49 protein-coding genes (1 of these 49 running past the window's edge) are annotated in these 57,671 nt (G+C 59.3%); 32 read left to right on the plus strand and 17 right to left on the minus strand.

The window, feature by feature from the left end:
- Positions 1-56: 56 nt before the first annotated feature.
- On the minus strand, positions 57-692 hold the full coding sequence (locus ACI77I_RS05730; protein ID WP_094950076.1) for a TetR/AcrR family transcriptional regulator: 636 nt from the start codon (positions 690-692) through the stop codon (positions 57-59).
- A 93-nt stretch (positions 693-785) separates the two neighbouring features.
- On the opposite strand from ACI77I_RS05730, the gene ACI77I_RS05735 reads away from it, so the two are divergent.
- Positions 786-1,889: an efflux RND transporter periplasmic adaptor subunit gene (locus tag ACI77I_RS05735; RefSeq protein WP_094950075.1), complete on the plus strand. Its 1,104-nt coding sequence runs from the start codon at positions 786-788 to the stop codon at positions 1,887-1,889.
- A 6-nt stretch (positions 1,890-1,895) separates the two neighbouring features.
- Positions 1,896-4,961 (plus strand): efflux RND transporter permease subunit, encoded by a 3,066-nt coding sequence (locus tag ACI77I_RS05740; RefSeq protein WP_406997114.1) that lies wholly within the window; start codon positions 1,896-1,898, stop codon positions 4,959-4,961.
- Between the two features lie 104 nt (positions 4,962-5,065).
- Here ACI77I_RS05740 and ACI77I_RS05745 read toward each other — a convergent pair whose 3' ends face one another.
- On the minus strand, positions 5,066-5,638 hold the full coding sequence (locus ACI77I_RS05745) for an Lrp/AsnC family transcriptional regulator (RefSeq protein ID WP_242154728.1): 573 nt from the start codon (positions 5,636-5,638) through the stop codon (positions 5,066-5,068).
- 51 nt (positions 5,639-5,689) lie between these two features.
- Between ACI77I_RS05745 and ACI77I_RS05750 the strand changes: the two genes are divergently transcribed.
- From ACI77I_RS05750 to ACI77I_RS05765, 4 genes are read left to right on the plus strand one after another with little or no spacing between them, the layout of a single operon-like run.
- Positions 5,690-6,454 carry an ArpA protein gene (locus ACI77I_RS05750; RefSeq protein ID WP_406997115.1) on the plus strand — a complete coding sequence of 255 codons (765 nt, stop codon included), beginning with the start codon at positions 5,690-5,692 and terminating at the stop codon, positions 6,452-6,454.
- 44 nt (positions 6,455-6,498) lie between these two features.
- Complete coding sequence (locus ACI77I_RS05755; protein WP_406997116.1) at positions 6,499-7,815, plus strand: serine hydroxymethyltransferase; 1,317 nt, start codon at positions 6,499-6,501, stop codon at positions 7,813-7,815.
- Between the two features lie 33 nt (positions 7,816-7,848).
- Positions 7,849-8,463, plus strand: a complete 615-nt coding sequence (locus ACI77I_RS05760; protein ID WP_094950071.1) for a LysE family translocator — start codon at positions 7,849-7,851, stop codon at positions 8,461-8,463.
- Positions 8,464-8,504: 41 nt separating this feature from the next.
- On the plus strand, positions 8,505-9,098 hold the full coding sequence (locus ACI77I_RS05765) for a LysE family translocator (RefSeq protein ID WP_242154734.1): 594 nt from the start codon (positions 8,505-8,507) through the stop codon (positions 9,096-9,098).
- A 498-nt stretch (positions 9,099-9,596) separates the two neighbouring features.
- Here ACI77I_RS05765 and ACI77I_RS05770 read toward each other — a convergent pair whose 3' ends face one another.
- The 3 genes from ACI77I_RS05770 to plsB are packed head-to-tail and all read right to left on the minus strand — an operon-like array spanning position 9,597 to position 13,285.
- On the minus strand, positions 9,597-10,286 hold the full coding sequence (locus tag ACI77I_RS05770; protein WP_094950069.1) for a DUF4197 domain-containing protein: 690 nt from the start codon (positions 10,284-10,286) through the stop codon (positions 9,597-9,599).
- A 26-nt stretch (positions 10,287-10,312) separates the two neighbouring features.
- Entirely contained in the window at positions 10,313-10,714 is a 402-nt protein-coding gene (locus ACI77I_RS05775; RefSeq protein WP_094950068.1) for a YbaY family lipoprotein, read from the minus strand.
- 51 nt (positions 10,715-10,765) lie between these two features.
- Positions 10,766-13,285: a glycerol-3-phosphate 1-O-acyltransferase PlsB gene (gene plsB, locus ACI77I_RS05780; RefSeq protein ID WP_406997117.1), complete on the minus strand. Its 2,520-nt coding sequence runs from the start codon at positions 13,283-13,285 to the stop codon at positions 10,766-10,768.
- A 180-nt stretch (positions 13,286-13,465) separates the two neighbouring features.
- Between plsB and ACI77I_RS05785 the strand changes: the two genes are divergently transcribed.
- Complete coding sequence (locus ACI77I_RS05785; protein ID WP_032891681.1) at positions 13,466-13,675, plus strand: cold-shock protein; 210 nt, start codon at positions 13,466-13,468, stop codon at positions 13,673-13,675.
- A gap of 86 nt (positions 13,676-13,761) precedes the next feature.
- Here the strand turns inward: ACI77I_RS05785 and ACI77I_RS05790 are convergent, their stop codons facing one another.
- From ACI77I_RS05790 to ACI77I_RS05805, 4 genes are all read right to left on the minus strand, one after another.
- Positions 13,762-14,139: a hypothetical protein gene (locus ACI77I_RS05790; RefSeq protein WP_094950066.1), complete on the minus strand. Its 378-nt coding sequence runs from the start codon at positions 14,137-14,139 to the stop codon at positions 13,762-13,764.
- 54 nt (positions 14,140-14,193) lie between these two features.
- Positions 14,194-15,003 carry a putative RNA methyltransferase gene (locus ACI77I_RS05795; RefSeq protein WP_094950065.1) on the minus strand — a complete coding sequence of 270 codons (810 nt, stop codon included), beginning with the start codon at positions 15,001-15,003 and terminating at the stop codon, positions 14,194-14,196.
- Positions 15,003-16,154: a succinyl-diaminopimelate desuccinylase gene (dapE, locus tag ACI77I_RS05800; RefSeq protein ID WP_094950064.1), complete on the minus strand. Its 1,152-nt coding sequence runs from the start codon at positions 16,152-16,154 to the stop codon at positions 15,003-15,005. Before dapE ends, ACI77I_RS05795 begins: the two co-directional genes overlap by 1 nt.
- A 253-nt stretch (positions 16,155-16,407) precedes the next feature.
- Positions 16,408-18,999, minus strand: coding sequence for a glycosyltransferase (locus tag ACI77I_RS05805; protein WP_406997118.1), 2,592 nt, complete (start codon positions 18,997-18,999; stop codon positions 16,408-16,410).
- A 217-nt stretch (positions 19,000-19,216) separates the two neighbouring features.
- On the opposite strand from ACI77I_RS05805, the gene tcdA reads away from it, so the two are divergent.
- Positions 19,217-20,026 carry a tRNA cyclic N6-threonylcarbamoyladenosine(37) synthase TcdA gene (gene tcdA / locus ACI77I_RS05810; RefSeq protein ID WP_371917659.1) on the plus strand — a complete coding sequence of 270 codons (810 nt, stop codon included), beginning with the start codon at positions 19,217-19,219 and terminating at the stop codon, positions 20,024-20,026.
- Between the two features lie 47 nt (positions 20,027-20,073).
- Here tcdA and ACI77I_RS05815 read toward each other — a convergent pair whose 3' ends face one another.
- The 4 genes from ACI77I_RS05815 to ACI77I_RS05830 all read right to left on the minus strand — a co-directional run bounded on the left by ACI77I_RS05815 (position 20,074) and on the right by ACI77I_RS05830 (position 23,178).
- On the minus strand, positions 20,074-20,481 hold the full coding sequence (locus ACI77I_RS05815) for a SufE family protein (RefSeq protein ID WP_094950061.1): 408 nt from the start codon (positions 20,479-20,481) through the stop codon (positions 20,074-20,076).
- Positions 20,478-21,683: an aminotransferase class V-fold PLP-dependent enzyme gene (locus ACI77I_RS05820; protein ID WP_406997119.1), complete on the minus strand. Its 1,206-nt coding sequence runs from the start codon at positions 21,681-21,683 to the stop codon at positions 20,478-20,480. Before ACI77I_RS05820 ends, ACI77I_RS05815 begins: the two co-directional genes overlap by 4 nt.
- A 64-nt stretch (positions 21,684-21,747) precedes the next feature.
- Positions 21,748-22,782: a 2,3,4,5-tetrahydropyridine-2,6-dicarboxylate N-succinyltransferase gene (gene dapD / locus ACI77I_RS05825; RefSeq protein WP_242154752.1), complete on the minus strand. Its 1,035-nt coding sequence runs from the start codon at positions 22,780-22,782 to the stop codon at positions 21,748-21,750.
- A 33-nt stretch (positions 22,783-22,815) separates the two neighbouring features.
- Positions 22,816-23,178 carry an ArsC family reductase gene (locus ACI77I_RS05830; RefSeq protein ID WP_003189147.1) on the minus strand — a complete coding sequence of 121 codons (363 nt, stop codon included), beginning with the start codon at positions 23,176-23,178 and terminating at the stop codon, positions 22,816-22,818.
- 225 nt (positions 23,179-23,403) lie between these two features.
- Here ACI77I_RS05830 and ACI77I_RS05835 point away from each other — a divergent pair, with 225 nt between their 5' ends.
- Positions 23,404-25,047 carry a Na+/H+ antiporter gene (locus tag ACI77I_RS05835; protein WP_094950058.1) on the plus strand — a complete coding sequence of 548 codons (1,644 nt, stop codon included), beginning with the start codon at positions 23,404-23,406 and terminating at the stop codon, positions 25,045-25,047.
- A gap of 489 nt (positions 25,048-25,536) precedes the next feature.
- Here the strand turns inward: ACI77I_RS05835 and ACI77I_RS05840 are convergent, their stop codons facing one another.
- The 4 genes from ACI77I_RS05840 to map all read right to left on the minus strand — a co-directional run bounded on the left by ACI77I_RS05840 (position 25,537) and on the right by map (position 31,320).
- On the minus strand, positions 25,537-26,301 hold the full coding sequence (locus tag ACI77I_RS05840; protein ID WP_406997120.1) for a M12 family metallopeptidase: 765 nt from the start codon (positions 26,299-26,301) through the stop codon (positions 25,537-25,539).
- A gap of 120 nt (positions 26,302-26,421) precedes the next feature.
- Positions 26,422-27,621 (minus strand): succinyldiaminopimelate transaminase, encoded by a 1,200-nt coding sequence (dapC, locus tag ACI77I_RS05845; RefSeq protein ID WP_406997121.1) that lies wholly within the window; start codon positions 27,619-27,621, stop codon positions 26,422-26,424.
- 150 nt (positions 27,622-27,771) lie between these two features.
- Positions 27,772-30,474: a [protein-PII] uridylyltransferase gene (locus tag ACI77I_RS05850; RefSeq protein WP_406997122.1), complete on the minus strand. Its 2,703-nt coding sequence runs from the start codon at positions 30,472-30,474 to the stop codon at positions 27,772-27,774.
- A gap of 63 nt (positions 30,475-30,537) precedes the next feature.
- Positions 30,538-31,320 carry a type I methionyl aminopeptidase gene (map, locus tag ACI77I_RS05855; protein WP_406997123.1) on the minus strand — a complete coding sequence of 261 codons (783 nt, stop codon included), beginning with the start codon at positions 31,318-31,320 and terminating at the stop codon, positions 30,538-30,540.
- A gap of 386 nt (positions 31,321-31,706) precedes the next feature.
- Between map and rpsB the strand changes: the two genes are divergently transcribed.
- The 23 genes from rpsB to ispD all read left to right on the plus strand — a co-directional run.
- Complete coding sequence (gene rpsB / locus ACI77I_RS05860; protein WP_003219330.1) at positions 31,707-32,444, plus strand: 30S ribosomal protein S2; 738 nt, start codon at positions 31,707-31,709, stop codon at positions 32,442-32,444.
- Between the two features lie 191 nt (positions 32,445-32,635).
- On the plus strand, positions 32,636-33,499 hold the full coding sequence (gene tsf, locus ACI77I_RS05865) for a translation elongation factor Ts (protein WP_094950053.1): 864 nt from the start codon (positions 32,636-32,638) through the stop codon (positions 33,497-33,499).
- 211 nt (positions 33,500-33,710) lie between these two features.
- Positions 33,711-34,454: a UMP kinase gene (gene pyrH / locus ACI77I_RS05870; RefSeq protein ID WP_048719949.1), complete on the plus strand. Its 744-nt coding sequence runs from the start codon at positions 33,711-33,713 to the stop codon at positions 34,452-34,454.
- Positions 34,451-35,008, plus strand: coding sequence for a ribosome recycling factor (gene frr, locus ACI77I_RS05875; RefSeq protein WP_049709667.1), 558 nt, complete (start codon positions 34,451-34,453; stop codon positions 35,006-35,008). The genes pyrH and frr overlap by 4 nt, the downstream gene beginning before the upstream one ends.
- A gap of 17 nt (positions 35,009-35,025) precedes the next feature.
- On the plus strand, positions 35,026-35,781 hold the full coding sequence (gene uppS, locus ACI77I_RS05880; RefSeq protein ID WP_016974405.1) for a polyprenyl diphosphate synthase: 756 nt from the start codon (positions 35,026-35,028) through the stop codon (positions 35,779-35,781).
- Positions 35,782-36,591: a phosphatidate cytidylyltransferase gene (locus tag ACI77I_RS05885; RefSeq protein WP_094950051.1), complete on the plus strand. Its 810-nt coding sequence runs from the start codon at positions 35,782-35,784 to the stop codon at positions 36,589-36,591.
- Complete coding sequence (ispC, locus tag ACI77I_RS05890; protein ID WP_094950050.1) at positions 36,588-37,778, plus strand: 1-deoxy-D-xylulose-5-phosphate reductoisomerase; 1,191 nt, start codon at positions 36,588-36,590, stop codon at positions 37,776-37,778. Before ACI77I_RS05885 ends, ispC begins: the two co-directional genes overlap by 4 nt.
- A 53-nt stretch (positions 37,779-37,831) precedes the next feature.
- On the plus strand, positions 37,832-39,184 hold the full coding sequence (gene rseP / locus ACI77I_RS05895; protein WP_094950049.1) for a sigma E protease regulator RseP: 1,353 nt from the start codon (positions 37,832-37,834) through the stop codon (positions 39,182-39,184).
- A gap of 74 nt (positions 39,185-39,258) precedes the next feature.
- Positions 39,259-41,646, plus strand: coding sequence for an outer membrane protein assembly factor BamA (bamA, locus tag ACI77I_RS05900; RefSeq protein WP_406997124.1), 2,388 nt, complete (start codon positions 39,259-39,261; stop codon positions 41,644-41,646).
- Between the two features lie 45 nt (positions 41,647-41,691).
- The gene (locus ACI77I_RS05905) at positions 41,692-42,195 is read left to right on the plus strand and encodes an OmpH family outer membrane protein (RefSeq protein WP_003172279.1); all 504 of its coding nucleotides are present in this window, start codon (positions 41,692-41,694) and stop codon (positions 42,193-42,195) included.
- Positions 42,196-42,198: 3 nt separating this feature from the next.
- Entirely contained in the window at positions 42,199-43,254 is a 1,056-nt protein-coding gene (gene lpxD / locus ACI77I_RS05910; protein WP_406997125.1) for a UDP-3-O-(3-hydroxymyristoyl)glucosamine N-acyltransferase, read from the plus strand.
- A 111-nt stretch (positions 43,255-43,365) separates the two neighbouring features.
- Positions 43,366-43,806 (plus strand): 3-hydroxyacyl-ACP dehydratase FabZ, encoded by a 441-nt coding sequence (gene fabZ, locus ACI77I_RS05915; RefSeq protein WP_003172281.1) that lies wholly within the window; start codon positions 43,366-43,368, stop codon positions 43,804-43,806.
- A complete protein-coding gene (gene lpxA, locus ACI77I_RS05920) occupies positions 43,803-44,579 on the plus strand; it encodes an acyl-ACP--UDP-N-acetylglucosamine O-acyltransferase (protein ID WP_094950046.1) in 777 nt (258 codons plus the stop codon). Before fabZ ends, lpxA begins: the two co-directional genes overlap by 4 nt.
- A gap of 2 nt (positions 44,580-44,581) precedes the next feature.
- Positions 44,582-45,721 carry a lipid-A-disaccharide synthase gene (gene lpxB, locus ACI77I_RS05925; protein WP_406979137.1) on the plus strand — a complete coding sequence of 380 codons (1,140 nt, stop codon included), beginning with the start codon at positions 44,582-44,584 and terminating at the stop codon, positions 45,719-45,721.
- A complete protein-coding gene (gene rnhB / locus ACI77I_RS05930) occupies positions 45,718-46,350 on the plus strand; it encodes a ribonuclease HII (protein ID WP_094950044.1) in 633 nt (210 codons plus the stop codon). Before lpxB ends, rnhB begins: the two co-directional genes overlap by 4 nt.
- Positions 46,351-46,564: 214 nt before the next feature.
- On the plus strand, positions 46,565-50,086 hold the full coding sequence (dnaE, locus tag ACI77I_RS05935) for a DNA polymerase III subunit alpha (protein ID WP_094950043.1): 3,522 nt from the start codon (positions 46,565-46,567) through the stop codon (positions 50,084-50,086).
- A 129-nt stretch (positions 50,087-50,215) separates the two neighbouring features.
- Positions 50,216-51,163: an acetyl-CoA carboxylase carboxyltransferase subunit alpha gene (locus ACI77I_RS05940; protein WP_406997126.1), complete on the plus strand. Its 948-nt coding sequence runs from the start codon at positions 50,216-50,218 to the stop codon at positions 51,161-51,163.
- A gap of 164 nt (positions 51,164-51,327) precedes the next feature.
- Positions 51,328-52,647, plus strand: coding sequence for a tRNA lysidine(34) synthetase TilS (gene tilS, locus ACI77I_RS05945; RefSeq protein WP_406997127.1), 1,320 nt, complete (start codon positions 51,328-51,330; stop codon positions 52,645-52,647).
- A 273-nt stretch (positions 52,648-52,920) separates the two neighbouring features.
- Positions 52,921-54,552 (plus strand): CTP synthase, encoded by a 1,632-nt coding sequence (locus tag ACI77I_RS05950; RefSeq protein WP_094950041.1) that lies wholly within the window; start codon positions 52,921-52,923, stop codon positions 54,550-54,552.
- Positions 54,553-54,557: 5 nt separating this feature from the next.
- A complete protein-coding gene (gene kdsA / locus ACI77I_RS05955; protein ID WP_048719919.1) occupies positions 54,558-55,403 on the plus strand; it encodes a 3-deoxy-8-phosphooctulonate synthase in 846 nt (281 codons plus the stop codon).
- A gap of 156 nt (positions 55,404-55,559) precedes the next feature.
- Entirely contained in the window at positions 55,560-56,849 is a 1,290-nt protein-coding gene (eno, locus tag ACI77I_RS05960) for a phosphopyruvate hydratase (RefSeq protein ID WP_094950040.1), read from the plus strand.
- A gap of 171 nt (positions 56,850-57,020) precedes the next feature.
- On the plus strand, positions 57,021-57,299 hold the full coding sequence (gene ftsB / locus ACI77I_RS05965) for a cell division protein FtsB (protein ID WP_057723188.1): 279 nt from the start codon (positions 57,021-57,023) through the stop codon (positions 57,297-57,299).
- Positions 57,296-57,671, plus strand: the 5' portion of a protein-coding gene (ispD, locus tag ACI77I_RS05970) for a 2-C-methyl-D-erythritol 4-phosphate cytidylyltransferase (RefSeq protein ID WP_094950039.1). The gene runs 335 nt beyond the window's last position; only the first 376 of its 711 coding nucleotides appear in the window; it begins with the start codon at positions 57,296-57,298; its stop codon lies beyond the right edge, outside the window. The genes ftsB and ispD overlap by 4 nt, the downstream gene beginning before the upstream one ends.

Genomic DNA, 57,671 nt, shown 5'->3' on the forward strand with positions numbered 1-57,671 from the left:
ATCAGCCGTTATCGAAATAACGGATATTCACCCAGCAGCCCCTCAACAACCCGGCGTCAGGCCCTATAGGCCCGCATAAACAACCCCACCACCTCCTGCACATGCGCTTCGGCGGCTTCTTCACTCAGTTGCCCGCCACAGCCATACAGCAAACAGAAATTTGCCGTGCCCTTGAGCAGGCAAAAGAAGTGCTCGGCCGCCGTAAACGGTTTATCGATGCTCAGGGCGCCGCTCTGGTCGATGCGGCTGAGCAGGCGCTCCATGCCTTGCAGCATGCGCATGGGGCCGGCTTCAAAGAAGATCTGTGAGAGTTTCACGTCCTGATTGCCGGTGGTCATCATCAGGCGGTGCAGGTTTACCGACTCCTCGCTGTTGATCAGCCGATGAAAGCCGCGTGCGATGTTCAGCAGCACGGTGTCCACGGGCATGCCTGCGGGCAGCTCGAAATACATCACCGGCAACTGTTCCTCGCATTTCGCCACAACGGCGGCGGTGAACAAGGTCTCTTTGTCGGTGAAGTGGCTGTAGACGGTCAGTTTTGACACGCCGGCCTCAAGGGCCACGGCATCCATGCTGGTGCTGGCGTAGCCATTGCTCAAAAACAGGATTTTCGCTGCTTCGAGAATTGCCTGGCGTTTTGCCATGTCCTTGGGACGCCCGGGGCTATTGGTGTTTACAGGATTGTCGGACATTTTCACCTTTAATACTGGACTGGCGAGTTTGGTATTAATAACATGCCGGCAAGTATAATTATTCCTAGCTCCATTTGCGAAAGGTCCTTCAGCATGCGCAGCACTTTCCTGCCCCTTGCGTTGCCTGTCAGCCTGGTCTTCCTGTTGGCCGCTTGCGGCCATGAAGAAGCGGCCCAAACCACCATCCGCCCCGCTATGGTGGTGCAGCCGCAGCCCTCGGCGCAGGCGATGGACAGTTTCCCTGGCGAGGTGCGTGCCCGTTATGAGCCGGACCTGGCCTTTCGCATTGGCGGCAAAGTCAGCAAACGCCTGGTGGAGGAGGGTGAGCGGGTCAAGGCCAACCAACCGCTGGCCGAACTCGACCCACAGGACGTGCGCCTGCAACTGGAAGCCACCCGTGCCCAGGTCGCTGCCGCCGAGGCCAACCTGAGCCTGGTGCGCGCCGAGCGCGATCGCTACAAGACCCTGATGGACCGTCAGATGGTCAGCCGTTCCCAGTACGACAATTCCGAAAACCTCTACCGGGCAGGCGAAGCACGCCTGAAGCAGATCAAGGCCGAGTTCGACGTGTCCAGCAACCAGGCCGGTTACGCTGTGTTGCGTGCGCCCCAGGACGGCGTGGTTGCCAAGCGCGCGGTGGAAGTCGGCCAAGTGGTAGCGGCCGGCCAGACCGTGTTCACCCTGGCCACCGATGGCGAGCGTGAAGTCCTGATCAGCCTGCCGGAACAAGGCTTTGGCCGGTTCAAGATCGGCCAGCCGGTGTCGGTGGAATTGTGGAGCCAGCCCGACCAACGTTTTGCCGGGCGCATTCGTGAGCTGTCACCCGCTGCCGATCCGAAATCGCGCACCTTTGCCGCCCGCGTCGCGTTCACCGGCGGTAAAGTCCCGGCCGAACTGGGCCAGAGTGCCCGCGTATTCATACAGGCCGATGGCGTGATTGCGCTGTCGGTGCCGCTGTCGGCCCTGAGTGCGGAGAACGGCGCGTCCTACGTCTGGTTGGTGCAACCGGACAACACGCTCAAACGCACCCCGGTGCGCATCGGTGCTTTCGGTGAAAAAACTGTGCCGGTATTGGAAGGCCTGACCGCCACTGATTGGGTGATCGCAGCGGGCGTGCATGTGCTCCATGAGGGCCAGCAAGTGCGCCCGGTGGATCGCTCCAACCGTGTGGTGAATCTGGCGGCCAACAAGGAGTAGTCCCCGATGGGTTTCAATCTTTCCGAATGGGCGTTGCGTAATCGCCAGATCGTACTGTTCCTGATGATCCTGCTGGCGGTGGTCGGCACGCTGTCCTACACCAAGCTTGGGCAAAGCGAAGACCCGCCGTTCACCTTCAAGGCCATGGTGATCAAGACCAACTGGCCCGGGGCCACGGCTCAGGAAGTCTCGCGCCAGGTTACCGAGCGCATCGAGAAAAAACTCATGGAGACCGGCGAATATGAGCGCATCGTCTCCTTCTCGCGGCCCGGTGAATCCCAGGTCACCTTTATCGCCCGCGACTCGATGCACTCGGCGCAGATTCCCGACTTGTGGTACCAGGTGCGCAAGAAGATCAGCGACATTCGCCAGACCTTGCCGCCGGACATCCAAGGGCCGTTTTTCAACGATGAATTCGGCACTACCTTCGGCAATATCTACGCGTTGACCGGCGACGGCTTCGACTACGCCGTGCTCAAGGACTACGCCGACCGCATCCAGATTCAACTGCAACGCGTGCCGGATGTGGGCAAGGTCGAGTTGCTTGGCCTGCAGGATGAGAAGATCTGGATCGAGCTGTCCAACCTCAAGCTCGCCACCCTCGGCCTGCCGTTGGCCGCCGTGCAGCAGGCCCTGCAGGAGCAGAACGCGGTCTCGACCGCCGGCTTCTTCGAAACCCCGACCGAGCGCGTGCAACTGCGCGTGTCGGGCAACTTCAAGACAGTGGAGGAGATTCGCAATTTCCCGATTCGTGTGGGTGACCGCACCTTCCGTATCGGCGACGTGGCCGACATCCACCGTGGCTTCAACGACCCACCGGCACCGCGCATGCGCTACATGGGCGCGGACGCCATCGGCCTGGCCGTGGCCATGCGTGACGGCGGCGACATCCTGGTATTGGGCAAAGCCCTCGAAGGCGAATTCGCACGCCTGCAAAAGAACCTTCCGGCAGGTATGGAGCTGCGCAAGGTGTCGGACCAACCGGCAGCGGTGAAAACCAGCGTCGGCGAGTTCGTCCAAGTGCTGGCTGAAGCATTGGCCATCGTCTTGCTGGTGAGCTTCTTCTCCCTTGGCGTGCGCACCGGCATGGTCGTGGCTCTGGCGATTCCGCTGGTGCTGGCGATGACCTTTGCGAGCATGTATTATTTCGGCATCGGCTTGCACAAGATCTCCCTTGGCGCATTGGTATTGGCCCTGGGCTTGCTGGTCGACGACGCGATCATCGCCGTTGAAATGATGGCGATCAAAATGGAACAGGGTTACGACCGGCTCAAGGCCGCGAGCTTCGCCTGGACCAGCACCGCGTTCCCGATGCTCACCGGTACGTTGATCACCGCGGCGGGCTTCCTGCCGATTGCCACTGCGCAATCGAGCACCGGTGAATACACACACTCGATCTTCCAAGTGGTGACCATTGCGTTGCTGGCTTCATGGGTTGCCGCCGTGGTGTTTGTGCCCTACCTCGGAGAAAAGCTCTTACCGGATTTGGCGAAAATTCATGCCGCCAAACACGGCACCGATGGGCCAGATCCCTACGGCACACCGTTCTATCAGCGTGTAAGACGTCTGGTTAAATGGTGTGTGCGTCGGCGCAAAACCGTGATCGTGCTGACCCTGCTGCTGTTTATCGGCTCGGTCGCGCTGTTCCGTTTTGTGCCGCAACAGTTCTTCCCCGCCTCTGGTCGCCTGGAGTTGATGGTCGACCTCAAACTGGCTGAAGGCGCTTCCCTGAGCAACACCGCTGACCAGGTCAAACGCTTGGAAGCCTTGCTCAAGGAACACGCCGGCATCGACAACTATGTGGCCTATGTCGGCACTGGTTCACCGCGCTTTTACCTGCCATTGGACCAGCAGCTGCCAGCCGCCAGCTTCGCGCAATTTGTGGTGCTGGCGAAGACCATCGAGGAGCGCGAAAGCCTGCGCACCTGGTTGATCGAAACCCTCAACGAACAATTCCCCGAGCTGCGTTCGCGGGTCACACGCCTGGAGAACGGCCCACCCGTGGGCTACCCGGTGCAGTTCCGTGTGACCGGCGAACACATTGAAGAAGTCCGCGCCCTGGCGCGCAAAGTCGCGGCCAAAGTTCGCGAAAATACCCACGTGGTCAACGTGCACCTGGATTGGGAAGAACCGAGCAAGATCGTCTACCTCAATATCGACCAGGACCGTGCGCGGGCACTGGGTGTGAGCACCGCCAACCTGTCGAAATTCCTGCAGAGTTCACTCACCGGTTCCAGCGTTAGCCAGTACCGCGAGGACAACGAGTTGATCGAGATCCTCCTGCGCGGCACCGTGCACGAGCGCACCGAGCTGTCGTTGTTGCCGAGCCTGGCCGTGCCGACCGACAACGGCAAAAGCGTGGCGCTGTCGCAGATCGCCACCCTCGAATATGGCTTCGAAGAAGGCGTTATCTGGCACCGCAATCGCCTGCCGACGGTGACCGTGCGCGCCGATATCTATGGCAAGGAGCAACCGGCAACCCTGGTCCAGCAAATCCTGCCGACCCTCGAAGGTGTGCGCGCCGAACTGCCGGATGGCTATCTGCTGCAAGTCGGCGGTACCGTCGAAGACTCTGCCCGTGGCCAGAACTCGGTCAAGGCCGGGGTGCCGCTGTTTATCGTGGTGGTACTGACGTTGCTGATGCTGCAGCTGCGCAGTTTCTCACGCACCGCCATGGTGTTTCTGACGGCGCCGCTGGGCTTGATCGGCGTGACGTTGTTCCTGCTGGTATTCCGCCAACCCTTCGGCTTTGTCGCCATGCTCGGGACCATCGCGTTGTCGGGGATGATCATGCGTAACTCGGTGATCCTGGTCGACCAGATCGAACAAGACATCAAGGCTGGCCTGGCGCCGTGGCAAGCGATCATCGAAGCCACCGTGCGACGCTTTCGCCCGATTGTGCTGACGGCCCTGGCGGCGGTGCTGGCGATGATTCCACTGTCACGCAGCGTGTTCTTCGGGCCAATGGCCGTGGCGATCATGGGCGGGTTGATTGTGGCGACGGCGTTGACGCTTTTGTTCCTGCCGGCACTTTACGCGGCATGGTTCCGCGTCAAGAAGGACGCACACTAGTTTCCTGGGGGGAGGCGTGAAGGCTTTTCGGTTGAGGAGGAGGGGGCGTGGGAAAAGCCTGAAATCCGATAGCTGCCGTTAATGCCTGAATGTCTCCCAGGTGTTTATTTAAAAAAGGGCAGTTTTTTATCAACGGTTTTAATAATCGATGTGTTGGTATCGGCTAACGGTGTAATGCGTTGCAGTGTGTGGTCAAGGTGGTTGACGGATTCGGTATACAGATGACAGACAAAACTGTCCTCTCCGGTAATTTTGTAACAAAGAATACACTCGGCCATTTCTGACAGTAGTTGTTCCACTTCTTGAAACTTTCCAGTGAGCGGTTTTATCCGTACAAGTGCCTGTAGCGCAAACCCCAGGGCCTGCGCGTCCAACTCCACGCTGAACCCCGTTATAACGCCCGCGACCTCCAGGCGCTTGAGGCGCTCGCTGCATCCTGGGGCGGAAAGCCCCACCTGCCGACTAAGCGCACGGATAGACGCGCGGGCGTTCTGGTGCAGGGCAACAATCAGCGCGCGATCAACGGGGTCGAGTGTCTGATCGTTTTTTGTAAGCCTTTTCATTAGATGGACCTTACGAACATTGATGAAATAGCGTGAAAATCTTACATACCACAGATCCATCAAAAAAAAATGGATTTTTAGGAAATCCCTACCTATTGTTTTGCCTGCAGTCATACGCAGTACTGTGCTGCTATTTCAACTTGATCTATTTGTCGAGGGATTGAAATGAACGATGTACTTGATGAGGCTCGCCTGAAAAAACACCATGATAATAACTTTCCCGAAGAGCGAATGTTTTCACTGCGTCATGAGTTTGCGCGCAATGGGTTTATACAGTTGCGCGATATTGTCGATGACGGTGTGCGCGAAAAGATAACGGCTGCCGTCAATAGTTTGATCGAGCACCCACTTGAACGTCGTGACTTGCATTTGGCAACGACCGATAACACGCCGCGCTACATGAGTGTGGTACGCAGTGAATTTATCGCTGAGAACAGCCCGCTGATCAACACGCTGTCGAAGTCCGAAGTGCTGCTCGATACCTTATCCGTGATCGCAGGTACCCGTGTTGTCCCCTCCGTCTCCAGGGACGAGGAGTATTTGATCACCAAGCAGGAACGCAAAGGTGATACCCACGGCTGGCACTGGGGCGATTACAGCTTCGCGCTGATATGGATTATCGAAACACCGCCGATTGCCAAGGGAGGAATGCTGCAATGCGTGCCTCATACCTCGTGGGACAAAGCCAACCCGAGGATTCACGAGTTGCTGTGCAGTAACCCGATTGCGACGTACGGCTTTAAGACTGGGGATATTTATTTCCTGCGCACCGACACCACGCTGCATCGCACCATTCCACTCAATGAAGATGCCACCCGGATCATCCTCAACATGACGTGGGCGGCTGAAAAAGACCTTGTCCGAAATCTGCACGGCAATGATCGCTGGTGGGAAGACCAGCATGCAGAGGCCGCTAAAAACCTGACGTAAAACGCGGCTGTCTGGTTGTTACATAAACCCACGGGATCATGATCATGCATGACATTCACTGTCTCCGGCGCGCTAATGCCTTGCTCAAACAGGCGCAATCACACTCAGCCATGGCCGATCTGGTCCGGGCGGCAGTCGTTCGAAATGAACAGTGGCGCGCTCAGCAGTGCATCAATCTCGTGGCTGCTGAGTCACCTACCAGCCCGTCCGTGCGCGCGCTGCTGTCCAGTGAAGTCGGCACGCGTGCATCGGGCGGGAATATCGGACGTGACAACCGGTTTTTCTCCGGCATGAAGAATATCGACGAGCTGGAATCGCTGTGCGTGGAACTGCTGAAAATGACGTTGCGCGTCGAGCACGCCGATCATCGATTGATGGGCGGAATGGCGGCTGTCATGGCCGCCTACACGGCACTGGCGCGGCCCGAGGACAATGTTATGACCGTCCCGGTGATCAGGGGCGGTGATACCAGCAATCGCACCAATGGGCCGCCCGGTGTGCGTGGGCTCAAGGTGTGGGACATTCCCTTTGTGCACAAAACTGCGGACATCGACCTCACACGTTTCAGCGAAGTCGCCCAGGCCCTGAAGCCTGCGGTGATTGGGTTGGGTATGACGCTGACCTTGTTTCCGCTGCCCCTGGCCGATATCAAAGGGATCGTTTCACCCTGGGATGGAAAGGTCTATTTCGACGCGGCCCACCAACTGGGCCTGATCAGCGCCGGTTTGTTTCAGGACCCGTTGGCAGAGGGCGCCGACCTTATGACAGGCTCTTCTGGTAAGACATTCAGTGGCCCCCAGGGCGGAGTCATCGCATGGAACGATGCAGCATTGACCGCGCCTCTGCACGACGCCATTTTCCCCACCCTGACCGGCAGCCACCAGATCAACCGCGTGGCTGCATTGGCGGTGGCTGCCACCGAGATGTTGGCGTTCGGGCAGGTTTATATGAAGCAAGTGGTGAGCAACGCACAGGTGTTGGCGCTGGAGCTGGACCGTAGAGGCGTGACCGCCTTCTATCGAGAGCAGGGATACACCCGAACCCATCAGATCGTGATTGATTCCAAACCCTTTGCCAGCGGTCGCGAAGCTGTGCAGTGCCTGGAGGCGGCCAATATCATCGCCAACGAGATGCCGCTGCCCTGGGACACCGACCCTTACAGAGAAACGGGCATTCGACTGGGCACCGTTGAAGCCACACGTCTAGGCATGAAAGAGCCCGAGATGGCCTGGATCGCCGAGCAGATAGCCAAGGTACTGCTGCACAAAGAGGACCCGATGGCGGTTGCCAATGGTGTGATCGACTTCATGAAAAACCATAGGACCGTCTATTACTGTCACGAAAATGGACTGCCCCGCTAAGTCGTCGCGAGCGCTGTTGTGGAGGATTCATCGATGCCCGATTCCCCGCTTTCCATGTACCAGGCGACATTCACCTTTACCGTCGCAGCCATCGCCTTACTCGCAAGCCCTGGCCCCGCTACCCTGGCGTTGGCGGCGAGTGGGGCAGCCTATGGGATGAAGCGCTCGATGCGGTTTTTCCTCGGCATCACGCTGGGGTTAGTCATTGCCATGGCATGGGTTGCCACGGGCCTGTATGTGGTCTTGCACAGCTTCCCGGTACTGGCCACGGCACTGGCGGTTATTTCCATTGTTTATATTTTTTGGCTGGCCTATCGCATTGGTACTGCGCCGCCCATAAACGACGAACAGTCCGTCATCACGCCGGGATGGGGTGCCGGATTTGTGTTGGGGGCTGCGAACATAAAAGCGTATGCCGCGTTTGCGGCGTTGTTGGGCAGTTTTACCTTGGGCGCGACACCCGCCTGGGAACAGGCTGTAAAAGCGTTTATCTGTCTATTGGTGTGCGTGGTATTCGACTTTTTGTGGCTCTTAGCGGGCAGCAAGATGCGTAGGTTATTTATCCATCCCACGTGGAGTCGACGACTTAACGTAAGCTTCGCAATTCTGATGGTAGCGACGGTCGCCTGGTCATTCACATTGACGTAGTCGCACTGACGCAGAGTCATTTGCGGCCGAGGATAATCCCCATGTTTGGGACCGTTTCTGCATTGCTGTTACTGCTGGTCGTGCCGGGGCCGACGAACACCCTGTTGATGCGTGCGGGGTTGCTGTTTGGGTTTGCCGCGTCGTGGCGCATGGCATTTATCGAATGCCTGGCTTATCTGCTTCAGGTCTCTGCCTGGGGGGCGGCGTTGTTCTACCTTTCGGCCTGGTCTCCATGGGCCGTAAAAGCCACGCAATTAGTGGCTGTCTGCTACTTGCTCAAGCTTTCTTACACGTTGTGGCAACGTCACAACAGCGCCGTCGATTCGAGCCGTGACCGTTTCTCCGGCCTGTACTTCTTCTGGCTCACCGTGATGAACCCAAAAGGCTTGCTGATCGTTTCGTTTATCGCACCGCTCAGCGCCTTTACCTCGTTGCAAGGCTATGTCGGGTTCATGGCCACGCTCGCGCTGGTGGTGATACCTGTAGGGTCTGCCTGGATCGTGCTGGGCAGTCGCTTCGAAGGGGGGCAGCAGGCGTGGTTGACGCCGTTGAAGATCAACCGCGCGACGTCCGTGGCGATCGGCTGTTTTGCCACGCTCATGATGGGGCGGTTGGCGGACTCGGTTATTCATTGATTTACATGCCGATGCAAAGCGGCATCGAGTCATGTGGAACGCTCACCTTTTTTACTCCACTCAGAAATGCCTGATGGACAGGCACAGGTTTCGACTTTGCCTGTTGGCGGTCGAGGCTATTTCAATGAGTTAATGGAGTGTTACATGTCTTTTTTTAATGCGATTGCTGCTTTCAAAGGTGCGTTTCTTGGGGCTTTGTTGGGCAATACTGTGTCCCCTCGAGGGTCTGAGCCGGCAAGGCCGCGCACGCCAGTGTCTGGGCAACCCAACATTGGCCACACTCATCCATCCCAGCCAGCCGTCGGTCATACCCACCCTGCCAAACCGCATCACCACACGCCGCACCTGCACCCGTTTGCGGTCAGTGAGCATCAGTTGCCCTACCAGCCTTTGTCCCCGCTTTTTTCGCTGAACCGCTAAGAGGCTTAGCCTGAAACAACTGCGCCAAGGCCCGTGATAAGCGGCCTTGGCGCAGTGATTGATGCACAGTGTTGAGGTTTACAGCGCGCCAAACACCTTCTTCGCCAGGCTGGTGGCCGCCGCCGCCGGGTTCTTGCGAATGGTTTCTTCCTGCTGCGCGATCATCTTGAACAAGCCGTCCAGCGCCTGTTCGGTCACGTAGCTTTCGACGTTGGCACTTTTGGCATCAACTGCGCCAAACGCTGCCGCCTTGCCGGCCAAAGCGTTGTACTGCTGGGCGACGCCGACCTTGTCGGTGGCGGCCTTGACGATCGGCAGGAACTTGGCCCGGATCTCTTCACGGCTGCTTTTGTTCAGGTATTGCGTGGCCGAGTCCTGGCCTCCAGTGAGAATGCCCTTGGCGTCGGTCACGCTCATGTTCTTCACAGCATTGACCAGGATCGGTTGAGCCTGGGTCACGGCGGTTTCTGCCGCTTTGTTCATGCTGGTTTCCAGTTGCGTGACCTGATCACCCATGCCGAACATTTTCAGTTTGTCGGCGACTTTGCCCAGCTTGCCGGGCAGGCCGATCTTCACTTCGGGGTTGCTGCTGAATCCACCGGGTTTGCCCAGTTGTTTCACGGCGATCTGTGCGCCTTGGGTCAGTGCATCCTTGAGGCCGCCGCTGGCGTCACCTTGGGACAGGCTGCCAAGGTCCAGGGCCATGGCGTTGGCACCGAACAACAGGCCGGCGCACAGGGCAGTGAGGCGAAGGGAGTTACGGAGCATGAGCGCTTCCTTTAAAAATGGACTGATCAGTGTGCGACCGCATCAACCCGCAGGCGCAGCGGTTGTGGGTCTTGGCCGTTGAGCTGCACCGCGTGCCGTTCGGTGGTGATAAACAGTAGCTTGCCATCCAGCTCGATGCGAGCGCTCACCGAGTAAGTGTGGCCGGGCTTGATCTGGGCCGGGTCGTAGCTCAGGTGAAACGCCAGCGGCACTTGGCCTTTGACCGGGCCTTTCTGTTCGGCGAGGGTCACGGCCGGGGCGTCCATCAAGGACACGTCTTGCAGGCTGACGCTCAGGGTGGCGGCGGGCGGCAGCGCGATGCGTTGCAGGTAAAACACTTCGCCGTCGAGGCTGGCCTTTGGGGCTGGGGTCATAGATTGGCAGGCTCCGAGCAGGGCGGTCAGGCCCAGGAGGATGATCTTTTTCATGGTACAGCTCCTTTTCAACGGCGCCGGAAACCGCCCGACGCCTCATTCAATCTAGCGGCTTTCTTCAGGTTTGACAGCTTGAGCTTCGGCTGGCGCCTCGGCTGCGCCATCCACGCGATGCAAGGCCACTTGGCGGATCGACAGGCGAATATCGGCCGGCAGCACGCGTTTGGCCGCACCTTCGGCCAATTCACCGAGCAGGTCGTGGTAGCTCAACTTGCCCGCCTCATCGCGGCGCAACACATCTTGCTCCAGCAACGTCTGGATAAAATGTCGGAAAAGGCTCTTGTCGAAGAACTCTGGGGCGTTGAGACCGTGCAGGATCGACAGGCGCTGGGCCATGATCGTGCACAGGTCTTCCAGCTCTTCGGCGCTGATGCTGTTCTGGCCGCTGTTGAGCAGCAGCGAGATCGCCATGTAGAAGCGTTGCAGCGTTTGGGCGATGCTCTTGGACAGCAGCGTCAGCAGCACAAAATGCCGTGAGCTCGGGGCTGGGCGAAGGTACACGTCATTCTCGAAGCGCAGCAGGCCTTGTTCAACGAATGCCTCAAGCCATTGGTCGACCACCGCGTCCAACTCGTCCAGTGACCAGCGGATAAACAGCTCCGATTGCAGGTACGGGTAGAGCGCGCGGGTGTAGCGCAGGATCTGTTCGCGGCTCATGCGCGAGCTGCTCTGGAAGAAGCTCGCCAGCAACGCCGGCAGGGCGAAGATGTGCAGCACATTGTTGCGGTAATAGGTCATCAGGACGGCGTTCTGCTCGTCCAAGTACAAAATCTTACCCAGTGCGTCGCTCTGTTCCGACAGCAGGTCCATGTCCTTGACGTGCTTGATCAGGGCCAAGCCATCGCCTTCCGGCAAGGTGGTATGGGGCGAATAGGGCACGCGGCGCAGCAGCGCCAGGTACAGGTCCAACTGGCGCGCCATGGCCTGTTCATCCAAGGCCAGGCGCGTGGTGGAGAGCAGCGCCAAGGCCACCAGGTTCACCGGGTTCACCGCAGCGGCTTCGTTCAAGTGGCGGGCCACCTGTTCGCCGAGGCGGTTGGTGGTTTCGTTGAGCCATGCCGGTTTGTAGTTCGGGCCCAGCTCCTGGGCGCGCCAGTCGGGTTGCTCGGCGTCGAGGAACTCGGCCAGTTTGATCGGCTCGCCGAAGTTGACCGCGACCTGGCCAAAGCGCTGCTTGAGCGCGCCGACCACCTTGAAAATATCGAAGATCGACTCTTTCTTCTTGCTCGCGCCGCGCAGCTCGCCAAGGTAGGTGCGGCCTTCCAGCACACGTTCATAACCGATATACACCGGCACAAACACGATCGGCATGCGCGAGGAGCGCAAGAAACTGCGCAGGGTGATCGCCAGCATCCCGGTTTTCGGTTGCAGCATGCGCCCGGTGCGCGAGCGCCCGCCTTCGACGAAGTACTCCACCGGGAACCCCTTGGTGAACAGGGTGTGCAGGTATTCGTTGAACACCGAGGTGTACAGCGGGTTGCCCTTGAAGGTGCGGCGCATGAAAAACGCGCCGCCACGACGCAGCAGGCTGCCGATCACCGGCATGTTCAAGTTGATACCCGCGGCGATGTGCGGCGGGGTCAAACCGTTTTTGAACAGCAGGTAGGAGAGCAGCAGGTAGTCGATATGGCTGCGGTGGCAAGGCACGTAGATCACCTCATAACCTTGGGCAACCTTTTGCACACCTTCGCTGTTATTAACCTTGATGCCGTCGTAGATCTTGTTCCAGAACCAGCTCAGCACCACTTCGAGGAAGCGAATCGCGGTGTAGGTGTAGTCCGAGGCGATCTCGTTGCCGTATCGCAGTGCCAGGGCCTTGGCTTTTTCCGGGGAAATCTTTTCGCGTTCGGCTTCATCCAGGATGGCTTGGCGCACCAGTGGCATGTTCACCAGGCCTTTCACCAGATTGCGGCGGTGCGACAGGTCCGGGCCGATTACCGCAGTTTTCAGGTTACGAAAGTGCACCCGCAGGATGCGTTGGGCCATCCGCACGGTGCGTTCGTGACCTTTATTGTGCTCGATCAATTCACGCAGGTTGATAGGCGCGGAGAATTGCACACGAGTCTTGCGCCCCAGGATCAGGATGCTCAACAACCGGCGCAGGCGCCCGGTGACGGCCCAGCTGTCGGCAAACAGCAGTTTCCACGGGCTGGACTCGCTCTCGGGCGACTGCCCCCAGAACACGCTGACGGGAATGATTTGTGCATTCTCTTCGGCGTGTTCGCTCAGGGTGTTGACCAGCCGGTTCAGGGTCGGCGGCGCGCCGCGCTTGTCCTGACGGCCGAGCCAGTCGGGCTCCGGCGTGAGGTAGAAGAACGCCGTCGGTTCGATCAGCGGGCCTACCGATACCGGCAGCACCGGGCGCGGCAGGCCGGCCTTGGTGCACTCGGTATCGACCACGGCCAATTCGGTGAGGGAGGGCGATTGCAGGACGTAGAACACCGGCCGGCTGCGGTCCAGGTTAAGGGTTAGGGACGACTGGTTGATCGTCTCGGAGCGAACCCAGAGGTACAACAGTCGGCGCAAGGTGCCAAACACTAGACGGCGGAACGGGGAGCGGGTCATAGGCGTGCTGCTTCAAGTGGAAAAAACCGAGCAGGTGCTCGGGCGGGTAGTGTGCCGTATTCGCCGAAAATCGGCAAAAAAGCAGCGATGTAAACTTGAGTTGATCGTTTTTGAGCCTGTCTTATACTCGGCAGTTCAATGCGAGCGACTCAACAATAAAAGCATGTGGGAGTAAAACAGATGGCAACGCGCGAAACCGGCAATGTGAAGTGGTTCAACGATGCAAAAGGCTACGGCTTTATTCAGCGTGAGGACGGCAAGGATGTGTTTGTACACTACCGCGCCATTCGCGGTGACGGCCACCGCTCGTTGGCCGAAGGCCAGCAGGTGGAATACGCCGTGGTGACCGGCGAGAAGGGGTTGCAGGCGGAGGATGTAGTGGGGCTGTAAGGCAGACCACATCCTGCCTTGATAACCCAATCAACGGTGGGAGCTGGCTTGCCAGCTCCCACATTGATTGGGTTTGCAGGTTTAGATCAGGCGGTTTTCCAGGTGATCTCTTCTTCACCGTCCACGCTGATACGCATCCAGCGATCGGCGCTTTCTTCACCTTCTTCCTCAACCCACGTACCCGGCGCGCAGCGCACTTCTACGTTCAGCGCGGCAAACGCAGCGCGGGCGCAGGCGATGTCGTCGTCCCACGGGGTCTGGTCGCTTTCCAGGTACAGGCTGTTCCACTTGCCTACTGCCTTAGGCAGCCAGGTAACCGGCACGCTGCCGGCTATACACTTGTAGGTTTGGCCTTTCTGGACCCAGTCGGTGCACGGGCCCAGGGCGGCGCCCAGCCAGGCGGCGATGGCCTTGTGGTCGACGTCGGCGTCCTTCAGGTAAATCTCGATATCAGGTTGGCGCATGGATGTTCCTCGTTGCGGGATTCGAAAATCCATTCGCGGATACTTAAAAGTGGGTTATTGAAGCACGAAATAATCGTAGCGCATCGACACCGTGACCTGCAGCGGCTCGGCAGCCTCGATCACTTCGGTGCGGCGCTCGGCACTTGCGCGCCAGCCGTGGGGCGTCATCGCCAGCAGGTTGGCGCGGTCCTTGGGTTCGGCCAGGCTCAGGGTGAACTCAAGGGTTTCGCTATGCGCCAGGCTCATGCCGTCCGGCACCAGGGCCAAATGCTTGTCGTCGGTGTATTCGCGTACCTCGTCGTACAAACGCTCGCGCAACTCCATCAGGTGGCCGGCGGTCGGGCCGACCTTCATCAGGCCGCCGCCGGGGCTGAGCAGGCGCTTGGCCTCTTCCCAATCCAGGGGGCTGAAAACGCTGGCGAGAAATTGGCAACTGCCCGAGGCCAGTGGCACACGCGCCATGCTGGCGATCAACCAGGTCAGCGCCGGGTTGCGCTTGCAGGCACGTTTGACCGCTTCCTTGGAGATATCCAGCGCATAGCCGTCGGCATGGGGCAGGGCCTCGGCGATCTGCGCGGTGTAGTAACCCTCGCCACAACCGATGTCGACCCAGCGCTGCGGCGCGCGTTCGGCGGCCAGTTCCGCAAGGCGCTTGGCCACCGGCGCGTAGTGCCCGGCGTTGAGGAAGTCGCGGCGCGCCTCGACCATGGCCAGGTTATCGCCGGGGTCGCGGCTGTTCTTGTGCTGCACCGGCAACAGGTTCAGGTAACCCTGGCGCGCACGGTCGAAACGGTGCCCGACCGGGCAGGCCACGCCATTGTCCACCGCGTTGAGCGGTGCGCTGCAAATGGGGCAAGCGAGCATCAGGCGAGCAACTTGATCAGGGTCTGGTAGTAGATTTCGGTCAGCACATCAAGGTCACTGGCCAGGATACGTTCGTTGACCTGGTGAATCGTCGCGTTGACCGGGCCCAGTTCAACGACCTGAGTGCCGAGGGTGGCAATGAAGCGCCCATCGGACGTGCCGCCGCTGGTGGATGCCTTGGTCTCACGACCGGTAATCGCCTTGATGCTGGCGGAAACCGCATCCAGCAGAGCGCCCGGTTCGGTGAGGAACGGCAGGCCCGACAGCGCCCACTCCACGTGCCAGTCCAGGCCATGTTTGTCGAGAATCGCCGCAACGCGCTGTTGCAGGCCTTCGACGGTGGATTCGGTGGAGAAGCGGAAGTTGAACACCGCCGTCAGGTCACCGGGGATCACGTTGGTGGCGCCGGTGCCGGAATTGAGGTTGGAAATCTGGAAGCTGGTCGGCGGGAAGAAGGTGTTGCCGTCATCCCAATGCTCGGCGGCGAGTTCCGCCAAGGCCGGGGCGGCCAGGTGGATCGGATTCTTCGCCAGATGTGGGTAGGCCACATGGCCTTGCACGCCGCGAACGGTCAGGGTCGCGCCGAGGGAGCCGCGACGGCCGTTCTTGACCACATCGCCCACCAGCGTGGTGCTCGACGGCTCGCCGACGATGCACCAGTCCAGGCGCTCCTTGCGGGTGGCCAGGCGCTCGATCACGGCTTTGGTGCCGTGGTGCGCCGGGCCTTCTTCATCGCTGGTGATCAAAAAGGCCACCGAGCCTTTGTGGTCCGGGTAGTCGCTGACGAAACGCTCGGCCGCCACCAGCATGGCGGCCAGGCTGCCTTTCATGTCCGCCGCGCCACGGCCGCAGAGCATGCCGTTTTCATCGATCAACGCGTCGAACGGGTCGTTTTGCCAGGCCTGCACCGGGCCGGTCGGCACCACGTCGGTGTGGCCGGCAAAGCACAGCACCGGGCCGTCATGCTTGCCATGGGTGGCCCAGAAGTTGTCCACATCTTCGATGCGCATCGGCTCCAGCGCAAAGCCGGCGTCGCCCAGGCGCTGCATCATCAGCTTCTGGCAGTCGGCGTCGATCGGCGTCACCGAGGGGCGACGGATCAGGTCGATAGCGAGTTGAAGGGTCGGCGAAAGGTCGGCGTGGGCCGTCATGGGAAAACTCCGGGAAGCGTGTAATGGGCGCTGGACGAATGTGGAATACAGAACCTGAATCGGCGCAGGTTCAATGTGGGAGCTGGCTTGCCTGCGATAGCATCGCCGCGGCGTACCTGCCAGACCGCGGCGTCTGCATCGCAGGCAAGCCAGTTCCCGTAGAAAGCAGGGCTAGGCCAAGTCTCACAAAACGGCCGTTATCTTATAGCAAAACGGCGGCCAGAGGCCGCCGTTTAGTGCATTGCGCAAGTTTTTACTCAGCCGTTGCCGGCTCAACCGCTGGCGCAGGTTTTGGCAACGACGACAGGAACGCCATGATCAGCGCAGCTACGTACGGCAGCGATTGCACCAGCAGCATCACCACCCAGAAGCGTATGTCATTGCTCGGCAGGCCCTGCACCAGGTAGATCCCCAGCGCCGCGCCCCACAACAGCAGCATGATGAACATTTCTTCGCGAGCTTCGGAGATCGCTACCCAGAAGCCGTGGTTATCCGCGTTTTTCGGTGTACGAAAGAACGGAATACTGGTGGTGAAGAAGCCATACAGCACCGCCTTGGCGATGGTGTGGGACAACGCCAAACCGGCCAGCGCCGCGCAGAACGCATCTTTCAAGTTCACACCCACCGCACGGCGGTAGAGGAAAACGATCTTGCCAACCTTGAACACGAACAGCGCCAATGGCGGGATCGCGAAAATCAGCAACGGCGGGTCGACACGGGTCGGCACGATGATCATCGCCGCCGACCACAACAGCGCGCCGACGGTGAAGAAGATGTTCATGCCGTCTGCGACCCACGGCAACCAGCCCGCGAGGAAGTGGTAGCGCTGGCCACGGGTCAGCTCGGTGTCTTTGCCGCGCAACAGGCTGGCGGTGTGGCGCTTGATGATCTGTATCGCACCGTAGGCCCAGCGGAAACGCTGCTTCTTGAAGTCGATAAAGGTATCCGGCATCAAGCCTTTGCCGTAGCTGTCGTGGTAATACGCCGCCGACAGGCCTTTCTCGAACACACGCAGGCCCAGTTCGGCGTCTTCACAGATGCACCAGTCGGCCCAGCCGAGTTCTTCGAGCACCGAGCGCCGGGTCATGGTCATGGTGCCGTGCTGGATGATCGCGTCGCGGTCGTTACGGGTGACCATGCCGATATGGAAGAAGCCTTTGTATTCCGCGTAGCAGAGCTTCTTGAAGGTACTTTCGTTCTGGTCGCGGTAATCCTGCGGCGACTGCACCACGGCGATTTTCGGGTCGGCGAAGTGCGGCACCATGTGCTTGAGCCAGTTTGGCGACACGCAGTAGTCCGAGTCGATCACCGCGATCACTTCGGCATCCTTGGCGGTGTGCGGGATCAGGTAGTTCAGTGCGCCGCCCTTGAAACCGGCCAGGGGCGAGACGTGGAAGAACTTGAAGCGCGGGCCGAGGGTTTCGCAGTAGTCGCGCACCGGTTCCCACACCGCAGGGTCCTTGGTGTTGTTGTCGATGATCAGGACTTCGTAGTCCGGGTAATCAAGGGCAGCCAGGGCGTCGAGGGTCTGTTTGACCATCTCCGGCGGCTCGTTGTAGCACGGCACATGGATCGACACTTTCGGGCGGTAGTCCGAATCGCCTTCCACCGGCAGAAATTCACGCCGGCGTTTGTGGGTCCACACGGCTTCTGCCAGTTCGTGGGCCTCGGTCAGCAACACGATAAACACGCCGAGGGCGCCGAGTGCCAGCAAGATACCGACGGTCACGCTGAACCAGGTGCTGTATTGCTGGCTGTAGTCGTAGCCGATCCACACCAGTACCGATCCACACAGGAACGCGATAAAAGTCAGGAACGTACGGCCACGCTGGCGCAGCGACGAGCCGTCGATCATCAGCAGGGTCAGCGACAGCAGCGCAAGCACCACCGAGCCGATGGCCAGCACCCGCCACTGCGGGATCGCGACTACTGGGCCTTCAAAGTTGAATTTCTGCTGGCGCGCTGCGTTGTACACGCCCCAATAAGCGCCCGCCGAGCCTTCGTCGCTGACTTTCCACGGCTGGTCGAACGCCTCGATCACGAAGTAGTTATAGCCTTGGCGGTTCAGCTTGTTGACCAGCGTACGCAGGTAAATCGCCTGGTCTGCCGGGGACGTTTCATTACCCCCGCGCATACGGCCGTTACTCGGCCAGCCAACTTCCGACAGCAGCAGCGGCTTTTTCGGGAACAATTTCTTCAGGTCCCGGGCGCGGTCGAGTACGTACTGGCCGGCCTTGTCCATCGGAATAAATTCCCAGAACGGCAGGATGTGCGCGGCGATCAGGTCGACGTGCTTGGCCAGCTGTGGGTTCTTTTCCCAGATGTGCCATTGCTCGGACGTCGTCACCGGCACTTTCACGGCGCCGCGCACGCGGTCCAGCAGCACAATCAGCGCTTCAGGGGTGATTTCTTCACGGAACAAGGCTTCGTTACCGACCACCACCCGCACCACGCTGCGCGAGCTGTTGGCCAGTTCGATGGCGCGTTGGATCTCGCGCTCGTTACGTTCCAGGTCCGGGCTGATCCAGATACCGAGGGTCACGCGCAGGCCGAACTCTTCCGCCAGCTTAGGGATGTCCCCCAGGGTGCCGTCGACCGAGTAGGTACGGATGTTGTCCGTCATCTTGCTCATGATTTCGAGGTCGCGACGCATTTCTTCGTCGCTTGGGTACTGGTCTTTCTGCGGGAACTGGCCTTGCTGGAACGGCGAGTAGGAGAACCCGGAGATTTGTTCAGGCCAGTTGGGGGCAGTGACCGGGCGGTTGATCAGCGCCCAGAAGCCGGTGAACAGCGCGGCAATTGCCAGCACCACTACCAGGTTGAGTCCAAATTTACGCGATGACATGGCTATTTCGGGTTCCAAAAGGTGTGGAACGAAAAGAGGTGTCGGCCTACACCGAACGGCGCGCATCCTACACCGGCCGTTCCCTGAGCGTACAGCAGACAGAGAAAAGCCGGACGTTAGTCAGCGAAAGACCATCGAAGTTCTTTACTTGTAGCTTGTCGCTTCGATCTTGTCGCCGTGTAGTCCATAATGCGCGCCGGTTTTTGGGGTAATGGTCATGAGCACAGAAGATCCGCGGTTTGCAGGCGTCGCCCGCTTATATGGCATTGAAGGCCTGGAACGCTTGAAGGCGGCCCATGTGGCGATCGTCGGCGTCGGCGGCGTGGGCTCGTGGGCGGCGGAAGCCATGGCCCGTTGCGGGGTGGGCGAAATTTCGCTGTTTGACCTGGACGATGTGTGCGTCAGCAACAGCAACCGCCAGTTGCACGCCCTGGACAGCACGGTGGGCAAGCCCAAGGTCGAAGTTATGGCCGAACGCCTGCGCAGCATCAACCCGGATTGCACCGTGCATGCGGTGGCGGACTTCGTCACGCGAGACACCATGGCCGAGTACATCACCCCGAACATTGATTGCGTGATCGACTGCATCGACGCCGTCAACGCCAAGGCCGCGCTGATTGCCTGGTGCAAGCGCCGCAAGATCCAGATCATCACCACCGGCGGCGCGGGCGGGCAGATCGACCCGACGCTGATCCAGGTCTGCGACCTGAACCGCACCTTCAACGACCCATTGGCCTCGAAAGTGCGTTCTACGCTGCGCCGTGACTATGGCTTCTCGCGCACCGTGACCCGCCATTACAGCGTGCCGTGTGTGTTTTCCACCGAGCAGCTGCGCTACCCGAAGCCGGACGGCAGCATCTGTTTGCAGAAGAGTTTTGTCGGCGATGGGGTGAAGCTGGACTGCGCCGGTGGGTTTGGCGCGGTGATGATGGTGACAGCCACCTTCGGCATGGTGGCGGCGACGAAGGCGGTGGACAAGATCGTGGCGGGGGTACGCAGGCCTTCAGAGCGGGTCAAGCCCGCCTGAATTTCACTTAAATGTGGGAGCAGGCAAGCCAGCTCCCACATTTAGTTTTATATGAGGCTTAATTCGCGCATGCGCAGCAGGACTGCATTGAGGCCATTGCTGCGCGAAGGTGACAACTGGCGGGAAAGCCCCAACTGAGTGAACCAACCCGGCAAATCGACCGCCTGCAACTCGGCCGCCGACAGCCCATTAACCCGCGCCAGCAACAACGCCACCAGCCCTCGAATCATGCGCGCATCGCTGCTCGCTGCGAACTGCCAATGGCCGTCCTGCAAACGGCCCACCAACCACACCAGGCTTTCGCAGCCCTGCACCAGGTTGGCTTCAACCTTGTCCTCATCCGCCAAAGCCGGCAGCCGCTCGCCCCATTGCATCAGCATGCGCGCACGTTGCTCCCAGCTGCCTACCGCCTGAAAAGCCTCCAGCGCGGCCACTGCTTCCACCGGCAGGCTCATCGCAACATATCCAACGCCTGGTCCAGCGCTTCAAAGAAGCGTTCCAGGTCATCGGAGTCGTTGTACAGCGCCAGGGACACACGGATCGCCCCGGTCAAATGCATCGCCTTGAGCAATGGCATTGCACAGTGATGGCCGGCACGCACGGCGATGCCTTGCTCGGTCAGCAGGTGCGCAAGGTCGGCGTTGTGCACGCCTTCCACCACAAAGCTTGCCAGCGCCACCTGCGGCGAGCCCAATACGCGAACGCCTTTGCGCGCGGTCAGCCCGCGTAGCAGGTAGTCATGCAGCGCCGCTTCATGGGCGACCACGGCGGTTTGATCCAGCGAGCTGAGGTAATCCAGGCTGGCGCCCAGGCCGATCACGCTGGCAATCGGCGGTGTGCCCGCTTCAAAACCCAATGGCGCGGGGCGAAAGCTGGCGCTGTGGTAGTCCGCCAGTTGCACCATCTCGCCACCAAACTGCCAGTGACGCAGGTGATGCAGGGCTTCGTTGCGGCCATACAGCACGCCAACGCCATCCGGGCCGTAGAGTTTGTGGCTGGAAAATACGTAAAAGTCGCAACCCAGCGCCTGCACGTCGTGGCGGCCATGCACGATGCCCTGGGCGCCATCGACCACGGTCAGCGCGCCGTGAGCCTTGGCCATCGCCAGTAAGGCCTCCAGCGGCTGCCAGGCGCCGAGCACGTTGGACAACTGGCTCACCGCCAGCAGGCGTGTGCGTGGCCCGATCAGTTCGGCGGCGGCGTGCAGGTCAATCACGCCGTCATCGTTCAGCGGCACTACCACCAGCGTGAGCGCGCGACGCTTGGCCAGTTGCTGCCAAGGCAGCAGGTTGGCGTGGTGTTCCAGGGCGCTGATGACAATCTCATCGCCCGCATTGAATAAGTGCTCCAGGCCATAGGCCAGGAGGTTCAGCGCAGAGGTTGCGCCGTGGGTAAAGATGATTTGCCCGCTGTCCCCCGCGTTCAACCACTGCGCGACCTTGCTGCGACTGTCTTCAAAGGCCTGGGTCGCATGGGCGCCCGGCAAATGCTGGGCACGGTGCACATTGGCTGCGCCATTGGCGTAGTAATGGCTGATGGCATCCAACAGGGCTTGGGGTTTTTGCGTGGTGGCGGCGTTGTCCAGGTAGGTCTGGTCTTGCCGTTGCAGGGTGGCGATGGCCGGGAAATCGGCGCGCCAGGGAGAGGGCACAAGCATGGTGTTCAAGACTCGTATAAGCGAGCCCCAGGAGCGGGGCCCGCTAGTGGCATCGAGTGGCTGCTTAGTTGTGAGCGTGCAGCGCTTCGTTCAGTTCGATGGCCGATTTGTGGGTTTTGCACTCCACGGCACCGGTCTCGGAGTTACGGCGGAACAGCAGGTCCGGCTGGCCGGCCAGCTCGCGCGCCTTGACCACTTTGACCAGTTGGTTCTGCTCGTCGAGCAGCGCAACCTTGGTCCCAGCGGTGACGTACAGGCCCGATTCCACCTTGTTACGGTCGCCCAACGGGATGCCGATACCGGCGTTGGCGCCGATCAGGCACTCTTCGCCGACTTTGATCACGATGTTGCCGCCGCCCGACAGGGTGCCCATGGTGGAGCAACCGCCGCCCAGGTCCGAATTCTTGCCCACGAACACGCCAGCCGACACGCGGCCTTCGATCATGCCCGGACCTTCAGTGCCGGCGTTGAAGTTGATGAAACCTTCGTGCATCACGGTGGTGCCTTCGCCCACGTAGGCGCCCAGGCGGATACGCGCGGCGTCCGCGATGCGCACGCCGGCTGGGACCACGTAGTCGGTCATTTTCGGGAACTTGTCCACCGAGAACACTTCCAGCAGATCGCCACGCAGGCGCGCTTCCAGTTGGCGTTCAGCCAGTTCGCTGATGTCGATCGCGCCCTGGCTGGTCCAGGCCACGTTCGGCAGCTGTGGGAACACACCGGCCAGGCTCAGGCCATGCGGCTTAACCAGGCGATGGGACAGCAGGTGCAGCTTGAGGTAGGCCTCAGGCGTGGAGGTCAGTGCAGCGTCTTCGGCCAGCAGGGTGGCGACCAGCGGGGTGTGGCTTTCAGCCAGGCGGCTCAGCAGGGCGGCTTGGGTTGCGTCGACGCCTTTGAGCGCGTCAGCCAGTTGTAGGGCCTGGGAGACGGTGAAGGTGATGGCCTGGTTGCCTTCGGTGTAACCGAGGATCGGTGCAATGGCGGCAATGATTTCAGCCGACGGGTTGAGCAAGGGTTGTGCGTAAAACACTTCCAGCCAAGCACCTTGGCGGTTCTGAGTGCCGACGCCGAAGCCCAGGCTGAACAGGGAATTGGACATGCTGTTACCTCTACAAAAATGGAAAGGGCTGGCCTACTTGAGGGCCGCCGAATAACTATCTGGCTTGAAGCCAATCAGGGTTCTGTCACCGAGATCGAGCACGGGGCGCTTGATCATCGAGGGTTGTGCGAGCATCAATTCAATGGCTTTCGACTGATCGAGATCGGCTTTGCGTTCGTCTTCGAGTTTGCGAAAGGTGGTGCCCGCACGGTTCAAAACCACCTGCCAACCGTGCTCGTTGCACCATTGGGTCAAGTGTTCGCGGTCGATACCGGCCGTTTTGTAGTCGTGGAATTCATAGCTCACGCCGTGCTCATCGAGCCAGGTACGGGCTTTTTTCATGGTGTCGCAGGCTTTGATGCCGAAAAGGTGCAACGTTTTGCTTGAAGCGGTCAAGGAATTGCCCCCCTTTGGACAAATAGAAACTAAAGGTCACGGATTATGCCACGACCAGCGGGTTTGGGTGCCGCTCGTCATGCCTGCTTATGGCTCAGTGCGACTTTTGTGCAAAAGCCATCGCACAGCATAGGCGAGTAACATAGGCGGGTAATATGGCACTTCAACGGCCAGTTGTTGCCTGATATGTGTCGTTGCAAGTCGCTTGTCCGGGAAACCCGTGTTATGCAAACCGCCTACACCGTTCTTATCCTGCTGATGTTGGTCAGCGTTTCGCGCCTGGTCGGGCGCATCATTCCTCTGCCGTTACCCTTGGTGCAGATCGCCGCCGGCGCCTTGCTGGCGTGGCCGACGCTGGGGCTGCACGTGGCCCTGGACCCTGAGTTGTTCCTGTTTCTGTTTCTGCCGCCGCTGCTGTTCTCCGATGGCTGGCGCATGCCCAAGCGTGAGTTGTGGCGCCTGCGCGGGCCCATCCTGACGTTGGCGGTGGGCCTGGTGTTGTTCACCGTGGTCGGGGCCGGCTACTTCATTCATTGGCTACTGCCTACGATCCCGTTGCCGGTGGCCTTCGCCCTGGCGGCTGTTTTATCACCGACGGATGCCGTGGCGGTGTCGGCCATTTCCCAAAATCGGTTGCCCAAGCCGCTGATGCACATGCTTCAGGGCGAAGCGTTGATGAATGATGCCTCGGGCCTGGTGACCTTCAAGTTCGCCCTGGCGGCGGCGTTGACCGGGGTGTTTTCCCTGGCGGACGCCAGCCTGACCTTTGTGCTGGTGGCCGTGGGTGGCCTGGCGGTGGGCGTGGCGCTGAGCTGGCTGGTCGGGCGTTTGCGTGCCTGGATGATCGCACGGGGCTGGGACGACCCGGCCACCCACGTGGTGTTCATGTTGCTGCTGCCGTTTGCCGCGTATGTGCTGGCTGAACGCCTGGGCGCATCGGGCATTCTCTCGGCGGTCGCGGCGGGCATGATGCAAAGCTGGCTCGACCTGTTGCCGCGCCAGACCAGCACCCGGCTGCTCAATCGCAGTGTCTGGTCGCTGCTGGAGTTCGCGTTCAATGGCTTGATCTTTTTGCTGTTGGGCCTGCAACTGCCAGACATCATCAAGGCGGTGGTGAGCCATGAGACGACACTGTGGCCAACCCTGTTGTATCGCTGCCTGGATGTGATCGCGATCTTTCTGGTGCTGGTGGTGTTGCGGTTTATCTGGGTGCAGAGCATCTGGCGGCTGTCAGGCCTGCTGCGACGGCTGCGTGGGAAAAGCGAACTGACTCTGGTGCCGACGGCCCGTTCCTGCTGGCTGCTGACCGTCGGGGGCGTGCGCGGCGCGGTGACCCTGGCGGGCGTGATGTCGGTGCCGTTGCTGTTGGCGCCGGGGCAGGACTTTCCAGAGCGAGACCTGCTGATCTTTATCGCTGCGGGCGTGATCCTGCTGTCATTGATCGCCGCCTGCATCGCCTTGCCGTTGCTATTGCGCGGCATCGAAAAGAGTCCGGACGAAAAGCGTCATAACGAAGTGCGCGAGGCCTGGAAGAAAACCGCCGTGGCTGCCATCCATGCCCTTGAGGCGGAAGAACCCGCAGGAAGCGAAACCCCGGACGCCGCCCAAGCGGCCCTGGCCGCTGAGCTCAAGGCGCGGCTGATGTCGGAATATCGCCATCAATTGGAAGTGTTTAATGACTCGGCCGAAGCCCAGGCGTTGGCGCAGCAGATGGACCAGCTTGAACGCAAACTTCGGCTCAAAGCCCTGCGCGCGCAACGCTTGGAGTTGTACAGCTTGAGCCGTCATCACCAGATTGGTGATGACGTGTTGCGCGAGGTGCTGGCGGACTTGGACATGAGCGAAGCGAATTTGGGCTCAGTCCATTAATGATGGGGTTTTAATGCTCATGCCCAAGATGACACCCTGCCAAGGGTAACGAGCGTTATGGCTTTCTTGTACGGATACACAGAGTTGAATCGTTAGGCAGCTTTTTTGGGAAGGATAATGTTGGTGAAACCTAACGCCTTGGCAAAGGTGTGCTTGGTGGCTCGAGCGGTTTTCTTTTTGTCACTGTCCCAATGAATACCCATTGTTGGGCTTGAAATATCCGTGCTTTTGGCATCTGTGCCTACTTGCGAGCATTACGTCGCTGACAGGGGCGAGTTGCTTTGATCTCCACTGCATCGCCGAAGCTAAGGTGATACAGATGACAAACTTGAACGCAAATGGCGCCTCAGGCCCTGCGGGCGCGCCACTTGGAGTTGTACAGCTTGAGTCGTCATCACCAAATGGGTGATGACGTATTGAGAGAGGTGTTGGCGGATCTGGATATGAGTAAGGCGAATGTGGGGCGCGTCCATTGAATTCGAAATAACGTCAGGATCGGCTGATAAAAAATTGCGTAAGGCTGTATAGAAACTTACCCGCCGGTGATTCATCTATGGGGTACATGGACCTCATGAATTTTTTATCGCCGACTGAAAGTTTAGTTTGAAATACAATCTCGTCACCGCCATTGAGTAATGAGGCGGGGAAGGGGTAATGCATGATGGAGTCTTTATCATATTCCGACGTTTTAACTTCAGAGGCGTCGAACTGCCCCAGTATATTATTGCCTACATCGTCCTTTGTAAAATTCTGCGAAGTAAAATGCTCATAGGCGGCCTGCTCATCAATATTCAGGGAGCACTCCGGGTGTTGATGCTCATGCAGTAGGCCCAGGGCGTGGCCGAACTCATGTAATACGTGCGCTCGTGCGGTGTCATCAGGGTTTGTAAAGTCGATGGACATTGTGGGTTCGGAGCGGTGCAGATGAAGGGCATCCGTTCCGAGTGCGGACCAGCTTCCGAGGCCTATGTTGTCTCCAGCAATTCTGATGTCGCCGTCATTGCCTTTAATAAACTTAAAGTGAAGGTTAGTGTGCGGGCTCCATTCGTTAATGGCTTTCTTGACCAAGGACGTTTGCTCTTGCGTCATATTCGACAGAGAGATTTTTACCGTTGAGTGTTGTGGCCAAGCCTTGCTTTCATCCGCGACGCCGCGTTTTTTTCGAGCGTGGGGTGTTACAGCATCAGAAGGGCTACCCGTATATAAGTGTGGGTCGAGAGGCGGCGAGAGAGTGGAGAGGTTGCTGATAGTCATATTTTCACCAAGGAAGAATCAGTAATCCTTGGTGGGAACTTATGCAGAGGCGTTCCATGAAATATGTACCTGGGTTTGCCAGGTGGGGCCCACTCCTGCCAGTCAGGAGCGGGCACTGAGTTAGCGCTTGCGCTGGATAAAATCCCGAATCCGCTCAGCCGCTTCCACACACTCCGCGAACGGCGCAACCAGTGCCATGCGCACACGCCCGGCCCCCGGGTTCATGCCATCCGCTTCCCGCGACAGGTATGAGCCCGGCACCACGGTTACGTGTTCTTCCACGAACAAGTCCCGGCAGAATGCGGCATCGTCGCCGTTCACATTCGGCCATAAGTAAAATCCGCCGTCCGGGCTTTGCACGTCTAATACCGGCTTGAGAATCGCCAGCACAGCGTCGAATTTCTCGCGGTACAGGTCACGGTTGGCCAGCACGTGGGCTTCGTCCTGCCAGGCTGCGATGCTTGCTAGTTGGGTTTGCACCGGCATCGCGCAGCCGTGGTAGGTGCGGTACAGCAGGAAGGCCTTGAGGATATCGGCATCGCCGGCGACGAAACCGGAGCGCAGGCCTGGCAGGTTGGAACGCTTGGACAGGCTGTGGAACACCACGCAACGTTTGAAATCCTGGCGGCCGAGTTCGACGCAGGCGCTGAGCAGGCCCGGCGGCGGGGTTTGTTCGTCGAAGTACAGCTCGCTGTAGCACTCGTCAGCGGCGATGACGAAATCGTATTCGTCGGCCAGGGCGATGAGTTTTTTCAGGGTGTCGACCGGGATCAGCGCGCCGGTCGGGTTGCCTGGGGAACACAGGAACAGGATCTGGCAGCGTTTCCAGGTGTCTGGCGACACAGCGTCGAAGTCTGGGTTGAAGCCGTTGGCGTCCAGGCACGGCAGGTAATGCGGCGTGGCCCCAGCCAGGAACGCGGCGCCTTCGTAGATCTGGTAGAACGGGTTCGGGCTGACTACCAGTGCATCGTCACTGCGGTTGACCACGGTCTGGGTGAAGGCGAACAGTGCCTCGCGGGTGCCGTTGACCGGCAGGATATTGCGCGCCGGGTCCAGCCACCCCTTGGGCACGTTGAAACGGCGTTCACACCAGGCGCCGATGGCCTCGCGCAATGCCGGGATGCCCAGGGTGGTCGGGTACACGGCCATCTGGTCGAGGTTGTTGCTCAGCGCTTGGGCCACGAAGGCCGGTGACTTGTGCTTGGGCTCGCCGATGGACAGCGCGATCGGGCGTTTGTCCGGGTTCGGCGTGACGCTGCCGAGCAGGGCACGGAGTTTCTCGAACGGGTAGGGCTGCAGCTGGTTCAGGGCGTTGTTCATGTAAGCCTCGATCAAGATGAGTACGGCCTTTTTGTGGGCGCTGGCTTGCCTGCGACGCGGGCACCTCGGTGTATAAGCCATGCCGGGTCGACGCCATTGCAGGCAAGCAAGCTCCCACAGGGGCCGTGCGCACTGGGAAGTTAAATCAATTCATATAGTCAGTCTGGACAGCTCGACGCCGGGCTCCTGGCTCACGCTCAATTGCTGCACGATGGCATCCTGCAAGCGTCGGCACAGTTCCGGGTCGGACAGCGGCTGGTTGTCGGCGTCGGTAATGAAGAACACGTCTTCCACGCGCTCGCCGAGGGTCGCAATCTTCGCATTCTGCAACGACAGGTCGAACTCCAGGAAGATCCCACCGATGCGCGCGAGCAAGCCCGGACGATCCGGGGCGCTGAGTTCCAGCACGGTCACCGGGCGCTGGGCGTCATTGGAAATGGTCACCTGGGGCGCAAAGGCAAAATGCTTGAGCTGGCGCGGTACCCGACGCTGGATGATCGTCGGGTAGTCGTCCGGGTTGCGCAGGGCTTCAGTCAGGCCTTCGCGGATCTTTTTCACGCGCACCGGGTTATCGCCGATGGAGTCGCCTTCGGTATCGAGCACGATGTAGGTGTCGAGGGTGAACTGGCTGCTCGAGGTGATGACCCGCGCGTCATGAATGTTCAGGTTGAGCTGGTCCATGGCGGCCACGGTCACGGCGAAGAAGTCGTGCTGGTCGGGCGCGTAGATGAAGATCTGCGTGCCGCCCTCGAACTCGCGCTGGGTGGTTTCCTTGATCAGTACCAGCGGGCCACCATCGGCCGGCTGCTGCAGGATCGCGTCACTGTGCCAGGCCACATCGCCGGCAGTGTGGCGCAGGAAGTAATCGTCACCCAGTTGCGACCACAATTGCTCGACATCGTCCGGGTCATTGCCGCCACGCACCAGGATATCCAGGGCCGCGCTTTGGGTGCGGCGGATCTGCTCTTCGCGGTCCACCGGGTTTTCCAGGCCACGGCGCAGCGCGCGCTTGGTCTCGGTATAGAGCTGGCGCAGCAGGCTGGCGCGCCATGAGTTCCACAACGTCGGGTTGGTGGCGTTGATGTCGGCGACGGTGAGCACGTAGAGGTAGTCCAGGCGTGTCTCATCACCGACGATCCCGGCGAAGTCGTGGATCACCTGCGGGTCGGACAAGTCCTTGCGCTGGGCGGTGGTCGACATCACCAGGTGGTTCTGCACCAGCCACACAATCAGGCGGCTGTCCCACAACGGCAGTTGATGGCGCTGGCAGAAGGCCTCGGCATCGACCGCGCCGATTTCCGAGTGATCGCCATGCCGGCCCTTGCCGATGTCGTGGTACAGGCCAGCCAGGTAGATCAACTCCGGCTTGGGCAGCTTGGCCATGAGCTTGCTGGCCAGCGGGAATTTCTCTGACACCTGGGTGTACTGCAACTTACGCAGGTGTTTGATCAAGTTCAGGGTGTGGGCGTCCACGGTGTAGATGTGGAACAGGTCGTGCTGCATCTGGCCGACGATAAAGCCGAACTCGGGCAGGTAACGCCCGAGGATGCCGTAACGGTTCATGCGCCGCAGGTTGCGGTGGATGCCGATCTTGCACTTGAACAGCTCGATAAACAGGCTGGTGTTGCGGATGTCGTTGCGAAAGTCATCGTCGATCAGGTGACGGTATTCGCGCAGCAGGCGGATGGTATCGGCGCGTACGCCTTTGATTTCCGGCTGCTGGGCCATCAGCACAAAGATTTCCAGCATGGCGAACGGCGTGCGGTGGAACACGTTGTCGTTGCGCGCTTCGATGTAGCCGTCGTGCAGTTGGAAGCGCGAGTTGATCGGCTGTGGTGGCGCTTCGTCTTCGGGGGCCAGGATCACTTCTTCGAAATGCTGGATGATCAGGTCGCTGAGCTGGGCAATGCTCATGACCACCCGGTAGTACTGCTGCATGAAGCTTTCGATACTGGTCTTCGCATCCTCGCCTTCAAACCCCAATAGGGTGGCGATGGAGCGCTGATGGTCGAACAGCAGGCGGTCTTCGGAGCGCCCGGCGAGCATGTGCAGGGCGTAACGTACCTTCCACAGAAACTCCTGGGACGAGGCCAGCAGAGCGTTTTCGCTTTCTACCAGAAAGCCTTCGCCGGCCAGGGCGCGCAGGTTCAGGGTGCCGTATTGGCGACGCGCGACCCACAGGATCGTCTGGATATCCCGCAGCCCGCCCGGGGAACCTTTGACGTTGGGCTCCAGGTTGTATTCGGTGTCGTTGTACTTGTGGTGCCGAGCTTTTTGCTCGGCGCGCTTGGCCAGGAAGAAATCCTTGCTTGGCCACATGTGTGCGGTGCTGGTGACTTCCAGCATGCGCTGACGCAGGCGTTCGGGGCCGGCGATGGTGCGGCTTTCCATCAGGTTGGTGATCACGGTGAGATCGGCGCGGGCTTCTTGGGCGCATTCGTCCAGCGAGCGTACGCTTTGGCCGACTTCCAGGCCGATGTCCCACAACAGCGTCAGAAAACGCTCGATGGAATCGCGAAAGATCTCATGATCGGCGCTGTCCAGCAGGATCAGCAGGTCGATGTCGGAGTAAGGGTGCAGTTCGCCGCGGCCGTAGCCGCCGACCGCCACCAAGGCGATATCGGCATCTTCGATCCAGCTGAACTGTTCCCAGGCCTTTTGCAGGATGTTGTCGACGAACCAGGCACGGTCTTCGATCAGCCGACGAATGTCTCGGCCACTGCGAAAGCGCGCATCGAGCACCTCGCGGGCCTGGCGGATAGCCTTCTTGAAGGCGCCGATGGGGCTTGCCTTCAATGCCAGTTCAGCCTGGAACTGGCCACGGTCGAAGAGTTCGGGATCCACCTGGGGCATTGATCGGCTTTCCTTTCTATCTATAAGCGGTCACAGGGTTACGGGGGAAAACCGAGGCAAACATTAGGCCGAAATACGTGGGATCGTGTCGTCGGCGCGCAATGTGAAGATCTCGTAGCCGGTCTCGGTGACCAGCAAGGTGTGTTCCCACTGGGCCGACAGCTTGCGGTCCTTGGTGATAGCAGTCCAACCGTCGCCCAGCACCTTGGTGTCAGCCTTGCCCTGGTTGATCATCGGCTCGATAGTGAAGGTCATACCGGCTTTGAGTTCCATGCCGGTGCCGGCGCGGCCGTAATGCAGGATCTGCGGCTCTTCGTGGAACACCTTGCCGATGCCGTGGCCGCAGAATTCGCGGACTACCGAGAAGCCGTTCTTTTCAGCGTGCCTCTGGATCACTTCACCGATATCGCCCAGGCGGCAGCCGGGTTTGACGATCTCGATGGCCTTGTACATGCATTCCTGGGTGACCTGGGACAGGCGCTCAGCCCAGACCGGCACGCTGCCGACGTGGAACATGCGGCTGGTGTCGCCGTGGTAGCCATCTTTGATCACGGTGACGTCGATGTTCAGGGTGTCACCGTCTTTCAACGGCTTGTCGCCCGGAATGCCGTGGCAGACCACGTGGTTGATCGAGGTGCAGATCGACTTGGGGAAGCCTTTGTAGTTCAGCGGCGCAGGGATGGCCTTTTGCACGTCGACTATATAGTCGTGGCAGATGCGGTCCAGGGCTTCGGTGGTGACGCCTGGCTTGACGTGTTCGGCAATCATTTCCAGCACGTCGGCAGCCAGTTTGCCGGCAACGCGCATGCCGGCGATGTCTTCGGCGGTTTTCAAAGTAACGGTCATACAGACTCTCTCTAGCGCGAGGCGCTGAAATCAATACGGTTTACGGGTGTGCGACAAAAGGTTGCAGAATTCGCACAAGCCCCAAAAAAACGTGATTCTACCAGACGCTGGCGGCAAATCATGAGCGTCTGACGATCGCTTCTCTCTATAAGGTGGGGGCATGTTGGCTCTATTCAAAGGCTTACACAAAAGCCGAACACGGCAAATGTGATTGCGGGTTTCGTTTTTGTCCTTCGTGTGGTATAAAATGCGCCGCTTTCCGGGGATGCCCCGCAGAGCTTAAATCCACACACGTGTCGACACGATGACCTGGGTGCCGGAGGCGAATGCCGCTGGTTGGTCATTGGGATACGTGGAGGCCAAACCCGACTTATTAAGGAACTATCATGTCCCAAGTCAATATGCGCGATATGCTGAAGGCCGGTGTGCACTTCGGTCACCAGACCCGTTACTGGAACCCGAAAATGGGTAAATACATTTTCGGCGCGCGTAACAAGATCCACATCATCAACCTTGAAAAAACCCTGCCAATGTTCAACGAAGCTCTGACTTTCGTAGAGCGTCTGGCCCAGGGCAAAAACAAGATTCTGTTCGTCGGCACCAAGCGTTCCGCTGGCAAGATCGTTGCTGAAGAAGCAGCACGTTGCGGTTCGCCGTACGTCGATCACCGCTGGTTGGGCGGCATGCTGACCAACTTCAAAACCATCCGTGCTTCCATCAAGCGTCTGCGTGACCTTGAAGTGCAAGCCGAAGACGGTACTTTCGCCAAGCTGACCAAGAAAGAGGCGCTGATGCGCACTCGCGACCTGGAAAAGCTCGATCGTTCCCTGGGTGGTATCAAGGACATGGGCGGTCTGCCTGACGCACTGTTCGTTATCGACGTTGATCACGAGCGCATCGCGATCACTGAAGCCAACAAGCTGGGCATCCCGGTTATCGGCGTAGTCGATACCAACAGCAGCCCGGAAGGCGTTGACTACATCATCCCAGGCAACGATGACGCAATCCGCGCTATCCAGCTGTACATGGGTTCGATGGCTGACGCTGTAATCCGTGGTCGCAACCACGTTGCTGGTGGTACCGAGCAGTTCGTTGAAGAAGCTCCGGTAGCTGCCGCTGAGTAACTGACGCCCTGGCGTTGACTCAGTAAGCAAAAAGGGGGCTTGGCCCCCTTTTTGCCACCTCGAAAACCATTTGTCGGCAGCGCAGCTACAACTTCTGTAACGTGCAGCGGCCTACAAGGGTGATTCGGGAAGAATTGATCGCCCGTTTGATCGGGTGGAATGGTTGAAAACCTATCCAAGAGGATTTTGAAATGGCAGAGATTACTGCAGCGTTGGTTAAAGAACTGCGTGAGCGTACCGGCGAAGGCATGATGGATTGCAAAAAGGCCTTGACCAAGGCCGGCGGCGACATCGAAAAAGCTATTGATGACATGCGTGCTTCCGGCGCCATCAAGGCTGCCAAGAAAGCAGGCAACGTAGCTGCTGAAGGCGCTATCGCTCTGGTTGAAGACGGTAAAGCCGCAGTTCTGCTGGAAGTGAACTCGCAGACCGACTTCCTGGCTCTGCAGGACGACTTCAAAGCGTTCGTTGCTGCCAGCGTCAAGAAAGCATTCGACGACAAGCTGACCACCGTCGAGCCGTTGATCGAAGCTCAAGAAGCTGCTCGCCTGGTACTGGTCGGCAAGGTTGGCGAAAACGTCAACATCCGTCGTCTGGCGCGCATCGAAGGTGATGTGGTTGGTGGCTACCTGCACGGCAACAAAATCGGCGTTGTGGTTGCCCTCAAAGGCGGCGACGTTGAGCTGGCTAAAGACATCGCTATGCACGTAGCAGCCAGCAACCCTGAGTTCCTGCTGCCATCGGAAGTGTCTGCTGACGCAATCGAGCGCGAAAAAGCTGTGTTCCTGAGCCTGAACGCCGACAAGATCGCCGGCAAGCCAGAAAACATCGTTGAAAACATGATCAAAGGCCGTATCAGCAAGTTCCTGGCTGAAGCGAGCCTGGTTGAGCAGGCGTTCGTCAAGAACCCTGAAATCAAGGTTGGCGAGCTGGCTAAGAAAGCCGGTGCTGAAATCGTTTCCTTCACCTACTACAAAGTAGGCGACGGCATCGAGAAGCCGGTCGACAACTTCGCTGAAGAAGTTGCTGCCCAGCTGGCTGCCGCCAAGCAATAAGACAGTTTTTAACTGTCGCCGAAAGAGGCTGCCCGCTCACGCGCGCAGCCTCTTTTCAAATGGGAAGGCCAATTTTTATTTGGTTTCCTTTCGGAACTGGCTTACAAAGCCGTGTTCCGATGGCGCTGTGATAGCGTCCAGCTAGAGTGAACGCAAGCCGTAAACGGCTCGCCAAGAATTTTTAAAAAATACGCCGCAGGAGAGATTCGCAATGGCTCAGCAGGGCAGTGGTTATCAGGCTCGCTATAAACGCATTCTACTCAAGCTTAGCGGCGAGGCCCTGATGGGCTCGGAAGAGTTCGGGATCGATCCCAAGGTACTCGACCGCATGGCACTGGAAGTCGGCCAGTTGGTCGGTATCGGTGTTCAGGTGGGCCTGGTGATCGGCGGCGGCAACCTGTTCCGCGGTGCGGCGCTGAGCGCTGCCGGGATGGACCGGGTAACAGGCGACCACATGGGCATGCTGGCCACTGTGATGAACGCCCTGGCCATGCGTGACGCCCTCGAGCGCGCCAATATCACCGCTATCGTCATGTCGGCTATTTCCATGGTTGGCGTAACGGATCACTATGATCGGCGCAAAGCCATGCGTCATCTGGATGCCAAAGAGGTGGTGATTTTTGCTGCCGGTACCGGCAACCCGTTCTTCACCACCGACTCGGCTGCGTGCCTGCGTGGTATCGAGATCAACGCGGACGTGGTGCTCAAGGCCACCAAGGTTGACGGTGTTTACACTGCAGACCCATTCAAAGACCCGCATGCCGAGAAGTTCGATCATCTGACTTATGATGAAGTGCTGGATCGCAAGCTGGGCGTGATGGACCTGACGGCTATCTGCCTGTGCCGCGACCACAAGATGCCGCTGCGCGTATTTAACATGAACAAGCCCGGCGCCCTGCTGAACATCGTACACGGCGGCGCGGAAGGGACTCTGATCGAGGAAGGCCAACAATGATCAACGAAATCAAGAAAGACGCTCAAGAGCGTATGCAGAAATCCCTGGACTCTCTGAACCACGCATTTGGTCAGATTCGTACCGGCAAGGCCCACCCAAGCATCCTGGGTAGCGTGATGGTGCCGTACTACGGCGCAGACACTTCGATCACCCAAGTGGCCAACATCACCGTAAAAGACTCGCGCACCCTGCAAGTCGTCGCCTTCGAGCGCAACATGCTCGGCGCTGTCGACAAAGCGATCCAGAGCGCCGGTCTGAACCTCAACCCGACCAACCTGGGCGAGTTGTTGCTGATCTCCATGCCAGCCTTGACCGAAGAAACCCGTAAGGGCTTCACCAAGCAGGCGCGCAGCGCAGCCGAAGATGCTCGTGTTGCTGTGCGTAACATCCGCCGCGATGCGTTGGGTGACCTGAAGAAACTGGTCAAGGATAAAGAAATCAGCGAAGACGAAGAGCGTCGTGCCGTCGCTGATATCGACAAGCTGACCAAAGACGCTGAGGCCCAGATCACCAAGGCCACGGAAGAAAAAGAAAAGGACCTGATGGCCGTATAAGGGGTCAGGACGCCTTCATGGAAAAGACCAAGCAGACTGTGCCCTCCGTGGTGCCGCGCCATGTCGCGATCATCATGGATGGGAATAATCGCTGGGCGAAGAAACGCTTTATGCCGGGCGTTGCCGGGCATAAAGCGGGTGTCGATGCGGTGCGCGCCGTGATTGAGGTGTGCGCCGAGGCCAAGGTTGAAGTGTTGACCCTGTTTGCCTTCTCCAGCGAGAACTGGCAGCGGCCCGCCGAAGAAGTCAGTGCCTTGATGGACCTGTTCTTCAAGGCGCTGCGTCGTGAGGCCAAGCGCCTCAACGACAACAACATCAGCCTGCGCATCATTGGTGATCGCTCGCGGTTCCATCCGGAGCTGCAAGCGGCCATGCGCGAAGCCGAGGCCATTACCGCGGGTGCCAACCGTTTTGTGCTGCAGATTGCAGCCAACTACGGTGGCCAGTGGGATATCGCCCAGGCAGCGCAGCGGCTTGCCCGCGAAGTGCAGGCCGGGCACCTGCGGCCCGACGACATCACGCCCGAACTGTTGCAAACCTGCCTGGTAACCGGCGACCTGCCGTTGCCAGACTTGTGCATCCGTACCGGTGGCGAGCACCGCATCAGCAACTTCCTGTTGTGGCAACTGGCCTACACCGAGCTGTACTTCTCCGACCTGTTCTGGCCGGACTTCAAACACGATGCCATGCGCAATGCGCTGGCCGATTTCGCTTCCCGTCAGCGTCGCTTCGGTAAAACGAGCGAGCAGATCGAAGCTGGAGCCCGGGTTTAAATGCTTAAACAACGAATCATCACAGCACTGATCCTGCTGCCGATTGCCTTGTGCGGTTTTTTTCTGCTCGACGGTTCCGGCTTTGCGCTGTTTATCGGCCTGGTCGTGACCCTGGGTGCCTGGGAATGGGCGCGCCTGGCGGGTTTCAGCGAGCAGTTGCCGCGTGTGGTGTACGCCGCTGTGGTGGCGCTGCTGCTGTTTCTCATGCATACGCTCTCAAGCATTGTCGTGCCTTGGGTGCTGGGCGCGGCGGTACTGTGGTGGGCGCTGGCGACCTTCCTGGTGCTGACCTACCCGCGTACGAGTAGCCAATGGTCGAGTGTGGCCAGCAAGTTAGTGATTGGTTTGTTGATTCTGCTGCCGGCCTGGCAAGGGTTGGTGGAAATCAAGAATTCGCCAATGGGTAACTGGCTGATCATGGCGGTGATGGTGCTGGTCTGGGGGGCTGATATCGGTGCCTATTTCTCGGGCCGGGCTTTCGGCAAGCGCAAGCTGGCGCCGTCAGTCAGCCCGGGCAAGAGCTGGGAAGGTGTTTACGGCGGCTTGGCATTCACATTGGTGATCACGCTGGTTGTGGGGGTTGTGCGCGACTGGTCGGTGAAGGAAATACTCCTGGCCCTGTTGGGTACGGCTGTCGTGGTGTTTATCTCTGTGGTGGGTGACCTCACTGAAAGCATGTTCAAGCGCCAGGCCGGGATCAAGGACAGCAGCAACCTGCTGCCGGGCCATGGCGGCGTGCTGGATCGTATCGACAGCCTTACCGCGGCGATCCCGGTCTTTGCCGTGCTGTTGTGGATGACCGCTTCGTGAGCCGCCTGCAGCAGGTAACCGTGCTAGGTGCGACCGGCTCGGTCGGGCTGAGCACGCTGGATGTGATTGCTCGTCATCCGGATCGTTACCAAGTGTTCGCCCTGACCGGCTTCACGCGATTAAGTGAGTTGCTGGCCCTGTGCGTGCGCCATGCGCCACGCTTTGCGGTCGTGCCGCAAGCAGCTGGCGCACGTGGTTTGCAGGATGATCTGCGCGCCGCCGGCCTTGCCACGCAGGTGTTGGTGGGCGAGGAGGGCTTGTGCCAGGTCTCGGCGGACTCCGAAGTCGACACCGTTGTGGCGGCCATTGTCGGGGCGGCAGGTTTGCGCCCGACGCTGGCGGCAGTCGACGCGGGCAAGAAGATCCTGCTGGCGAATAAAGAAGCGCTGGTCATGTCCGGCACACTCTTTATGCAGGCGGTACGCAAAAGCGGTGCCGTTCTGCTGCCTCTGGATAGCGAGCACAACGCGATCTTCCAATGCATGCCCGGTGATTTTGCCCGTGGTCTGAGCCAAGTGGGTGTGCGGCGGATTCTTCTTACGGCTTCCGGTGGCCCGTTCCGGCAGACTCCGCTGGCTGATCTTGAACATGTGTCGCCAGATCAAGCCTGTGCACACCCGAACTGGTCCATGGGGCGCAAAATCTCCGTGGATTCGGCGAGCATGATGAACAAAGGCCTGGAGTTGATCGAGGCGTGCTGGCTGTTCGACGCGCGGCCTGATCAGGTCGAGGTGGTAATCCATCCACAAAGTGTGATTCATTCCCTGGTCGACTACGTGGATGGTTCGGTGTTGGCTCAGTTGGGCAACCCCGACATGCGTACGCCAATCGCCAACGCCCTGGCGTGGCCGGAACGGATTGACTCCGGCGTGGCACCGTTGGATTTGTTCGCCATTGCACGCCTGGACTTCGAAGCGCCGGACGAGCAGCGCTTTCCATGCCTGCGCCTGGCGCGTCAGGCGGCCGAGGCGGGTAACAGCGCGCCGGCGATGCTCAATGCGGCCAATGAGGTAGCGGTGGCGGCGTTTCTCGAGCAGCGTATTCGCTTTCCGCAGATCGCGAGTATCATCGAGGACGTTCTGAGTCTTGAGCCGGTGGTAGCAGTGGATGATTTGGGCGCAGTGTTCGAGGCGGATACCAAGGCCCGTGCGCTGGCTGAGCAGTGGTTGAACCGCAACGCGCGTTAGTCTGTGGGCAGGTTTGAGCCCTCAGGCACTGGATTGGAATGCGGAGAAATTAGATGAGTGCGCTCTACATGATCGTCGGCACCCTGGTTGCTCTGGGTGTGCTGGTTACCTTCCACGAATTCGGCCACTTTTGGGTGGCGCGTCGTTGCGGCGTCAAGGTACTGCGCTTTTCCGTCGGTTTCGGCATGCCGTTGCTACGTTGGCACGACCGGCGTGGTACTGAGTTCGTGATTGCGGCCATCCCGTTGGGTGGCTACGTCAAGATGCTCGATGAGCGCGAAGGCGAAGTGCCTGCTGATCAGTTGGACCAATCCTTCAACCGCAAGACCGTTCGTCAGCGTATCGCTATTGTTGCGGCCGGCCCGATCGCCAACTTCTTGTTGGCGATAGTGTTTTTCTGGGTCTTGGCCATGATGGGCAGCCAGCAGGTGCGCCCGGTCATCGGCGCAGTCGAGTCGGACAGCATGGCGGCCAAGGCTGGCCTGGTCGCCGGGCAGGAAATTGTTTCTATTGATGGCGAGCCGACCACCGGGTGGGGCGCTGTCAATTTGCAGTTGGTGCGCCGCATGGGTGAAAGCGGCACCATCAATGTAGTGGTGCGCGAACAGGATTCCACTGCCGAGACGCCGCGCGAATTGGCTCTGGACCATTGGCTTAAAGGGGCGGACGAACCTGATCCGATCAAGTCCCTGGGTATTCGTCCTTGGCGCCCGGCGTTGCCGCCGGTGCTCGCCGAGCTGGATCCGAAGGGCCCGGCGCAGGCTGCCGGCCTGAAAACCGGCGACCGTCTGTTGGCCCTTGATGGTCAGGCGCTGGGTGACTGGCAGCAAGTGGTCGATCTGGTGCGTGTACGCCCTGATACCAAAATTGTGCTGAAAGTTGAGCGCGATGGTGCTCAAATCGACGTCCCCGTGACCTTGTCGGTTCGTGGGGAAGCCAAGGCAGCCGGGGGGTATCTCGGTGCAGGGGTGAAAGGTGTCGAGTGGCCACCGTCGATGGTGCGCGAGGTCAGTTTCGGGCCTTTGGCGGCGATTGGTGAGGGTGCAAAGCGCACTTGGACCATGAGTGTGCTGACCCTCGAATCGCTCAAGAAAATGTTGTTCGGCGAGCTCTCGGTAAAAAACTTGAGTGGACCGATAACCATTGCTAAAGTGGCGGGCGCTTCTGCCCAGTCGGGTGTCGCGGATTTCCTGAATTTCCTGGCTTATCTGAGTATTAGCCTTGGAGTTCTGAATTTGCTGCCCATCCCAGTATTGGATGGGGGGCATCTGTTGTTTTATCTGGTCGAGTGGGTGCGTGGTCGCCCCTTGTCGGATCGGGTGCAGGGTTGGGGGATACAGATCGGTATCAGTTTGGTGGTCGGAGTGATGTTGTTAGCTCTGGTCAACGATCTGGGACGACTGTAACGCTTCGCTGAATTGCGAATCTGCCGCATTTTGCGGCAGTTTGTTTATTGCCAGTTGGAATAAGAAAGGACTTCATGAAACGTCTGCTGCTAACTGCGGTTCTCACCGTATTGATGATCGCCGAAGTTCACGCCGAGTCCTTCACTATCTCCGATATTCGCGTCAACGGCCTCCAGCGGGTTTCCGCCGGTAGCGTCTTTGGTGCCTTGCCGTTGAACGTCGGGGAACAGGCGGATGATCGTCGCCTGGTGGAATCCACTCGTGCGCTGTTCAAAACCGGGTTCTTTCAAGATATCCAACTGGGTCGCGAAGGCAACGTCCTGGTCATCACCGTCGTCGAGCGACCTTCCGTCGCCAGTATCGAGATCGAGGGTAACAAGGCGATCTCCACTGAAGACTTGATGAAGGGTCTCAAGCAATCCGGCCTTGCCGAGGGTGAGATCTTCCAGCGCGCCACCCTTGAAGGTGTGCGTAACGAACTGCAACGTCAGTACGTTGCCCAGGGTCGCTACTCAGCGTCCGTGGAAACTGAAGTGGTCCCCCAGCCTCGTAACCGTGTCGGCCTGAAGGTCAACATCAACGAAGGCACCGTGGCGGCAATTCAGCACATCAACGTGGTGGGCAACACCAAGTTCGCTGATGACGACCTGATCGACCTGTTCGAGCTCAAGACCACCAACTGGCTGTCGTTCTTCAAGAACGATGACAAGTACGCCCGTGAAAAGCTCTCTGGTGACTTGGAGCGTCTACGTTCCTACTACCTGGACCGTGGCTATATCAACATGGATATCGCTTCGACCCAGGTGTCCATCACCCCGGACAAGAAGCACGTCTACATTACTGTGAACGTCAACGAAGGCGAGAAATACACCGTTCGTGACGTGAAGCTCAGCGGCGACCTGAAAGTACCTGAAGACCAGGTCAAGGCGCTGTTGCTGGTGCAGAAGAACCAAGTGTTCTCGCGCAAGCTGATGACCACTACTTCCGAGCTGATCACCCGTCGTCTGGGTAACGAAGGCTATACCTTCGCCAACGTCAACGGCGTTCCGACTCCGCACGATGATGACCACACTGTGGACATCACCTTCGTCGTCGACCCAGGCAAGCGTGCCTACGTGAACCGCATCAACTTCCGTGGCAACACCAAGTCTGCGGACGAAGTGCTGCGTCGTGAAATGCGCCAGATGGAAGGTGGCTGGGCGTCGACTTACCTGATCGACCAGTCCAAGACCCGTCTTGAACGCCTGGGCTTCTTTAAAGAAGTCAACGTTGAAACCCCGGCCGTACCGGGTGTGGATGACCAGGTCGACGTGAACTACGCCGTTGAAGAACAAGCGTCGGGCTCGATCACCGCCAGCGTCGGCTTCGCACAGAGTGCCGGCCTGATCCTCGGTGGCTCGATCACCCAGAACAACTTCCTCGGTACCGGTAACAAAGTCTCCATCGGCCTGACCCGAAGCGAATACCAGAGCCGCTATAACTTCGGTTATGTGGACCCCTACTGGACTGCTGACGGTGTGAGCCTGGGCTACAACGCCTTTTACCGCACCACTGACTACAAAGACCTTAACGTTGACGTTGCGAGCTATGCGATCGACAGTCTTGGTGCCGGTGTCAACATCGGTTACCCGATCAGCGAAACTTCGCGTCTGACCTTCGGCTTTACTGCACAGCAGGACAAAATCAAGACTGGTGTTTACACCACGGACGAGATTTTCGACTTCACGCGTCGCGAGGGTGATCAGTTCCTGAACTTCAAGGCTTCGGTCGGTTGGTCGGAATCCACCCTGAACAAAGGTGTGCTGGCAACCCGTGGTCATTCCCAAAGCTTGACTGCGGAAGCCACTACGCCGGGCAGCGACCTGTCGTTCTTCAAACTCGATTACCGTGGCCAGTTGTTCCAGCCGTTGAGCGATAACTACACCATGCGCCTGCACACTGAGCTGGGTTATGGCGATGGTTATGGTTCGACCAATGGGCTGCCGTTCTACGAGAACTACTATGCCGGTGGCTTCAACTCGGTGCGTGGCTTCAAAGACAGCACCTTGGGCCCACGTGGTACCCCAAGCCGTGATCAGGCTGTAACCGGTAACCAGGGCACCACCGTTGACTCCAACAATGACCCTCTGGCGTTCGGTGGTAACGTGTTGATCCAGGGTGGTGCGGAGCTTTTGTTCCCACTGCCATTCGTCAAGGATCAGCGTTCGTTGCGGACTTCGCTGTTCTGGGACGTGGGTAACGTGTTCGATTCCAAGTGTCAGCAGGTCACCAACCCGAGCGGCGTGAAGTCCCAGACTCAGTGCAACGACGTCAGCCTGAGTAACTTGGCCAGCTCCGTGGGTGTTGGTGTGACCTGGGTGACCGCGCTTGGCCCGCTGAGCTTTGCTCTGGCCATGCCGATCAAGAAACCGGATAACGCTGAAACCCAGATTTTCCAATTCTCCCTCGGCCAGACGTTCTAAGCGTCTGACCCAAGATAACGACAACGGATTCTGTAGGAGTACATCGTGCGTAAGTTGACTCAATTGGTTCTGCTGGCCACCGTGCTGGTAACCACCCCGGCCTTCGCCGAAATGAAAATCGCCGTCCTGAACTATCAGATGGCTCTGCTGGAATCTGACGCGGCCAAGAAATACGCCGTGGATGCCGAGAAGAAGTTTGGTCCGCAACTGACCAAGCTCAAGACGCTGGAAAGCAGCGCCAAAGGCATTCAGGACCGTCTGGTAGCCGGTGGCGACAAAATGCAGCAAGGCGAGCGTGAGCGTCTGGAGCTTGAATTCAAGCAAAAGGCCCGTGACTATCAGTTCCAGTCCAAGGAGCTGAACGAAGCCAAAGCCGTTGCTGACCGTGAAATGCTCAAGCAGCTCAAGCCGAAACTCGACAGCGCTGTGGAAGAAGTCATCAAGAAAGGTGCCTTTGACTTGGTGTTCGAGCGCGGCGCCGTCATTGACGTCAAGCCTCAATACGACATCACCCGCCAGGTGATCGAGCGCATGAACCAGCTGAAGTAAGCCATGACCGCGACTATCAAACTCGGCGAGTTGGCCGAGTTCCTGGGGGCCACCTTGAGTGGCTCCCCGGAGAAAGAAATCACTGGGCTAGCCACCTTGCAGGAGGCTGGCCCAGCTCAGTTGAGCTTCCTCGCAAATCCCCAATACCGTAAATACCTGGTCGACAGCCAAGCCGCAGCCGTTTTGCTGAAGGCCGCCGATGCTGAAGGGTTTACCGGGGATGCGCTGGTGGTGGCCGATCCTTACCTGGCTTACGCCCGGGCGTCGCACCTGTTCGATCCAAAGCCCAAGGCCGCGGGTGGTATTCATCCATCGGCCGTCATCGCCGATGATGCCCAGGTTGACCCTGCGGCCAGCATTGGCGCATTTGCGGTGATCGAGAGTGGTGCCCGCATTGCTGCCGGCGTCACCGTGGGTGCGCATTGCTTTATCGGCGCGCGCTGCGAAATCGGTGTTGATGGTTGGCTGGCGCCTCGCGTCACCCTGTACCACGACGTGCGTATCGGTGAGCGGGTAGTCATTCAGTCCGGCGCTGTGATCGGTGGCGAAGGTTTTGGCTTTGCCAACTCCAAAGGTGTCTGGCACAAGATTGCTCAGGTCGGCGGCGTATTGATCGGCGATGACGTGGAAATCGGCGTCAACACTGCTGTGGATCGCGGGGCCTTGGCCGATACCGTGATCGGTAACGGTGTGAAGCTCGACAACCAGATCCAGATCGCCCATAACGTGCAGATTGGCGATCACACCGCCATGGCCGCCTGCGTAGGGATCTCCGGCAGCACCAAAATCGGCAAGCATTGCATGCTCGCCGGTGGCGTTGGGCTGGTGGGGCATATCGATATTTGCGACAACGTCTTCATTACCGGCATGACCATGGTGACCCACTCGATTACCGAGCCAGGCGCCTACTCATCCGGTACCGCCATGCAGCCTGCGGCTGAATGGCGCAAGAGTGCAGCGCGCTTGAGGCAGCTTGACGACATGGCTAGACGCCTTAAACAGCTGGAAAAGCGTGTTGGGGACGTGACCCCTGGCGGTAATGCTTCATCAGAAGGCTGATACCATTTCCATATCAAGTGTGCACAGCCGCTAGACTGCCTCCTTGATTTGCTAGCGGGGCGTGCGTTTAGTCCGCCCGCCCCCAATCTTTATTACAGGCTTCCCCCCGAAATGATGGACATCAACGAGATTCGCGAATACCTGCCTCACCGTTACCCGTTCCTGCTGGTGGACCGTGTAGTGGACCTCAACGTCGAGGAAAAGCGCATTCGTGCCTACAAGAATGTCAGCATCAACGAACCATTCTTCAACGGTCACTTCCCTGCGCATCCAATCATGCCGGGCGTGTTGATCATCGAAGCGATGGCCCAGGCTGCCGGTATCCTTGGTTTTAAAATGCTCGACCTCAAGCCTGCCGATGGCACGCTTTACTATTTCGTGGGCTCCGACAAATTGCGCTTTCGCAACCCGGTCACCCCGGGTGACCAGTTGATCCTGGAAGCCAAGTTCATCAGCTGCAAGCGCCAGATCTGGAAGTTCGAATGCCAGGCCTCGGTGGACGGCAAGCCGGTGTGCTCCGCTGAGATCATCTGTGCGGAACGCAAACTATGAGTTTGATTGACCCTCGCGCAATCATCGATCCGTCGGCCGTTCTGGCCGCCGACGTTGAGGTCGGCCCTTGGTCGATCGTCGGCGCAGGTGTTGAAATCGGCGAGGGGACTGTCATCGGGCCACACGTGATCCTTAAAGGTCCGACCCGGATTGGCAAACACAATCGCATCTACCAGTTTTCCTCGGTAGGTGAAGACACTCCGGACATGAAGTACAAAGGTGAAGAAACGCGCCTGGTAATCGGTGACCACAACATCATCCGAGAAGGCGTGACCATTCACCGTGGCACGGTGCAGGATCGTGCAGAAACTACCTTGGGTGATCACAACCTGATCATGGCCTATGCGCACATCGGCCATGACAGCGTGATCGGCAACCATTGCATCCTGGTCAACAACACTGCGCTGGCAGGCCATGTGCACGTTGACGACTGGGCGATCCTGTCCGGCTTCACCCTGGTGCACCAGTACTGCCATATCGGCGCCCACAGCTTTTCCGGCATGGGCACTGCGATCGGCAAGGACGTTCCTGCATTCGTCACCGTGTTCGGCAACCCGGCCGAGGCGCGCAGCATGAACTTCGAAGGCATGCGCCGTCGCGGTTTCAGCGAAGAGGCGATTCACGCGCTGCGCCGGGCCTATAAAGTGGTTTACCGCCAGGGGCTGACGGTTGACCAAGCGCTGACCGAACTGACCGAGCCTGCCGCGTTGTTCCCGGAAGTCGCGATATTCCGTGACTCGATCCAGGCTTCGACTCGCGGCATCACTCGCTAATCATGGCTAGTCTGCGTATCGCGCTGGTCGCCGGAGAAGCTTCAGGCGATATTCTGGGCGCCGGTTTGATGCGGGCCCTCAAGGCCCAGCACCCTGCGGTGGAGTTTATCGGCGTGGGTGGCCCGCTCATGCAGGCCGAAGGTCTCACGTCTTACTTTCCCATGGAGCGTCTGTCGGTCATGGGGCTGGTCGAAGTGTTGGGCCGTCTGCGTGAGCTTCTGGCTCGCCGCAAGCTGCTGATTCAGACCCTGATCGAAGAAAAGCCTGACGTTTTTATCGGAATCGATGCGCCGGATTTCACCCTCAATATCGAACTCAAGTTGCGTCAGGCCGGAATCAAGACCGTGCACTACGTCAGCCCATCGGTATGGGCGTGGCGTCAGAAGCGGGTGCTGAAGATCCGTGAAGGCTGCGACTTGATGCTGACTTTGCTGCCGTTCGAAGCCAAGTTTTACGAAGAGAAGGGCGTGCCGGTCCGATTTGTCGGCCACACCCTGGCCGACACCATTCCCTTGCAGGCCGACCGCGCCGCCGCCCGTGCTGAGCTAGGCCTGGCCGACGGTCCTCTCGTCGCGCTGATGCCGGGCAGTCGTGGTGGTGAAGTGGGCCGTCTGGGGGCGCTGTTTTTTGATGCCGCCGAGCGCCTGCAGACGTTGAAGCCTGGCATACGTTTCGTGTTGCCGTGTGCCAGCCCGCAACGCCGTGCACAAATCGAAACGCTGCTTGAAGCACGCAACCTGCCGGTGACCTTGCTGGACGGTCAATCGCACCTGGCCCTGGCGGCTTGCGATGCGGTACTGATCGCATCGGGCACCGCCACACTGGAGGCCTTGCTCTACAAGCGCCCAATGGTTGTGGCTTATCGCCTGGCGCCGCTGACCTTCTGGATTCTCAAGCGTATGGTCAAAAGTCCTTACATCTCCTTGCCCAACCTGCTGGCTCAGCGTCTGCTGGTGCCGGAGTTGTTGCAGGACGATGCAACGCCCGAGGCGCTTGCGCAAACTCTACTACCCTTGATCGATGGCGGCGAAGAGCAGACCCGTGGTTTCGACGACATTCACCGTACCCTGCGCCGTGATGCGTCGAACCAGGCGGCAGATGCTGTGCTGACCTTGATCGGCCATAAACAGGAAGCCTTATGACGAAGCAAATGGGCCTGGATTTCAGCCTGGTTGCCCAAGCCCACGAACTGGTGGCGGGTGTTGACGAAGTAGGGCGTGGCCCGTTGTGTGGCGCAGTCGTTACGGCGGCGGTGATTCTTGATCCGAACCGCCCGATCCTCGGCCTCAACGATTCGAAAAAACTCACCGAAGCCCGTCGTGAAAAACTGTACGACGAGATCTGCGAAAAAGCCCTGAGCTGGCATATCGCTCGGGCCGAAGTCGAAGAAATCGACGAGCTGAATATTCTCCACGCCACCATGCTGGCCATGCAGCGCGCGGTGGAAGGCCTGCACATCACGCCAAAAATGGCAATGATCGACGGCAACCGTTGCCCGAAATTGGCAATGCCCTCAGAGGCGGTAGTCAAGGGCGATAGCAAGGTTCCAGCCATTGCCGCGGCCTCGATCTTGGCCAAGGTCAGCCGTGATCGTGAAATGGCCGCGTTCGAATTGATCTACCCCGGCTATGGCATCGGCGGCCATAAAGGCTACCCGACGCCCGTTCATCTGGAAGCCTTGGCTCGCCTCGGCCCTACACCGATCCACCGCCGTTCGTTCGCCCCGGTGCGTCAGGCTTACGAGTTGCGTGAGAGCCTCGGCGAGGTTTAGTCGCGAGGCTGATGTTTTGCTCAAGGCCCGGTACAATCCGGCCTTTAAAGCGTAGCGAGCGCCGGTAAGGCAAGGCGAGCAGCAGCGAGAAAGCGGAGTTGGCTTTAGCCAATGAGCATTTCGAGGCGCTGTTCAACGCAGCATTACCAAGCGCAGTAGCTTTAAATGCCGGATTTCCGGGTTTTGTTGTTTCTAAGTTTAAGACAGGATCACTATGCCGGCTTCATTCGTTCACCTGCGCCTGCACACTGAATACTCCCTGGTCGACGGCCTGGTACGGATCAAACCGCTGGTCAAAACCCTGGTGGGCATGAACATGCCTGCGGTAGCGGTGACCGATCAGAACAACATGTGTTCCCTGGTCAAGTTCTACAAGAACGCCATGGGCGCCGGCATCAAGCCGATTTGTGGCGCCGACCTGTGGCTGTCCAACAAAGACCCGGATAACCCCCTGAGCCGCATCAGCCTGTTGGCGATGAACGGCGTGGGTTATCGCAACCTCACCGAACTGATTTCCCGCGGTTTTATCGACGGCCAGCGTAACGGCTCAATCATCATCGAGCGCGAGTGGGTGGCCGAAGCGAGCGAGGGCTTGATCATGCTCTCGGCGGCCAAAGAGGGCGAGATCGGTATCGCGCTGCTCGGCGGCAACCCGCAGGAAGCCGAAGTGCTGGCCCGCGAGTGGATGGCGGTTTTCCCCGACCGCTTCTACCTGGAAGTCCAACGTACCAACCGCCCCAATGATGAAGAGCATCTGCACGCCGCCGTGGGCCTGGCTGACAAGCTGGGTGCGCCGCTGGTCGCGACCAACGATGTGCGCTTTATCAAGAAGGAAGATTTCGAGGCTCACGAAACCCGCGTGTGCATCGGCGAAGGCCGGGCCCTGGATGACCCGCGCCGCTCGAAGAACTACAGCGAAGAGCAGTACCTCAAAAGCGCCGACGAGATGGCCGAGCTGTTCAGCGACCTGCCCGAGGCCCTGGAAAACTCCGTCGAAATCGCCAAGCGCTGCAACATCGAAGTTAAGCTGGGCAAGCACTTCCTGCCCAACTTCCCGATTCCCGATGGCATGACCATCGACGAGTATTTCCGCAAAGTGTCCTTCGATGGTCTGGAAGATCGCCTCAGCGTTCTGCTGCCCAAGGACACCACTGAAGATTACGAGGCCAAACGCCAGGTCTACGTTGACCGGCTGAATTTCGAGCTGGATATCATTATCCAGATGGGGTTCCCCGGTTACTTCCTGATCGTGATGGACTTTATCCAGTGGGCCAAGAGCAACGGCGTGCCGGTAGGTCCGGGCCGGGGGTCAGGTGCCGGTTCGCTGGTGGCCTACGTGCAGAAGATCACCGACCTCGACCCGCTGGAATATGACCTGCTGTTCGAACGGTTCCTGAACCCGGAACGGGTTTCCATGCCCGACTTCGACGTCGACTTCTGCATGGACGGTCGCGACCGCGTGATTGAGTACGTGGCCGAGAAATACGGCCGCAACGCGGTCAGCCAGATCATCACGTTCGGTTCCATGGCGGCCAAGGCGGTAATTCGTGACGTGGCGCGGGTGCAGGGCAAGTCCTACGGCCTGGCGGACCGCTTGTCGAAGATGATCCCGTTCGAAGTCGGCATGACCCTGGAAAAGGCCTATGAGCAGGAAGAAATCCTGCGTGACTTCATCAAGGTTGATGAAGAAGCTGCCGAAATCTGGGACATGGCGCGTAAGCTCGAAGGTGTGGTGCGTAACGTCGGTAAACACGCCGGCGGTGTAGTTATTGCACCGACCAAGCTCACCGACTTCTCGCCGATTTATTGCGATGAAGAAGGCGGCGGCCTGGTTACCCAGTTCGACAAAGACGACGTTGAGGCCGCTGGCCTGGTGAAGTTCGACTTCCTCGGCCTGCGGACCCTGACGATCATCGACTGGGCGCTGAAGACGATTAACCGCGAGCGCGCTAAGGTCAACGAAGAGCCGCTGGATATCGCCTTTATCCCGCTGGACGACAAACCGACCTACCAGTTACTGCAAAAAGCCGAAACCACGGCGGTGTTCCAGCTCGAGTCGCGCGGCATGAAGGAGCTGATCAAAAAGCTCAAGCCCGACTGCCTGGAAGACTTGATCGCACTGGTGGCACTGTTTCGTCCCGGCCCGCTGCAATCGGGCATGGTGGATGACTTCATCAACCGTAAGCACGGTCGCGCCGAACTGGCGTACCCGCACTCCGACTACCAATACGAAGGCCTCAAGCCGGTACTGGCGCCGACTTACGGCATCATCCTGTATCAAGAACAGGTGATGCAGATCGCCCAGGTCATGGCCGGTTACACCCTCGGCGGTGCAGACATGCTGCGTCGCGCCATGGGTAAGAAAAAGCCCGAGGAAATGGCCAAGCAGCGCGGCGGTTTCATTGAAGGTTGCGCCACCAACAATATCGACGCGGACCTGGCCGGTAACATCTTCGACCTGGTAGAAAAATTCGCCGGTTATGGCTTCAACAAATCTCACTCCGCCGCCTACGGCCTGGTGTCGTACCAGACCGCTTGGCTGAAAGCCCACTACCCGGCGCCGTTCATGGCCGCGGTACTCTCGGCGGATATGCACAACACCGACAAGGTCGTGACCTTGATCGAGGAAGTGCGCACCATGAAGCTGCGCCTCGACGCGCCGGACGTGAACGCCTCGGAGTTCAAGTTCACGGTGAACGACGAAGGCCGCATCATTTATGGCCTGGGCGCGATCAAAGGGGTGGGCGAAGGCCCAGTGGAAGCCATCACCGAAGCGCGCCAGAATGGGCCGTTCACGGACCTGTTCGACTTCTGTGCGCGGGTTGACCTTAAACGCATCAACAAACGTACCCTCGATGGTTTGATCCGCAGCGGCGCACTCGACCGTCTCGGCCCGTATTTCCATGATGAGCCGAAGGCTTACCAAGCGAATATCGACCGCAACCGTGCAGTGCTGCTGACCGCCATGGAAGAAGCGATCAAGGCCGCCGAGCAGACTGCCCGCACCCACGACAGCGGTCACGCCGACCTGTTTGGCGGGTTATTCGTTGAAGAAGACGCGGATGTGTACGCCAACCACCGCAAGGCCAAGGAGCTGACCCTCAAGGAACGGCTCAAGGGCGAGAAAGACACCCTGGGCCTGTACCTTACCGGTCACCCGATTGACGAATATGAAGGCGAAATCCGCCGTTTCGCCCGTCAGCGCATTATCGACCTGAAACCGGCGCGAGACACTCAGACCGTCGCTGGCATGATCATCGCCCTGCGGGTGATGAAAAATAAGAAGGGCGACAAGATGGGCTTTATCACCCTCGACGACCGCTCGGGCCGGATCGAGGCCTCGCTGTTTGCCGACGCCTTCCATTCCGCACAGTCGTTGCTGCAGACTGATGCGATGGTGGTGGTGGAAGGGGAGGTCAGCAACGACGACTTCTCCGGCGGCCTGCGCCTGCGAATCAAGCGGGTGATGAGCATGGAAGATGCGCGCACCAACCTCGCCGAAAGCCTGCGTTTGAAGGTCAAGACCGAAGCCCTTAAGGGCGATCAGCTACGCTGGTTGGGTGACCTGCTCAAACGCCACCGTGGCGCGTGCCCGGTGACCATGGAGTACACCGGCAATGACGCCAAGGCGATGTTGCAGTTCGGGGAGACGTGGCGAATTGATCCCGCTGATGGCTTGATTCAAGCTTTGCGTGACCAGTTCGGGCGAGACAACGTCTTCCTCCAATACCGTTGACGGTCAGATATGTCTGATCTCGACTGAACATTTAATCTCGACCTAAACACGCCTCTCCCTTAAGGTAGGGCGCGAATAGACAACCGGCTGGCCAGGCACTCCTTGGCCGTCGACCCAAGACGGACGCTTATGAACCCGAATTTTCTTGATTTCGAACAGCCGATCGCTGACCTGCAAGCCAAGATTGAAGAATTGCGCCTGGTCGGCAATGACAATTCGCTGAATATCGGCGATGAGATCGCTCGCCTGCAAGACAAGAGCAGCACGCTCACCGAAGAAATCTTCGGCAAGCTGACCAGCTGGCAGATCGCGCGCCTGGCTCGCCACCCGCGCCGTCCGTACACCCTGGACTACATTCAGCACATCTTCACCGAGTTCGACGAGCTGCACGGCGACCGCCACTTCTCCGACGACGCGGCCATCGTGGGCGGTATCGCTCGCCTGGACGACCAGCCGGTGATGGTGATCGGTCACCAGAAAGGCCGTGAAGTGCGCGAGAAAGTTCGTCGCAACTTCGGCATGCCGCGCCCTGAAGGCTACCGTAAGGCGTGCCGCCTGATGGAAATGGCCGAGCGCTTCAAGATGCCGATCCTGACCTTCATCGACACCCCGGGTGCTTACCCAGGCATCGACGCCGAAGAGCGCAACCAGAGCGAAGCGATTGCCTGGAACCTGCGTGTCATGGCGCGCCTGAAAACCCCGATCATCGCCACCGTGATTGGTGAGGGTGGTTCCGGCGGTGCACTGGCCATTGGCGTCTGCGATCAACTGAACATGCTGCAATATTCGACCTACGCGGTGATCTCGCCGGAAGGTTGCGCCTCGATCCTGTGGAAAACCGCCGAAAAAGCGCCGGACGCTGCTGAAGCCATGGGCATCACGGCTGATCGCCTCAAGGGCTTGGGTATCGTTGATAAAGTCATCGCCGAGCCATTGGGCGGCGCCCACCGCGACCCGGCCGCCGCGGCCGCGACCATCCGCGCTGAGCTGGGCTCGCAACTGGCGATGCTCAAGAAGTTCGATAACGAGGCGCTGCTGGCCCGTCGTTACGAGCGCCTGATGAGCTACGGTCTCTAAAGTCGACGCTACGATCGTTCCCACGCTCTGCGTGGGAACGCCGGCTGGGGCGCTCCGCGTCCCGAGGGCGGTGCAAGGCTTGAGCCCTGCGCATAGGTGACGCGGAGCGTCACGCGATGCATTCCCACGCAGAACGTGGGAACGATCATGCTCGGGGTGCTTCGATGACATCGGTCCTATCTGCCAAACTTCTGCAAGCCCTGGCTCCCTGGCGCAACGCCTCGGCCTGGCATATCGCATTCTCGGGTGGTCTGGACTCCACCGTTCTGCTGCACCTCCTGGCCACCCTGGCAAACACCGACACCCTTCCAACGCTCAGCGCAATCCATGTCCACCATGGCCTGCAAGCTGCCGCCGACGCCTGGCCCAGTCATTGCCAAGCAGTATGTGACCGCCTGGGCGTGCCCTTGCGGGTGATGCGCGTGCACGTCCAGCCCGGCGCCAGCCTTGAGCGTGCAGCGCGTGACGCGCGTTATCAGGCGTTTAGTGAGGCCACCGGGGCAGGGGAGGTGTTGCTCACCGGGCAGCATCGCGACGATCAGGCTGAAACCTTGTTGTTTCGCCTGCTGCGTGGGGCCGGCGTGCGCGGGTTGGCGGCAATGCCCGCACATCGCCCTTTGGCGGGTGGCCACTTGGTGCGGCCGCTGCTGAAAGCCTCGCGTGCTGAATTGGAAGCCTACGCCCGTGAGCATCAGTTGGCCTGGATCGAAGATCCCTCCAATGCTGATCCACGCTTCTCGCGTAATTACCTGCGTCACCGTGTTTTCCCCGCGCTGACGCAGCGTTGGCCCCAAGCAGTTTCCAGCCTGGCTCGCACTGCTGAGCATCTGAGCGAAGCCCAAGGCCTGCTCGACGAGTTGGCGCGCATGGACCTGCAAACCGCCGATCAACCTTCGCCGTTTCCCTGGCTGGCTTTGCCGTCGCTGGTGCTTGCGCCATTGCGCGAACTTTCCGACGCCCGTCAACGCAACGTCCTGCGCCACTGGCTGACACCGCTGACCCGTTTACCCGACAGCGACCACTGGGCCGGCTGGTATTCCCTGCGTGACGCCAAGGGCGACGCACAGCCGCTGTGGCGCCTGGCCGATGGTCAGTTGCATCGTTGCGGCGAACGCCTTTGGTGGTTGCCCACCACTTGGTCGGAATTTTCCGACGCATCGGTGAGCTGGCCCTGCCCGCAAAACCCACTAGAGTTACCCGGCAATGGTCAGCTGAAATTTATCGGCAAGGCCCCCGAAGGCCCGTTTGTGGTCCGTTACCGCCAGGGCGGCGAAATCATTGAAGTGCCAGGTCGGGGCCGGCGTGACTTGAAGCGTCTGCTTAACGAATGTGGGTTGCCGGGCTTCGTGCGTGGCAGATTGCCGCTGCTCTATCAGGGTGAGCAATTGCTGGCTGTCCCAAGCCTTGCGGGGCTATGGGCCATGCCGCCGCGTGACTGGCAATTGGATTGGATGCCACAGACTTGCGATCAAGGTTTGAGCTGATAGAGCCTTTCCGGTAGACTACGCTCCCTTCTTGATACAACTTCTGTGGATTCGACTGAATCGCAGCAGTTGCCGATTACCAAGCAGTCTTTGCTGGGCGATTCCAAAAAATGTGTAGCGATCAACGTACCGGTGTTTCATTGCTGGTCTGTCACAACGCGGCGGTTTTTTTGAAAGGTGCACTGTGATTAATGCAGGTGATCGGGGGCTTCGGCCTTCCTTCGCTTTCCCCGGCGGCTCGGACCGCTTTAACGCAGACTTCTAGGGTTTTTCATGACGCGCTACATATTCGTCACGGGCGGTGTTGTTTCTTCATTGGGGAAAGGCATTGCCTCCGCTTCATTGGCGGCCATCCTGGAGGCGCGGGGACTTAAGGTCACCATGCTCAAGCTGGACCCGTACATCAACGTTGACCCGGGCACCATGAGTCCGTTCCAGCACGGTGAAGTGTTCGTCACACACGACGGCGCCGAAACCGACCTGGACCTGGGCCACTACGAGCGGTTCATCCGCACGACCATGACCCAGAACAACAACTTCACCACCGGCCGCGTCTACGAGCACGTGCTGCGCAAAGAGCGCCGTGGTGACTACCTGGGTGCAACCATTCAGGTGATCCCGCACATCACCGACGAAATCAAGCGCCGCATCATCAAGGGTGCAGGCGATGCCGACGTGGCGATGGTCGAGATCGGTGGCACCGTGGGTGACATCGAATCCCAACCGTTCCTCGAAGCTATCCGCCAGTTGCGTTTCGAAGTCGGCGCCAAGCGCGCGATGCTGATGCACCTGACACTGGTGCCGTACATCGCCACCGCTGGCGAAACCAAAACCAAGCCTACCCAGCACTCGGTCAAGGAACTGCGTTCCATCGGCCTGCAGCCGGACGTGCTGGTGTGCCGCTCCGATCACCCGATCGACATTTCCTCGCGTCGCAAGATCGCGCAATTCACCAACGTTGAAGAGCGTGCGGTGATTGCCCTGGAAGACGCCGACACCATCTACAAGATCCCGGGCATCCTGCACTCGCAAGGCCTGGATGATTTTGTGGTCGAGCGTTTCGGCCTGCAGTGCAACGGTGCGGACCTGTCCGAGTGGGAAGCCGTGGTCGACGCCAAGCTCAACCCTGAGCATGAAGTCACCATCGCCATGGTCGGCAAGTACATGGAGCTGCTGGATGCGTACAAGTCGCTGATCGAAGCGATGAGCCACGCCGGTATCAGCAACCGCACCAAGGTCAACCTGCGCTACATCGACTCCGAAGACATTGAGAACCAGGGCACCGCGCTGCTCGAAGGTGTTGACGCGATCCTCGTGCCCGGCGGTTTCGGCCTGCGTGGCGTGGAAGGCAAGATCACCGCCGTGCAGTTCGCCCGTGAAAACAAAGTGCCGTACCTGGGTATCTGCCTGGGCATGCAAGTGGCCGTTATCGAGTTCGCCCGTAACGTGCTGGGCTGGAAAGACGCCAACTCCACCGAGTTCGATCACACCAGCGGCCACCCGGTCGTGGGCTTGATCACCGAGTGGGAAGACGCTACCGGCGCCGTTGAAACCCGCACCGAAAGCTCCGACCTGGGCGGCACCATGCGCCTTGGCGCGCAGGATTGCCTGCTGGAGTCTGGCTCGCTGGTTCACGATTGCTATGGCAAGGACGTGATCGTCGAGCGTCACCGTCACCGTTACGAAGTGAACAACAACCTGCTGCCGCAAATCAAAGAAGCCGGCCTGAAAGTCTCCGGTCGCTCCGGTGATGGCAAGCTGGTTGAAGTGGTTGAGGCACCGGATCATCCGTGGTTCGTGGCCTGCCAGTTCCACCCTGAGTTCACCTCGACCCCGCGCGACGGTCACCCATTGTTCAGCGGTTTCGTTAAAGCTGCACTGACGCAACATCAGAAGAAGGCGTAAACCTGATGGCCCAGAAGATCATTCGCGTAGGCGACATCGAGATTGCCAACGACAAGCCCATGGTGCTGTTCGGCGGCATGAACGTGCTGGAAAGCCGCGACATGGCGATGCAGGTCTGTGAAGAGTACGTAAAGGTTACCCAGAAACTCGGTATCCCTTACGTGTTCAAGGCCAGCTTTGACAAGGCCAACCGTTCGTCCGTGACCTCTTATCGCGGCCCGGGCCTTGAAGAAGGCATGCGGATCTTCCAGGACATCAAGCAAGCCTTCGGCGTGCCGATCATCACCGACGTCCACGAGCCTGAGCAGGCTGCCGTGGTCGCCGAGGTGTGCGACATCATCCAGCTGCCGGCCTTCCTGTCGCGCCAGACCGACCTCGTGGTCGCCATGGCCAAGACCGGCGCTGTGATCAATATCAAGAAAGCCCAGTTTCTCGCGCCCCAGGAAATGAAGCACATCCTGAGCAAATGCGTGGAAGCGGGTAACGACCAGTTGATCCTCTGCGAGCGTGGTTCGAGCTTCGGCTACAACAACCTCGTGGTGGACATGCTCGGTTTCGGCATCATGAAACAGTTCGAATACCCGGTGTTCTTCGACGTGACCCACGCGCTGCAAATGCCCGGTGGTCGCGCCGACTCCGCCGGCGGGCGGCGTGCCCAAGTGCTGGACCTGGCCAAGGCAGGCATCAGCCAGTCGCTGGCGGGCCTGTTCCTGGAAGCCCACCCGGACCCGGACAATGCCAAATGCGACGGCCCATGCGCTCTGCGCCTGGACAAGCTGGAGCCGTTTCTGGCCCAGCTCAAGCAGTTGGACGAACTGGTCAAGAGTTTTCCGACAGTAGAGACCGCGTAAGCGCCATTTCTCCGGTAGACTTTCCCTCGCTTTACGCTTAGGCCTGCGGGCCTGAGCCTTGTCGCCTGCAAGCCTGCCCGTTGTTCCACCCTTGCGGTCGGTCAAAAGATTTCCTTCAGCTGCGTCGTTTTCGTCAACTTTGGAGTGTTTACAACAATGGCAAAAATCGTCGACATCAAAGGTCGTGAAGTTCTCGACTCCCGTGGCAACCCCACCGTCGAAGCCGACGTGCTTCTCGATAACGGCATCATCGGCAGCGCGTGCGCGCCGTCCGGTGCTTCCACGGGTTCGCGCGAAGCGCTGGAACTGCGTGATGGCGACAAGAGCCGTTACCTGGGCAAAGGTGTACTCAAGGCTGTAGCCAACATTAACGGCCCGATCCGTGACCTGTTGCTGGGCAAGGACCCGCTGGACCAGAAAGCCCTGGACCACGCGATGATCAAGCTCGACAACACTGAAAACAAAGGCAGCCTGGGCGCCAACGCCATCCTCGCTGTGTCCCTGGCTGCTGCCAAGGCCGCTGCCCAGGACCAGGACCTGCCGTTGTACGCACACATCGCCAACCTGAACGGCACCCCGGGTGTTTACTCGATGCCGGTGCCGATGATGAACATCATCAACGGTGGCGAGCACGCCGATAACAACGTCGACATCCAGGAATTCATGGTGCAGCCGGTTGGCGCCAAGACTTTCTCCGAAGGCCTGCGCATGGGGACCGAGATTTTCCATCACCTCAAAGCTGTGCTGAAGGCTCGTGGCCTGAGCACCGCCGTGGGTGACGAAGGTGGTTTCGCACCGAACCTGGCGTCCAACGAAGATGCACTGAAAGTGATCTCCGAAGCTGTTGCCAATGCTGGCTACACGCTGGGTACCGACGTGACCCTGGCTCTGGACTGCGCTGCCAGCGAGTTCTACGAAGATGGCAAGTACAACCTGGCCGGCGAAGGCCACGTGTTCACCTCCGAAGGTTTTGCCGACTACCTCAAAGGCCTGACCGAGCGCTACCCGATCATCTCGATCGAAGATGGCCTGGACGAGTCCGACTGGGCGGGCTGGAAAGTTCTCACCGACAAGATCGGCGAGAAAATCCAACTGGTTGGCGACGACTTGTTCGTGACCAACACCAAGATCCTGAAAGAAGGCATCGACAAGAAGATCGCCAACTCGATCCTGATCAAGTTCAACCAGATCGGCACCCTGACCGAAACCCTGGAAGCCATCCAGATGGCCAAGGCTGCGGGCTACACCGCCGTGATCTCCCACCGCTCCGGCGAAACCGAAGATTCGACCATCGCCGACCTGGCCGTGGGCACTTCGGCTGGGCAGATCAAGACCGGTTCCCTGTGCCGTTCCGACCGCGTTTCCAAGTACAACCAATTGCTGCGTATCGAAGAGCAACTGGCAGGTAAAGCCAAGTACAACGGTCGCAGCGAGTTTCGCGGCTGATTGTTAAATGGTAAAAAGTCGACAGGTCGCAGCCGAAAAATCTCGATAGAGTAGTTTTCGGCGCTAATCTGATGGCTACCAAGCACAAGCCTGGTTCTTCCAGGCTTCGTGCTATCAGTTGCTTAACAAGTTTTGCATGGCTGTCTTTTTTTACTGGATACCCGGATTTCGATGCGCAGTCCCAATTGGTTGTTCCTCGTTTTGCTCTTGTTGCTGGCTGGCTTGCAGTACCGCCTATGGGTGGGTAATGGCAGCTTTGCGCAGGTGGAAGAGTTGACCCAGCAAATTGCCGACCAGCACGCCGAAAACGAACGTCTGCTGGAGCGCAACCGCGTCCTCGATGCCGAAGTGCTTGAGCTGAAAAAAGGTACGGAGACCGTTGAAGAGCGGGCCCGTCATGAATTGGGCATGGTCAAGGAGGGCGAAACCCTCTACCAGTTGGCCCAATGAATCACCCTTTGCCGGCCTTCTGGGCCGTGATTCCTGCCGCGGGCGTCGGTGCCCGTATGGCCGCGGACCGTCCCAAGCAGTACCTGCAACTGGGCGGGCGCACTATTCTCGAACACAGCCTCGGCTGTTTCCTCGACCATCCAGCGCTTAAGGGTCTGGTGGTCAGTCTGGCGTCTGATGACCCTTATTGGCCCACGCTGGCGTGCGCCACCGACCCACGTATCCAACGTGCCGACGGTGGGTCAGAGCGCTCGGGTTCGGTACTCAATGCGCTGCTGCACCTGAATGCCCTGGGCGCCGATGACGACGACTGGGTGTTGGTGCACGATGCGGCGCGGCCGAACCTGGGCCGTGATGACTTGGACAAACTCC

It is taken from the genome of Pseudomonas sp. D47 (assembly GCF_045447305.1).
GTDB lineage: Bacteria > Pseudomonadota > Gammaproteobacteria > Pseudomonadales > Pseudomonadaceae > Aquipseudomonas.

Coding starts and splice junctions, on each gene's coding strand:
- ACI77I_RS05730 (WP_094950076.1), bottom strand. CDS start 692: ATGTCCGACAATCCTGTAAACACCAATAGCCCCGGGCGTCCCAAGGAC.
- ACI77I_RS05735 (WP_094950075.1), top strand. CDS start 786: ATGCGCAGCACTTTCCTGCCCCTTGCGTTGCCTGTCAGCCTGGTCTTC.
- ACI77I_RS05740 (WP_406997114.1), top strand. CDS start 1,896: ATGGGTTTCAATCTTTCCGAATGGGCGTTGCGTAATCGCCAGATCGTA.
- ACI77I_RS05745 (WP_242154728.1), bottom strand. CDS start 5,638: ATGACTGCAGGCAAAACAATAGGTAGGGATTTCCTAAAAATCCATTTT.
- ACI77I_RS05750 (WP_406997115.1), top strand. CDS start 5,690: ATGAACGATGTACTTGATGAGGCTCGCCTGAAAAAACACCATGATAAT.
- ACI77I_RS05755 (WP_406997116.1), top strand. CDS start 6,499: ATGCATGACATTCACTGTCTCCGGCGCGCTAATGCCTTGCTCAAACAG.
- ACI77I_RS05760 (WP_094950071.1), top strand. CDS start 7,849: ATGCCCGATTCCCCGCTTTCCATGTACCAGGCGACATTCACCTTTACC.
- ACI77I_RS05765 (WP_242154734.1), top strand. CDS start 8,505: ATGTTTGGGACCGTTTCTGCATTGCTGTTACTGCTGGTCGTGCCGGGG.
- ACI77I_RS05770 (WP_094950069.1), bottom strand. CDS start 10,286: ATGCTCCGTAACTCCCTTCGCCTCACTGCCCTGTGCGCCGGCCTGTTG.
- ACI77I_RS05775 (WP_094950068.1), bottom strand. CDS start 10,714: ATGAAAAAGATCATCCTCCTGGGCCTGACCGCCCTGCTCGGAGCCTGC.
- plsB (WP_406997117.1), bottom strand. CDS start 13,285: ATGACCCGCTCCCCGTTCCGCCGTCTAGTGTTTGGCACCTTGCGCCGA.
- ACI77I_RS05785 (WP_032891681.1), top strand. CDS start 13,466: ATGGCAACGCGCGAAACCGGCAATGTGAAGTGGTTCAACGATGCAAAA.
- ACI77I_RS05790 (WP_094950066.1), bottom strand. CDS start 14,139: ATGCGCCAACCTGATATCGAGATTTACCTGAAGGACGCCGACGTCGAC.
- ACI77I_RS05795 (WP_094950065.1), bottom strand. CDS start 15,003: ATGCTCGCTTGCCCCATTTGCAGCGCACCGCTCAACGCGGTGGACAAT.
- dapE (WP_094950064.1), bottom strand. CDS start 16,154: ATGACGGCCCACGCCGACCTTTCGCCGACCCTTCAACTCGCTATCGAC.
- ACI77I_RS05805 (WP_406997118.1), bottom strand. CDS start 18,999: ATGTCATCGCGTAAATTTGGACTCAACCTGGTAGTGGTGCTGGCAATT.
- tcdA (WP_371917659.1), top strand. CDS start 19,217: ATGAGCACAGAAGATCCGCGGTTTGCAGGCGTCGCCCGCTTATATGGC.
- ACI77I_RS05815 (WP_094950061.1), bottom strand. CDS start 20,481: ATGAGCCTGCCGGTGGAAGCAGTGGCCGCGCTGGAGGCTTTTCAGGCG.
- ACI77I_RS05820 (WP_406997119.1), bottom strand. CDS start 21,683: ATGCTTGTGCCCTCTCCCTGGCGCGCCGATTTCCCGGCCATCGCCACC.
- dapD (WP_242154752.1), bottom strand. CDS start 22,782: ATGTCCAATTCCCTGTTCAGCCTGGGCTTCGGCGTCGGCACTCAGAAC.
- ACI77I_RS05835 (WP_094950058.1), top strand. CDS start 23,404: ATGCAAACCGCCTACACCGTTCTTATCCTGCTGATGTTGGTCAGCGTT.
- ACI77I_RS05840 (WP_406997120.1), bottom strand. CDS start 26,301: ATGACTATCAGCAACCTCTCCACTCTCTCGCCGCCTCTCGACCCACAC.
- dapC (WP_406997121.1), bottom strand. CDS start 27,621: ATGAACAACGCCCTGAACCAGCTGCAGCCCTACCCGTTCGAGAAACTC.
- ACI77I_RS05850 (WP_406997122.1), bottom strand. CDS start 30,474: ATGCCCCAGGTGGATCCCGAACTCTTCGACCGTGGCCAGTTCCAGGCT.
- map (WP_406997123.1), bottom strand. CDS start 31,320: ATGACCGTTACTTTGAAAACCGCCGAAGACATCGCCGGCATGCGCGTT.
- rpsB (WP_003219330.1), top strand. CDS start 31,707: ATGTCCCAAGTCAATATGCGCGATATGCTGAAGGCCGGTGTGCACTTC.
- tsf (WP_094950053.1), top strand. CDS start 32,636: ATGGCAGAGATTACTGCAGCGTTGGTTAAAGAACTGCGTGAGCGTACC.
- pyrH (WP_048719949.1), top strand. CDS start 33,711: ATGGCTCAGCAGGGCAGTGGTTATCAGGCTCGCTATAAACGCATTCTA.
- frr (WP_049709667.1), top strand. CDS start 34,451: ATGATCAACGAAATCAAGAAAGACGCTCAAGAGCGTATGCAGAAATCC.
- uppS (WP_016974405.1), top strand. CDS start 35,026: ATGGAAAAGACCAAGCAGACTGTGCCCTCCGTGGTGCCGCGCCATGTC.
- ACI77I_RS05885 (WP_094950051.1), top strand. CDS start 35,782: ATGCTTAAACAACGAATCATCACAGCACTGATCCTGCTGCCGATTGCC.
- rseP (WP_094950049.1), top strand. CDS start 37,832: ATGAGTGCGCTCTACATGATCGTCGGCACCCTGGTTGCTCTGGGTGTG.
- bamA (WP_406997124.1), top strand. CDS start 39,259: ATGAAACGTCTGCTGCTAACTGCGGTTCTCACCGTATTGATGATCGCC.
- lpxD (WP_406997125.1), top strand. CDS start 42,199: ATGACCGCGACTATCAAACTCGGCGAGTTGGCCGAGTTCCTGGGGGCC.
- fabZ (WP_003172281.1), top strand. CDS start 43,366: ATGATGGACATCAACGAGATTCGCGAATACCTGCCTCACCGTTACCCG.
- lpxA (WP_094950046.1), top strand. CDS start 43,803: ATGAGTTTGATTGACCCTCGCGCAATCATCGATCCGTCGGCCGTTCTG.
- lpxB (WP_406979137.1), top strand. CDS start 44,582: ATGGCTAGTCTGCGTATCGCGCTGGTCGCCGGAGAAGCTTCAGGCGAT.
- rnhB (WP_094950044.1), top strand. CDS start 45,718: ATGACGAAGCAAATGGGCCTGGATTTCAGCCTGGTTGCCCAAGCCCAC.
- dnaE (WP_094950043.1), top strand. CDS start 46,565: ATGCCGGCTTCATTCGTTCACCTGCGCCTGCACACTGAATACTCCCTG.
- ACI77I_RS05940 (WP_406997126.1), top strand. CDS start 50,216: ATGAACCCGAATTTTCTTGATTTCGAACAGCCGATCGCTGACCTGCAA.
- tilS (WP_406997127.1), top strand. CDS start 51,328: ATGACATCGGTCCTATCTGCCAAACTTCTGCAAGCCCTGGCTCCCTGG.
- ACI77I_RS05950 (WP_094950041.1), top strand. CDS start 52,921: ATGACGCGCTACATATTCGTCACGGGCGGTGTTGTTTCTTCATTGGGG.
- kdsA (WP_048719919.1), top strand. CDS start 54,558: ATGGCCCAGAAGATCATTCGCGTAGGCGACATCGAGATTGCCAACGAC.
- eno (WP_094950040.1), top strand. CDS start 55,560: ATGGCAAAAATCGTCGACATCAAAGGTCGTGAAGTTCTCGACTCCCGT.
- ftsB (WP_057723188.1), top strand. CDS start 57,021: ATGCGCAGTCCCAATTGGTTGTTCCTCGTTTTGCTCTTGTTGCTGGCT.